Origin of the sequence: Sulfurospirillum multivorans DSM 12446, assembly GCF_000568815.1 — a bacterium.
In the GTDB taxonomy this organism is placed as follows: domain Bacteria; phylum Campylobacterota; class Campylobacteria; order Campylobacterales; family Sulfurospirillaceae; genus Sulfurospirillum; species Sulfurospirillum multivorans.
In genome coordinates, this window is the sequence record NZ_CP007201.1 from 2,520,468 (window position 1) to 2,578,138 (window position 57,671).

Annotated in this window: 58 protein-coding genes (2 of these 58 cut by a window edge); 17 read left to right on the forward strand and 41 right to left on the reverse strand. The window is 42.9% G+C overall.

What is annotated here, in order from left to right:
* The 4 genes in view from dut to SMUL_RS13020 are tightly spaced (at most 22 nt apart) and all read right to left on the reverse strand, a layout consistent with a single transcriptional unit that may run on beyond the window.
* Positions 1-573: the 5' portion of a dUTPase gene (dut, locus tag SMUL_RS13005; protein ID WP_025345694.1), read on the reverse strand. 126 nt of this gene lie to the left of the window's left edge; 573 of the gene's 699 nt are visible here — the first part of the coding sequence; its start codon is at positions 571-573; its stop codon lies off the left edge, out of view.
* Positions 574-595: 22 nt separating this feature from the next.
* Entirely contained in the window at positions 596-1,369 is a 774-nt protein-coding gene (locus SMUL_RS13010; protein WP_025345695.1) for a patatin-like phospholipase family protein, read from the reverse strand.
* Positions 1,354-2,127 carry a UDP-2,3-diacylglucosamine diphosphatase gene (locus SMUL_RS13015; RefSeq protein ID WP_084613134.1) on the reverse strand — a complete coding sequence of 258 codons (774 nt, stop codon included), beginning with the start codon at positions 2,125-2,127 and terminating at the stop codon, positions 1,354-1,356. The genes SMUL_RS13010 and SMUL_RS13015 overlap by 16 nt, the downstream gene beginning before the upstream one ends.
* The gene (locus tag SMUL_RS13020) at positions 2,124-3,521 is read right to left on the reverse strand and encodes a PhoH family protein (RefSeq protein ID WP_025345697.1); all 1,398 of its coding nucleotides are present in this window, start codon (positions 3,519-3,521) and stop codon (positions 2,124-2,126) included. The genes SMUL_RS13015 and SMUL_RS13020 overlap by 4 nt, the downstream gene beginning before the upstream one ends.
* A gap of 142 nt (positions 3,522-3,663) precedes the next feature.
* Between SMUL_RS13020 and SMUL_RS13025 the strand changes: the two genes are divergently transcribed.
* The 3 genes from SMUL_RS13025 (at position 3,664) to SMUL_RS13035 (ending at position 7,419) form a co-directional block, all read left to right on the forward strand.
* Positions 3,664-4,548 (forward strand): helix-turn-helix domain-containing protein, encoded by an 885-nt coding sequence (locus SMUL_RS13025; protein ID WP_025345698.1) that lies wholly within the window; start codon positions 3,664-3,666, stop codon positions 4,546-4,548.
* 88 nt (positions 4,549-4,636) lie between these two features.
* Positions 4,637-5,809, forward strand: coding sequence for an MFS transporter (locus SMUL_RS13030; RefSeq protein ID WP_025345699.1), 1,173 nt, complete (start codon positions 4,637-4,639; stop codon positions 5,807-5,809).
* Positions 5,810-5,925: 116 nt separating this feature from the next.
* A complete protein-coding gene (locus SMUL_RS13035; protein WP_025345700.1) occupies positions 5,926-7,419 on the forward strand; it encodes an MFS transporter in 1,494 nt (497 codons plus the stop codon).
* A gap of 34 nt (positions 7,420-7,453) precedes the next feature.
* Here SMUL_RS13035 and SMUL_RS13040 read toward each other — a convergent pair whose 3' ends face one another.
* Genes SMUL_RS13040 through SMUL_RS13050 form a run of 3 tightly spaced genes read right to left on the reverse strand, consistent with a single transcriptional unit; the run spans position 7,454 to position 13,144 of the window.
* A complete protein-coding gene (locus SMUL_RS13040) occupies positions 7,454-8,851 on the reverse strand; it encodes an efflux transporter outer membrane subunit (RefSeq protein WP_025345701.1) in 1,398 nt (465 codons plus the stop codon).
* Between the two features lies 1 nt (position 8,852).
* The gene (locus SMUL_RS13045; protein WP_025345702.1) at positions 8,853-11,978 is read right to left on the reverse strand and encodes an efflux RND transporter permease subunit; all 3,126 of its coding nucleotides are present in this window, start codon (positions 11,976-11,978) and stop codon (positions 8,853-8,855) included.
* Positions 11,975-13,144 carry an efflux RND transporter periplasmic adaptor subunit gene (locus SMUL_RS13050; protein WP_280938040.1) on the reverse strand — a complete coding sequence of 390 codons (1,170 nt, stop codon included), beginning with the start codon at positions 13,142-13,144 and terminating at the stop codon, positions 11,975-11,977. Before SMUL_RS13050 ends, SMUL_RS13045 begins: the two co-directional genes overlap by 4 nt.
* An 84-nt stretch (positions 13,145-13,228) precedes the next feature.
* Between SMUL_RS13050 and SMUL_RS13055 the strand changes: the two genes are divergently transcribed.
* The gene (locus tag SMUL_RS13055; RefSeq protein ID WP_025345704.1) at positions 13,229-13,657 is read left to right on the forward strand and encodes a bacteriohemerythrin; all 429 of its coding nucleotides are present in this window, start codon (positions 13,229-13,231) and stop codon (positions 13,655-13,657) included.
* A gap of 16 nt (positions 13,658-13,673) precedes the next feature.
* Here SMUL_RS13055 and SMUL_RS13060 read toward each other — a convergent pair whose 3' ends face one another.
* Complete coding sequence (locus tag SMUL_RS13060; protein ID WP_025345705.1) at positions 13,674-14,369, reverse strand: rhodanese-like domain-containing protein; 696 nt, start codon at positions 14,367-14,369, stop codon at positions 13,674-13,676.
* Between the two features lie 94 nt (positions 14,370-14,463).
* On the opposite strand from SMUL_RS13060, the gene SMUL_RS13065 reads away from it, so the two are divergent.
* Positions 14,464-14,877 carry a pyridoxamine 5'-phosphate oxidase family protein gene (locus tag SMUL_RS13065; protein ID WP_025345706.1) on the forward strand — a complete coding sequence of 138 codons (414 nt, stop codon included), beginning with the start codon at positions 14,464-14,466 and terminating at the stop codon, positions 14,875-14,877.
* A 26-nt stretch (positions 14,878-14,903) separates the two neighbouring features.
* Here SMUL_RS13065 and sstT read toward each other — a convergent pair whose 3' ends face one another.
* Positions 14,904-16,112, reverse strand: a complete 1,209-nt coding sequence (sstT, locus tag SMUL_RS13070) for a serine/threonine transporter SstT (protein WP_025345707.1) — start codon at positions 16,110-16,112, stop codon at positions 14,904-14,906.
* 236 nt (positions 16,113-16,348) lie between these two features.
* Positions 16,349-16,852 carry an S-ribosylhomocysteine lyase gene (gene luxS, locus SMUL_RS13075; RefSeq protein WP_025345708.1) on the reverse strand — a complete coding sequence of 168 codons (504 nt, stop codon included), beginning with the start codon at positions 16,850-16,852 and terminating at the stop codon, positions 16,349-16,351.
* Positions 16,853-16,936: 84 nt separating this feature from the next.
* Here luxS and SMUL_RS13080 point away from each other — a divergent pair, with 84 nt between their 5' ends.
* From SMUL_RS13080 to SMUL_RS13095, 4 genes are all read left to right on the forward strand, one after another.
* Positions 16,937-18,760, forward strand: a complete 1,824-nt coding sequence (locus SMUL_RS13080; protein WP_025345709.1) for a Na/Pi cotransporter family protein — start codon at positions 16,937-16,939, stop codon at positions 18,758-18,760.
* Complete coding sequence (locus tag SMUL_RS13085) at positions 18,757-18,996, forward strand: hypothetical protein (RefSeq protein ID WP_025345710.1); 240 nt, start codon at positions 18,757-18,759, stop codon at positions 18,994-18,996. Before SMUL_RS13080 ends, SMUL_RS13085 begins: the two co-directional genes overlap by 4 nt.
* On the forward strand, positions 18,989-19,750 hold the full coding sequence (locus tag SMUL_RS13090) for a hypothetical protein (protein WP_025345711.1): 762 nt from the start codon (positions 18,989-18,991) through the stop codon (positions 19,748-19,750). The genes SMUL_RS13085 and SMUL_RS13090 overlap by 8 nt, the downstream gene beginning before the upstream one ends.
* Before the next feature lie 104 nt (positions 19,751-19,854).
* Positions 19,855-20,049 (forward strand): hypothetical protein, encoded by a 195-nt coding sequence (locus SMUL_RS13095; protein WP_025345712.1) that lies wholly within the window; start codon positions 19,855-19,857, stop codon positions 20,047-20,049.
* Positions 20,050-20,115: 66 nt separating this feature from the next.
* Here SMUL_RS13095 and nifJ read toward each other — a convergent pair whose 3' ends face one another.
* Both nifJ and SMUL_RS13105 read right to left on the reverse strand, forming a co-directional pair.
* Complete coding sequence (gene nifJ / locus SMUL_RS13100) at positions 20,116-23,679, reverse strand: pyruvate:ferredoxin (flavodoxin) oxidoreductase (protein ID WP_025345713.1); 3,564 nt, start codon at positions 23,677-23,679, stop codon at positions 20,116-20,118.
* A 180-nt stretch (positions 23,680-23,859) separates the two neighbouring features.
* Positions 23,860-24,498 (reverse strand): HAD family hydrolase, encoded by a 639-nt coding sequence (locus SMUL_RS13105; protein WP_025345714.1) that lies wholly within the window; start codon positions 24,496-24,498, stop codon positions 23,860-23,862.
* Between the two features lie 69 nt (positions 24,499-24,567).
* On the opposite strand from SMUL_RS13105, the gene SMUL_RS13110 reads away from it, so the two are divergent.
* Positions 24,568-25,371, forward strand: coding sequence for a DUF4197 domain-containing protein (locus tag SMUL_RS13110; protein WP_025345715.1), 804 nt, complete (start codon positions 24,568-24,570; stop codon positions 25,369-25,371).
* 112 nt (positions 25,372-25,483) lie between these two features.
* On the opposite strand, the gene SMUL_RS13115 is transcribed toward SMUL_RS13110, so the two are convergent.
* Together SMUL_RS13115 and SMUL_RS13120 are read right to left on the reverse strand one after the other, a co-directional pair.
* Positions 25,484-26,494: an OmpA family protein gene (locus SMUL_RS13115; protein WP_025345716.1), complete on the reverse strand. Its 1,011-nt coding sequence runs from the start codon at positions 26,492-26,494 to the stop codon at positions 25,484-25,486.
* An 85-nt stretch (positions 26,495-26,579) separates the two neighbouring features.
* Positions 26,580-28,073: a peptide-binding protein gene (locus SMUL_RS13120; RefSeq protein WP_025345717.1), complete on the reverse strand. Its 1,494-nt coding sequence runs from the start codon at positions 28,071-28,073 to the stop codon at positions 26,580-26,582.
* Positions 28,074-28,361: 288 nt separating this feature from the next.
* On the opposite strand from SMUL_RS13120, the gene SMUL_RS13125 reads away from it, so the two are divergent.
* The 4 genes from SMUL_RS13125 (at position 28,362) to SMUL_RS13140 (ending at position 31,156) form a co-directional block, all read left to right on the forward strand.
* Entirely contained in the window at positions 28,362-28,919 is a 558-nt protein-coding gene (locus SMUL_RS13125) for a GNAT family N-acetyltransferase (RefSeq protein WP_025345718.1), read from the forward strand.
* Between the two features lie 101 nt (positions 28,920-29,020).
* Complete coding sequence (locus SMUL_RS13130; RefSeq protein WP_025345719.1) at positions 29,021-29,584, forward strand: DNA-3-methyladenine glycosylase I; 564 nt, start codon at positions 29,021-29,023, stop codon at positions 29,582-29,584.
* Entirely contained in the window at positions 29,553-29,942 is a 390-nt protein-coding gene (locus tag SMUL_RS13135) for an MmcQ/YjbR family DNA-binding protein (protein WP_223809709.1), read from the forward strand. Before SMUL_RS13130 ends, SMUL_RS13135 begins: the two co-directional genes overlap by 32 nt.
* Before the next feature lie 68 nt (positions 29,943-30,010).
* On the forward strand, positions 30,011-31,156 hold the full coding sequence (locus SMUL_RS13140) for an iron-containing alcohol dehydrogenase (protein WP_025345721.1): 1,146 nt from the start codon (positions 30,011-30,013) through the stop codon (positions 31,154-31,156).
* Between the two features lie 13 nt (positions 31,157-31,169).
* On the opposite strand, the gene SMUL_RS13145 is transcribed toward SMUL_RS13140, so the two are convergent.
* The 3 genes from SMUL_RS13145 to purT all read right to left on the reverse strand — a co-directional run bounded on the left by SMUL_RS13145 (position 31,170) and on the right by purT (position 34,291).
* Entirely contained in the window at positions 31,170-31,643 is a 474-nt protein-coding gene (locus SMUL_RS13145; protein WP_025345722.1) for a DUF523 domain-containing protein, read from the reverse strand.
* Positions 31,640-33,037: a chloride channel protein gene (locus SMUL_RS13150; protein WP_025345723.1), complete on the reverse strand. Its 1,398-nt coding sequence runs from the start codon at positions 33,035-33,037 to the stop codon at positions 31,640-31,642. The genes SMUL_RS13145 and SMUL_RS13150 overlap by 4 nt, the downstream gene beginning before the upstream one ends.
* Before the next feature lie 93 nt (positions 33,038-33,130).
* Positions 33,131-34,291, reverse strand: a complete 1,161-nt coding sequence (purT, locus tag SMUL_RS13155; RefSeq protein WP_025345724.1) for a formate-dependent phosphoribosylglycinamide formyltransferase — start codon at positions 34,289-34,291, stop codon at positions 33,131-33,133.
* Between the two features lie 130 nt (positions 34,292-34,421).
* Here purT and SMUL_RS13160 point away from each other — a divergent pair, with 130 nt between their 5' ends.
* Entirely contained in the window at positions 34,422-34,706 is a 285-nt protein-coding gene (locus SMUL_RS13160) for a hypothetical protein (RefSeq protein WP_025345725.1), read from the forward strand.
* Here SMUL_RS13160 and SMUL_RS13165 read toward each other — a convergent pair.
* From SMUL_RS13165 to SMUL_RS13275, 23 genes are all read right to left on the reverse strand, one after another.
* Positions 34,703-35,071 (reverse strand): helix-turn-helix domain-containing protein, encoded by a 369-nt coding sequence (locus SMUL_RS13165; RefSeq protein ID WP_025345726.1) that lies wholly within the window; start codon positions 35,069-35,071, stop codon positions 34,703-34,705. The two genes, SMUL_RS13160 and SMUL_RS13165, sit on opposite strands and share 4 nt — an antisense overlap.
* A gap of 1 nt (position 35,072) precedes the next feature.
* A complete protein-coding gene (locus tag SMUL_RS13170; RefSeq protein ID WP_025345727.1) occupies positions 35,073-35,366 on the reverse strand; it encodes a type II toxin-antitoxin system HigB family toxin in 294 nt (97 codons plus the stop codon).
* 173 nt (positions 35,367-35,539) lie between these two features.
* On the reverse strand, positions 35,540-35,932 hold the full coding sequence (gene rpsI, locus SMUL_RS13175; RefSeq protein WP_025345728.1) for a 30S ribosomal protein S9: 393 nt from the start codon (positions 35,930-35,932) through the stop codon (positions 35,540-35,542).
* Between the two features lies 1 nt (position 35,933).
* On the reverse strand, positions 35,934-36,362 hold the full coding sequence (rplM, locus tag SMUL_RS13180) for a 50S ribosomal protein L13 (RefSeq protein ID WP_025345729.1): 429 nt from the start codon (positions 36,360-36,362) through the stop codon (positions 35,934-35,936).
* 81 nt (positions 36,363-36,443) lie between these two features.
* Positions 36,444-39,167, reverse strand: coding sequence for a RecB-like helicase (locus SMUL_RS13185; RefSeq protein WP_025345730.1), 2,724 nt, complete (start codon positions 39,165-39,167; stop codon positions 36,444-36,446).
* Positions 39,164-41,512 carry a PD-(D/E)XK nuclease family protein gene (locus SMUL_RS13190; RefSeq protein WP_025345731.1) on the reverse strand — a complete coding sequence of 783 codons (2,349 nt, stop codon included), beginning with the start codon at positions 41,510-41,512 and terminating at the stop codon, positions 39,164-39,166. The genes SMUL_RS13185 and SMUL_RS13190 overlap by 4 nt, the downstream gene beginning before the upstream one ends.
* Positions 41,513-41,644: 132 nt before the next feature.
* The gene (locus tag SMUL_RS13195) at positions 41,645-42,139 is read right to left on the reverse strand and encodes a FixH family protein (protein WP_025345732.1); all 495 of its coding nucleotides are present in this window, start codon (positions 42,137-42,139) and stop codon (positions 41,645-41,647) included.
* Positions 42,132-42,779: a TPM domain-containing protein gene (locus SMUL_RS13200; protein WP_223809710.1), complete on the reverse strand. Its 648-nt coding sequence runs from the start codon at positions 42,777-42,779 to the stop codon at positions 42,132-42,134. The genes SMUL_RS13195 and SMUL_RS13200 overlap by 8 nt, the downstream gene beginning before the upstream one ends.
* A 72-nt stretch (positions 42,780-42,851) precedes the next feature.
* Positions 42,852-43,064 (reverse strand): DUF4006 family protein, encoded by a 213-nt coding sequence (locus tag SMUL_RS13205; RefSeq protein WP_025345734.1) that lies wholly within the window; start codon positions 43,062-43,064, stop codon positions 42,852-42,854.
* 10 nt (positions 43,065-43,074) lie between these two features.
* Entirely contained in the window at positions 43,075-43,923 is an 849-nt protein-coding gene (locus SMUL_RS13210) for a c-type cytochrome (protein WP_025345735.1), read from the reverse strand.
* Positions 43,924-43,936: 13 nt separating this feature from the next.
* The gene (locus SMUL_RS13215; protein ID WP_407701805.1) at positions 43,937-44,146 is read right to left on the reverse strand and encodes a cytochrome c oxidase, cbb3-type, CcoQ subunit; all 210 of its coding nucleotides are present in this window, start codon (positions 44,144-44,146) and stop codon (positions 43,937-43,939) included.
* A 16-nt stretch (positions 44,147-44,162) separates the two neighbouring features.
* Positions 44,163-44,828, reverse strand: a complete 666-nt coding sequence (gene ccoO, locus SMUL_RS13220) for a cytochrome-c oxidase, cbb3-type subunit II (RefSeq protein WP_025345737.1) — start codon at positions 44,826-44,828, stop codon at positions 44,163-44,165.
* Positions 44,829-44,843: 15 nt separating this feature from the next.
* Positions 44,844-46,310: a cytochrome-c oxidase, cbb3-type subunit I gene (gene ccoN / locus SMUL_RS13225; RefSeq protein WP_025345738.1), complete on the reverse strand. Its 1,467-nt coding sequence runs from the start codon at positions 46,308-46,310 to the stop codon at positions 44,844-44,846.
* Between the two features lie 166 nt (positions 46,311-46,476).
* The gene (locus SMUL_RS13230; protein WP_025345739.1) at positions 46,477-47,148 is read right to left on the reverse strand and encodes a response regulator transcription factor; all 672 of its coding nucleotides are present in this window, start codon (positions 47,146-47,148) and stop codon (positions 46,477-46,479) included.
* Positions 47,149-47,160: 12 nt separating this feature from the next.
* Positions 47,161-48,384, reverse strand: coding sequence for a PAS domain-containing sensor histidine kinase (locus tag SMUL_RS13235; RefSeq protein ID WP_025345740.1), 1,224 nt, complete (start codon positions 48,382-48,384; stop codon positions 47,161-47,163).
* On the reverse strand, positions 48,381-49,010 hold the full coding sequence (locus tag SMUL_RS13240; RefSeq protein WP_322785701.1) for a sulfite exporter TauE/SafE family protein: 630 nt from the start codon (positions 49,008-49,010) through the stop codon (positions 48,381-48,383). The genes SMUL_RS13235 and SMUL_RS13240 overlap by 4 nt, the downstream gene beginning before the upstream one ends.
* Positions 49,011-49,138: 128 nt before the next feature.
* Complete coding sequence (carA, locus tag SMUL_RS13245; RefSeq protein WP_025345742.1) at positions 49,139-50,269, reverse strand: glutamine-hydrolyzing carbamoyl-phosphate synthase small subunit; 1,131 nt, start codon at positions 50,267-50,269, stop codon at positions 49,139-49,141.
* Complete coding sequence (locus SMUL_RS13250) at positions 50,266-50,820, reverse strand: DUF507 family protein (RefSeq protein WP_025345743.1); 555 nt, start codon at positions 50,818-50,820, stop codon at positions 50,266-50,268. The genes carA and SMUL_RS13250 overlap by 4 nt, the downstream gene beginning before the upstream one ends.
* Before the next feature lie 84 nt (positions 50,821-50,904).
* Positions 50,905-51,432 (reverse strand): MotE family protein, encoded by a 528-nt coding sequence (locus tag SMUL_RS13255; RefSeq protein WP_025345744.1) that lies wholly within the window; start codon positions 51,430-51,432, stop codon positions 50,905-50,907.
* Complete coding sequence (locus tag SMUL_RS13260) at positions 51,429-51,863, reverse strand: flagellar export protein FliJ (protein ID WP_025345745.1); 435 nt, start codon at positions 51,861-51,863, stop codon at positions 51,429-51,431. Before SMUL_RS13260 ends, SMUL_RS13255 begins: the two co-directional genes overlap by 4 nt.
* A 50-nt stretch (positions 51,864-51,913) precedes the next feature.
* Positions 51,914-53,161: an adenylosuccinate synthase gene (locus tag SMUL_RS13265; protein WP_025345746.1), complete on the reverse strand. Its 1,248-nt coding sequence runs from the start codon at positions 53,159-53,161 to the stop codon at positions 51,914-51,916.
* 1 nt (position 53,162) lies between these two features.
* Positions 53,163-54,017: an ATP phosphoribosyltransferase regulatory subunit gene (locus SMUL_RS13270; RefSeq protein WP_025345747.1), complete on the reverse strand. Its 855-nt coding sequence runs from the start codon at positions 54,015-54,017 to the stop codon at positions 53,163-53,165.
* Positions 54,018-54,019: 2 nt separating this feature from the next.
* On the reverse strand, positions 54,020-55,129 hold the full coding sequence (locus tag SMUL_RS13275; RefSeq protein WP_025345748.1) for a pyridoxal-phosphate-dependent aminotransferase family protein: 1,110 nt from the start codon (positions 55,127-55,129) through the stop codon (positions 54,020-54,022).
* A gap of 229 nt (positions 55,130-55,358) precedes the next feature.
* Between SMUL_RS13275 and SMUL_RS17510 the strand changes: the two genes are divergently transcribed.
* Both SMUL_RS17510 and SMUL_RS13280 read left to right on the forward strand, forming a co-directional pair.
* Entirely contained in the window at positions 55,359-55,886 is a 528-nt protein-coding gene (locus tag SMUL_RS17510) for a PDC sensor domain-containing protein (RefSeq protein WP_223809711.1), read from the forward strand.
* A complete protein-coding gene (locus SMUL_RS13280; protein WP_223809712.1) occupies positions 55,822-57,222 on the forward strand; it encodes a methyl-accepting chemotaxis protein in 1,401 nt (466 codons plus the stop codon). The genes SMUL_RS17510 and SMUL_RS13280 overlap by 65 nt, the downstream gene beginning before the upstream one ends.
* A 3-nt stretch (positions 57,223-57,225) precedes the next feature.
* Here SMUL_RS13280 and SMUL_RS13285 read toward each other — a convergent pair whose 3' ends face one another.
* On the reverse strand, positions 57,226-57,671 hold the 3' portion of the coding sequence (locus SMUL_RS13285) for an HAD family hydrolase (protein ID WP_025345749.1). The gene runs 211 nt beyond the window's last position; 446 of the gene's 657 nt are visible here — the last part of the coding sequence; its start codon lies beyond the right edge, outside the window; it ends in the stop codon at positions 57,226-57,228.

Below are 57,671 nucleotides of genomic sequence, written 5' to 3' on the forward strand. Positions count from 1 at the left end.
ACCCTCTTTGTAGCCATGATCTTGTCTGAACTGGTTCAGAACATTTTTTGCCACGTAGAATTTGTACAGTACTTTGAGGTTGATGCCACACTTGCGAGACAAGGTAAAATACTCACGAAGCAGACCATCAAACAGATCAATCTCAAAGCCTGTGGTATCGTGAATGATACTCTCAATGTCGTTAATGAGCTCCATCATATCCGCAGAACCAATAGAGAGTGGCTCTTTGGTAAAGGCTTCAAAACCTTGAACATCCAGCACGTCCAAGACAAGTTTGTCCAGATCGCCTCTGCTGTTGGTTTTGTAATCTTCCAAAAGTAAACTCATAATAAAATGCCAAATATCAACGATCTCAACCGTGACATTGTCCCAGTCGGTCGGTTTATTAATATTTTTCCAATGTTTCCAACTAAAGCTATCGATGAGCTCCGCGCACTCCATATAAATGCAACGTTTCCAGTTAATCATACGGTTGTTTTTGGTGTACCCATTTTCCCAGCCGATGCCGTTGGTTTCATCGTTCAGCTTTTGCTGAAGGGAGAACATTTGGGTTAAATAATCTTTGCTTGTCATACTATTTCCTTCTCTTAAAACGCTAGATTATACTTTGTTGCTCCATAAATGTCAAAATGGATTCGCTCCCTCTACGGTATCCAAGCTCAAAACAGCGCATTATTTCACCAAAAGTAAACAATCCAAAAGAGGAGAGATCGGGATCGGTAATGTAAAGATCGCTTTTAGCGATTTGTGACTGTGAAGAGGCGATAAACAAAAGATAAAGCGCACGTTTGATGACGGAGGTTAAGTCATGTTTTTGCTTTACATGTAACGGGTGAAGATTCACACTCACCACAGGGTAGGGAAACTCCAACAGAGGTGATACCGGAAGATTGTCCATAAATCCTCCATCAATGAGGAGGTAATTTTCATACACAATGGGGCGAAAAACAGGAATGAGCGCTGAGCTTGCAATGGCAAGTTTGACCGTATCGCCCTCACTAAAACGCACAATCTCGCCGCTGAGCAGATCGACGCAGGTGATAAACGTGGGGATTTTCATCGCCTCCAAGCGCGCGATGGGGGCAATATCTCGCAAAACGGCCGCTTTTTCATTGATCCGCAACAGCCCTTTTTTGAAGTAATTAAACCCAAAGGCTTTTTGGAACGCTTTACTTTGAAAGATACGCACCATATCGAATGCACTGACACCCGAGCCCACACCTGTGGCGATTACAGCACCAATGCTGGTTCCTGAAATCGCACCAATTTCAACCCCATTTTTCTCCATCGCCGCAATGACACCCAGATGAAACGCCCCTCTGGCGGCACCACCTGAAAGCGCCAGCGAAATTTTCAATGTCCTAGCCATCGTATAATCCTAAATTCACCCTCGTAGGTTTCAACAATCGCCGTACACGACTCGACCCAATCCCCGCAGTTCAGGTACTTGATGCCATCAATTTCCCGTATCTCTGCTTTGTGAATATGCCCGCAAATGACCCCATCAAAGTGGTGACGCTTGGCATGTTCGCTCAAAATCGACTCAAAATCGGTAATAAACGAAACCGAGCTTTTCACGTGATCTTTGACGTATTTAGAGAGTGACCAGTGGCTTTGGTAGCGCAGTGTTTTACGCCACCAGTTGAGGATTTGGTTGACATTCAGCAAAAGGTCATACCCCATGTCGCCCAAAACAGCGAGCCACCGTTTGGTCATTGTGACTGAGTCAAAAAAATCACCGTGCGTGATGTAGAAACGCTCATGGTTCAAACTCACATACTCACACTCATCAACTACGATGAGCGAATCGCCCAAACCCAGTGGCAAAAATGAGCGTAAAAAGTCATCATGGTTTCCTGTGATGTAAAAGACATTGGTGCCTTTTCGGGCTTTCCTGAGCACTTTTTGGATCACGTCGGAGTGCGACTGCGCCCATTTGAGTTTGCGTTTCATCGCCCAGCCATCGATGACATCACCGACCAAATAGAGATTTTCACACTGCGTTCTTCGTAAAAACTCCAAAAGCTCATGCGCTTGTGAAAAACGTGTGCCCAAGTGAAGATCGGAGATAAAAATCGAACGAAAAGCCATCACATCGTCTTCATGGGCAAACGAATATTTCGTCATTTGTGTGTGTCGCCATCCCCAAAAATTTCATCGGCAAAGTGTGAAAACTTACCGCGTACCGACTTGTCAAGCTCAATCGCAAAGAGTGAGATGTGCGTCTGCTCTTTTTTGGTTTGCTTAAGAAGCGAAGTCAAACCGTTGTTAAAGCGGTTGAGGTACATGTTATCAATTTGGCGGTTTGAGCCGATCACAATCGCTTTACAGTTATTATCCAAACGCGATAAAATCAGCTGTGTCGTGTTATTCGAGCTGTTTTGCCACTCATCTAAGATGACGATGGCATTACTGAGCGTTCGTCCCCTCGCCTCACCTGGCCAGAGTTTTTCGATGTTGTACTTGGTGATGAGCTCTTGCACTTTTTTCTCGATTGCCACTTGCGGTTCTTGCGTGTTATCACGTTTTTTGATGCGCTTTTTGGCGATAAATTCAAGCGTGTCATACAGCGCCATATTGTAAATTCTAAATTTTTCATCATTGCCTGAGAGATAACCGACATCCGCCCCTTTATCAACACTTTCGATGGAGTTTCGCACGTAGACAATCTTCTCGTAACTGCCTTTGGTCACCAAACGCATCGCCGCAACAAACGCCATCAAGGTTTTTCCACTTCCTGCGCGTGCGTCGATGACGTGAATGTCGTACATATTGGAAAGAAGCGCTTTCATAAAGAATTTTTGTTTGAGATTGATGGGTTTAATCTCCAAGCCTCTAAAATCAAGCTCTTCGCTGAGCATGTGAATGATGCCACCCGGAGAGATAATCGCATGATCCGAATTGCCATCCGAACTGATAAATTCATAGCAGTAGTTTCCACTTTTGTACTCAGGGTCGTACTCGCTAATCAGCTTTTTATCGAGGGTATTAAACAGTGCTGAGTCAACAGGAAGCTGTTTGACAAACTGAAACTCAGGTACGTCGCTTCGATCTTCACGCAAGGACTCGACCGTGACATTGTAGAAAAGTCCAAACATACGCGCATACACATCTAAAGAGAGAAAAATAACTTTGTAATCAGGGTAGTATTCTTGTGCACCTGAAGCGACTTCAAGGATGCGTTTGTCATTAGATTCGTTGATAAATTGCGAGTCTATGTCTGAGGTGTAGTGCGTCTTAGAGAAAAGATGGATCGCCGTGTTCTCTTCATAGCGCATCTTGACAACGCGATATGGCTCCCCACTGTCGACTTCGACTACGGTACATGACGCCAGCATTCTGGCAAAACTTCTGGCTTGATAACCTAGTTCCGTGAAGTTCTTTTTAAAATCTTCCAGCTCAATGAGCACCGTTTCAGGAATAACAATGATGTTGTTTCCACCATCACACAACTCTTTGATAAAATTGGTATTGTGCAAGATGATGTTGGTATCGAGCACATAAACTTTGTTGACTGACATCCCACTTCCTTTCATCCCATGATTGTAATAAAACATTATATCAACTTGGTAACAAAAAGATTGATCTTTTCTTGCACATATCTTTACATGTAACGCGTTTCATACTCTGTTAGAAGCGTTGTTTTTTGAGTATACTTTTGCCATGGAAACACTTGAAGCATTTTACAAACGAATCTGTCATCCCTTGCCCGCAAATGTCGAAAAGGAACTAGGTCATTTTAATGTCTTCACAAGACAAGCGTGCATTGACATTCCCTACAGTCGCAAGAACTACTTTAAAATCACCCTGCTAAAGGGCAAACATAAAGTGCATTACGCCGATAAAACGGTGCAGAGTGAGCATTTTGCGCTGATGTTCTCAGACCCACTTGTGCCGTACAGTTGGGAATCACTCGATGGCAAGAAAGAGGGCTATTTTTGCATTTTCACCGAAGCGTTTTTCTACAATTATGGCACGATTCGAAGCTACCCTATCTACAAACCAGAGCATCCTAAACTCTTTTTACTGAGTGAGGAAACAGCACAAAAGGTTGAAGCGCTGTATGAGAAGATGCTCGCAGAAATAAGCTCAGACTACGCTTACAAAGACGATCTTTTGCGTAACTGGACGTTGGAGCTGATTCATATCGCCCTGAAAATGGAACCTGCCATCATCACAGTGGATGCACAAAGCGATAAAAAGCGTAAAATCGATTCGCTTTTCAATGAACTCTTGGAGCGCCAATTCCCGATCACTTCGCCGTATGAACGACTCGTCCTTAAAAACCCAAGTGATTTTGCCAGACTTTTGAACATTCACCCCAATCATCTCAACCGAACGCTCAAAGAAGTCAGCGAGAAAACAACCACAGAGCGCATTGCGGGACGGGTTTTGGAAGAGGCGAAGATTTTACTCAAACACTCTTCGTGGAGCATCAGTGACATCGCCTTCGCCTTAGGCTACGAAGAGTCGGCGCATTTCATCCATTTTTTCAAAAAAAAGCTCAATCAAACACCGCAAATCTATCGACAAACCCAAAATGTTTGATTTGCGCAACCCTTTATTTGAATGAGGTATGAAAGAAATTTTCCTTATCCTGTATGATTTCACTAGATTTCAACACGAAGGAAAAATCATGATCTCCGCTAAACAGATCTACGTGATGTCAGCCGTTGCTGGCATTAATGTCGCCAATATTTACTACAATCAACCCATTTTAAATATCATCGCCCAAGATTTACATGTAAGCGCTCTTGCAGTGGGAAATCTGCCTACATTTGCGCAAATCGGCTACGGCTTAGGGCTCTTTTTCGTAAGCCCTCTTGGCGATAAAATGGATCGAAAAAAGCTTCTGTTGCTCTCTCATTTCTTATTGGGGCTTTCACTCATCGGGCTCTCCTTTGTCGAAAACATTTATCTGCTCTACGCCCTTAGCCTTCTTGTTGGTCTTTTTGCCGTCTCTGCGCAAATCGTCATTCCGATGGCAGCGGCGATGAGTGGCAAAGACAAAGGCAGGGTCGTTGGTTCCATCTTTAGCGGTTTGCTCACAGGCATCTTGCTTGCGCGAACACTCAGCGGCTACATCACCGACTGGTTTGGGAACTGGCATGTGGTTTTTGCCTTCTCTGCTGTGCTGGTGTTTGGCTGTATGGTGATGGTGGCTAAAACGCTTCCAAGCATTGAGCCTAACTTCTCCAAAAGCTACGCATCACTCTTGTACTCTTCGTTGTATCAGCTCAAACGTTTTTCACTTTTACGAAGCAATGCGCTGTTGATTACCGTTTTATTTGGTGTCTTTTGCTCTTTTTGGACAACGCTTACGTTTAAACTCTCTCTTGCACCGTTCAATTTTGACAGCGATATCATCGGTCTTTTTGGTGTGCTTGCCGTTGCAGGTGCTTTGCTAGCACCCTACATTGGTAAAATCGCCGACAAAATAAACCCGACATTTACCAAAATGCTCTCAGTGGGCATGATCGTTCTTAGCATTCTTCTGATGAAATGGTTTGATACCAGCCTTGCGGCGTTTATCGTCGCAACCTTGCTGCTTGACATCGGCTTTCAAGCCGTGCAGATCAATAACTTGGCGCAGATTTACACCTTAGATGAGAGTGCCCACAGCCGTATCAATACCGCGTACATGAGCTCCATGTTTCTTGGAGGTGCGCTTGGAACGTTTATCGGGGTTTATTGTTGGGAGCATGGCGGTTGGGAGCTTGTGACCTTGCAACTCTTGATCTTAAGCGTTGCTTCTTTAGCCATCATTATCTATACGGCTTTGTCTAAAAAGGTTACGAAAGAAGTGTAATTTCTTTTACATGTAAAGACTCCCACACGTCTGCCACAGATCAGTGCCTAAGCTGTTCTGTGGTATCATCCTCTTTTGTAACACTCATTACACTTTGAGACTTTAGGAATACTTTGATGTCATATACCTACGAAAAAAGATGGGCAGGTCTTGGCGCACTTTGCGTTGCTATGTCCATCATCACGCTGGACAATACCGTCCTTGATGTCGCCCTCCCCTCCATTTCCAATGATTTAAAAGCGAGCATGAGTGAACTTCAATGGATTGTCGATATTTACATCCTCTTTTTTGCCTCAATTTTAATTACGATTGGAGCACTTGGCGATCAATTTGGACGAAAGCGGTTTCTCAAAATTGGCATTGTGCTCTTTAGTCTTGCCTCGTTGGGCGCGGGACTCTCCACTTCAACCATAGAGCTTATCCTCTTTCGTAGCCTGAGCGGTTTTGGCGCGGCGTTTATTATGCCTTCCACGCTCTCCATCATCACGCATATGTTTACAGACCCCGATGAACGCATGAAAGCCATTGGGCTTTGGTCGATGATCTTTGGACTGAGTCAGGGCTTGGGACCGTTAATTGGCGGTTTTATCATCGAATACACCTCGTGGCACTGGGTCTTTTTTATTAACCTGCCCATTGGTGTGATCGCTTTTGTCTATGCGTCGTGGGTACTCCCCGAATCGCACAACAAAAGCGCTAAAGCAGATCTTGTCGGCATGGTGCTCTGCGTGATCTTTTTATTTGCGCTGACATACGGCATTATCGAAGCAGGAGTCAAAAGCTGGAGCGATCCAGCGGTTCACATAAGCCTGAGTATTGGGCTGATCGTTTGTGCTCTTTTTATCCTCTTGGAGAGGCGCTGTTCTTACGCGATGATTCCTTTTGAGCTTTTTGAAAAACGCACGTTTACGATTCCCTCTTTTGCGATTGCGCTTATTGTCTTTGGGATGGTAGGCTCCATGTTTTTCTTCTCGCAACTCTTTCAAACCGTGGAAGGATACAATGCTTTTGAAGCGGGATTATTGCTGATGCCTATGACACTGGGCGTTGCAATTGGCGCTAAATTTTCATCCAATGGTGTCAAAAGGTATGGCGCACCTTTAATCATTGGTGGAGGCATTATTATCTCTGCCCTTGGGATGGCGATTTTTGTCGTTACGATGGATGTACACATGCCACTTTGGTCGATTCTTGTGGGATTTTTAGTTCAGGGGTTGGGTATGGGATTTGCCATGCCGCCTTCGACGGATTCAATTATGGGCTCTATTCCCAAAGCCAAAGCAGGTGTGGGAAGTGCCTTGAACGATACCACCATTGAGCTTTCCGCCGCGATGAGCATTGCGATCTTAGGCAGTTATGTCAACCGCATTTATCTTTTACATGTAAAAGAGATCGAGGCAGATCCCACACTTTTAAAAGCGCTTCAAACCTCTATCCAAGCCGCCCATCAGGCGATCACGGCACTTCCCGATGTTTCGCTGCATGAAAATTTGTTGAACCTTGTGGATCACGCCTTTATTGATGGTATGTATCACACGATGATTTTAGGATGTATTCTCTCGGTGTTGAGTGGGATTTTAACTCTGTGGCTCTTACCCAAAAACGCGTAAGAGCCAGCACGGTTTGCTTTACATGTAAAAAGGATTATTCGCTTTTTTGCGCTAACCCGCCACCTAAAACTTGGTATAACGTGACACGATTGAGCAGTGCTTCTAAGCGCACGCTGATCAAATTTTGTTCGCCTGCATACATGGAACGTTGCGCTATGAGGGCATTTAAGAAGGTATCGACCCCATTTTGGTAGCGCGCATCGTAGATTTCATAACTTTTTGTGCTCACGTCCACCAAGGCATTTTGTGCTTGGAGTTGGTCATTCATCGTTGCGCGTCTGGCAAGGGCTGAACTCGCCTCTTTAAATGCGGTTTGAATGGCAAGCTCATAACTTGCAACATACACATCGCGGTTGGCTTTGGCATAATCCAGCGTTGCGTCACGCTCGCCTGCATCAAAAAGCGGTAAACTTATATTCGGAGCAAACGACCAGATGGTCGATGTTCCGCCATCAAACAACCCTCGAAGCGCGTTGGAGCCAACGCCTGCAGCTCCCGTTAACGTGATCGAAGGAAAATAGGCCGCGCGCGCTACGCCGATGTTGGCATTGGCGGATTTGAGATTGTGTTCGGCTTCAAGCACATCGGGGCGGTTGAGTAAGATGTCCGAGAAGAGTCCCGAAGAGACATCGCTCAACCAGACTTCCGCACCGCTTTCAAGTGTTTGAGGAAGAAGTGCATCCTCCAAAGAAGCTCCAACTAAAAGCTCTAATGCCGCACGATCTTGCGCAACTTTTGACGTGTAATTAGCACTATCGGCTCTGGCTTGGTGTAGCACACTCTGCGCTTCATAAAGGGCTACCCTAGAGTCAATCCCCCTTTGAAAACGCGCCTCGACAATAGCGAGCGAATGCTTAGCACTCTCTTCGGTTTTTTGCGCTAAGGCGAGCAAACTTTGGTCGGAGGCAAGGCTAAGCCACGCAGTAGAGACTTCGGCTATAAGGCTGATTTGAACCGCACGCGCCGCCTCTTCTACGCTTTGAAAACTCTCCCACTGCATAGCGGTTTGCGATTTGATTTTGCCAAAGAAATCAAGCTCATAGCTATTGATTCCCACCGTTGCCGAAGAGCTTTGCGTGATAGACGTTTGATTGGTCGATGAGTTCACTGCTCGTGCTTTACTGCCTGACGCACTGGCTTCAATGGTGGGAAGCTCACTGCTTTTGGCAATGCGATATGTCGCACGCGCCGCTTCAATGTTGGCGACAGCTTTGCGCAGATCGCGGCTCTGTTCAAGGCTGAGGGCTACAACGTTTTGCAAACGGGTATCGTGAATAAAATCACGCCAAGGAAGGTTTGTTGCGCTCTGATTTTGTCCAACTTCCTGACTTAATGTGGCGGGAATAGGCGCATTAGGACGCACATAATCAGGCGCAAGGGAAACGCATCCACTGAGTAAAAATGGTACTAAAACCAAAGAAATGGAACGCATCTTAAACCTCCCCTACCATGGTTGCATGGCGCTTTCGTTTGGGGAAAATCCCACGCACCAAGACAAAAAAGAGCGGTACCAAAAAGATCGCCAAGAAGGTCGCACTCAGTGTTCCTCCAACGATTCCTGTACCAATGGAGATACGACTGTTCGCCCCTGCACCACTGGAAAGTGCTAGTGGCAGAACGCCTGCAATGAACGCCAGTGAGGTCATTAAGATCGGGCGAAGTCTCAGTTTTGCCCCCTCAATGGCGGCATCGACAAGCGTGCTTCCACGATTATACGCCGCTTCGACAAACTCAACGATCAAAATCGCATTTTTAGACGAAAGCCCAATGGTCGTTAAAAGAGCGACTTGGAAGTAGACATCGTTTTCCAATCCTCGAAGCGAGGCTGCAACCACCGAGCCAAAAATACCCAAAGGAATGACCAAAAGAACGGAAAAAGGAACCGCCCAGCTCTCATAGAGTGCCGCTAAACATAAAAAGACGACCAAAATAGAGATGGCATACAGTTTCAACGTTTGCCCACTTGATAAACGCTCTTGATACGAGAGTCCACTCCATGCAAAGCTTGTACCCGAAGGCAAAGCTTCTTGCAGGGCTTCTATCTTATCCATCGCCACGCCTGAACTAATCCCAGAAGCGGCCGATCCTTGGATCTCATACGACGCTAAGCCGTTATAGCGGGTTAAACTCTGCGCACCATAACTCCAACTCGTTGTCGCAAACGACGCAAACGGCGTCATCACATCACTGTTACTTTTAACATACCACTGATCCAAATCTTCAGGTTTTGAGCGAAAAGGAGCATCGCCTTGGACATACACCTTTTTAATCCGCCCACGATCGACAAAATCGTTGACGTAGACACCTGCCCACGCGTAATTGAGCGTATCATCCACATCCGATAACGAAAGCCCAAGCGCAACGGCTTTGGCTTCATCGATGTTTACATGTAATTGCGGCGTATCTTCCATACTGCCCAAACGAACCGCCATAAACGTACTGTCACTTCGTACACTGCTAAGCAAACTGTCCCGAAGCGTTTTGAGTTGCTCACGATCGGTATCGGCAAGGGCTTGAAGCTGAAAGTTAAAACCATTGCTATGCCCAAGTCCTTGAATCGCAGGAGGGTTGAGCGAAAAGATCTGAGCATCGCGCACACGAGAAAGATTCATCGTAGCACGATTTGAAATGATGTCCGATCGATTTTCAACGCCCTTACGCTCATCCCAATCTTTGAGAGCCACAAACGCCATACCTGCATTTTGTCCGCTTCCGCTAAAACTAAAGCCTGAAATGGTAAAAATGGCTTCGGTATTGTTAGACTCTTCGTTCAGAAAATAGTGCTCAATCTCGCGAGAAACAGCATTGCTACGTTTAAAAGAAGCCCCTGCTGGCAACGTAAACTGAACCATGCTATCCCCTTGATCTTCACTGGGTAAAAAGCCTGTCGGCAGACGAAGCATTAAAAAAGCCATGATGGAAGCAATGATCGCATAAACCAGCATCCATCGAAACGGCGTTGCAATGACCAAGCCTACACGGCCTTTGTACCGTGCGATTAAGGAGTCAAACGTTTTGTTGAACCAACCAAAAAAGCCATGGCTCTTTATCTCTTCATGCGGTTTGAGCAATGAAGCGCAGAGTGCTGGTGTTAAGGTCAAAGCCACAATAACGGAAAGAATCATCGACGAAACAATCGTAATGGAAAACTGACGGTAAATAACACCGGTCGAGCCTGCAAAAAATGCCATCGGCAAGAAAACGGCAGAGAGAACCGTCGCAATCCCCACAAGCGCGCTCGTGATCTCTTTCATCGACTTCTCGGTTGCTTCCACAGGAGGGAGTTTCTCTTCACGCATAATACGCTCAACGTTCTCAACCACGACAATCGCATCATCCACCAAAAGACCTATGGAGAGCACCATACCAAACATGGTAAGGGTATTGATGGAGTAGCCAAACACCTCTAAAACGCCAAAGGTTCCCAAAAGAACAACGGGAACGGCGATGGCAGGAATCAGGGTGGCTCGCCAATTTTGCAAAAAGACAAACATAACAACAAGAACCAATAAAATGGCTTCAAACAGTGTTTTAACCACCTCTTCAATCGAAATACGAATAAATTTCGTACTGTCTCTTGGATAAGCAACTTTATACCCGCTCGGAAAGGTGGGTTCCATCTTGGCAATCGCTGCTTTGATGCGACTGGCAGTAGAGAGTGCATTCGCACCTGGGGCGAGCATCACCGCAAGTCCCGAAGCGGGATGGCCATTGAGCCTTGTTACATTGCTGTAACTCTCACTCCCAAGCTCCACACGTGCCACATCGCTTAAGCGCACAATCGCGCCACTGCTGTCACTTTTGACGATGATTTTTTCAAACTCTAAAGGTGTTTGTAGTTGGGATTTTGCCGTGACAGTTGCATTGAGTTGCTGATCACTGGATGCGGGAAGTGCACCGATGCTACCAGCAGAGACTTGCACATTTTGAGCGCTAATGGCGCTGCTAATGTCGGAAGGCATCAAGTTGTACGAAACCAATTTGGAAGGGTCCAACCAGATGCGCATCGCATACTGACCACCAAAAACTTGCACCGTACCCACACCCTCTAAACGCGCAATGGGGTCTTGTAAATTGCTAAGCAGGTAATCCGCGACATCCACAGACATTTTGGTATCGGTCACATCATACAAGGAGACAATCATCAAAAAGTAATTTTGCGCTTTAGTCACGCGCACACCTTCATCTTGAACCGATTTTGGAAGACGCGTGGTGATTTGGGCTACTTTGTTCTGTACTTGAACTTGCGCCGTATCAGCATCGGTTCCTTTTTGAAAGGTCACATCAATGCTCGCAGACCCTGAAGAACTACTGGTGGAGGAAAAATACAAAAGTCCATCCAACCCCGTAAGCTGTTGCTCAATGATTTGAATGACACTGTTCTCTACCGTTTGAGCAGACGCACCCGTGTAGGTGGCATTGATACGAATCGTAGGCGGTGCAATGTCAGGGTATTGCGCAACAGGAAGTGAAAAAATGGAGCCAATACCTGCTAGCATAATGACAATGGAGATAACCCATGCAAAAATGGGTCGATGGATAAAAAAGTGTGCGATCATTGCGCTTTACCTAATGTTTCAGTGACATCCACGGCTTTGACGCTACTGCCTGCACGAACTTTACTTGATCCTTCGACAATCACCTTATCGCCAACACTGAGTCCACTGCTGACCAACCACATATCCCCCAATGCACGCTCTGTTTTGACAATGCGTGTTTCAACTTTATTCTCACTCGTAACGATGAATGCGGTTGCGTTGCCTTTGGGATCGCGTTGAATGCCTTGCTGAGGAACTAAGAGTGCTTTTTCATTGACCGCTTCATCCATAAGCGCTCGAACATACATCCCAGGAAGCAAGATGCCATCAGGATTAGGGAACGTGGCACGAAGCGTTACTGAACCGGTACTCTCATCAACGGCAATTTCTTGAAACTGAAGCGTTCCCTCATGTGGGTAACGTGAGCCATCTTCAAGATTTAATGCTAGCTGTGTGCTCCCTTTTTTAATCCCTTGTTGTGCTAGAAGTGCTCTTAGTTTTAAAAGTTGCGTGCTGGATTGGGTCAGATCCACATAGATGGGATCGAGGGTGCGAATCGTAGCAAGCGCTGTGGTTTGGCTTGCACTCACAAGGGCTCCCACACTCACACTTGATGTCCCGATGCGCCCGCTAATCGGTGCTTTGATTTTGGTGTATTCAAGATTGATCTGCGCACTTTGCAAGGCAGCCTTTTTTTCATCCACACTCGCCACTTCTTGCAAATACGCCGCTTTGACATCTTCTGCATCTTGTTTGGAGACACCTTCTAATTTGACAAGATCCGCGTAACGTTCACTTTTAAGACGAGAAGACTCTAGCGTTGCTTCGGCGTTTTTGAGTGCGGCTTTAGCTTCATCAAAAGCGGCTTGGTATAACGCTGGATCGATCTGGTAAAGCACGGCATCTTTTTTCACGATGCTACCCTCTTCAAAAAAACGCGCTTGAATAATACCACCTACTTGCGGACGAATCTCAGAGATGACCGTCGCTTTGGTACGTCCGGGAAGCTCACGCGAAAGCGTAATGCTTTGGGAATTTAGGGTATACACACCGACTTCTACTTGCGGTAAAGGAGCTGTTTTTGCCTTATTGTCAGAGCACCCCAACCAAAGCAGGGGAATTAAAATTACCAGTGATTTTAACGTATGAAGTATCATCCAATTTTCCTTAAAAATAATAAACACCATTTTACTCCTTATATGTTAACCAATTCTTGCGCAAAAGAGTTCAAAGCGTGCTAAAATAGCGTAGAAAAATTATGAGGAACGTCAGTGTTTATAGAATGGAATGAAAAATTTAGCCTGCATCATGCACTTTTAGACAAACAGCATCAAGAACTTTTCGATTTGGCAAATGCGGTTCAAGCGCTCGATCCTGATAAAACGGACAAAGCAGAGCTTGGAAAACTGTTTAAAGAGTTTTTTGACTACATGGCAAAACATTTTAAAGAAGAAGAGGCGTATATGCAAAGCCTTGAGTACCCGCTGCTTGAAAAACATAAGAAATTTCACGAGAGTATCATCGAGGGGATGACCAAAATCCTCAAAGAGAAAAAGGGCATTGAAGATCTTCAAAAAAGTATGAAGATGATCGCTAAAAAATGGCTGGTAGAGCATATTTTAGAAAATGATCTTAAAATCGAGAAGTGGCGCAAAAGCATCACCGTAAGCGATGAAGACCTTCACGCACCTCTTGCTTAAGCTTACATGTAAACCCTCAACGCTTGGGCGAAATAGCACTAAAGCCCAGCAAAAGCCAATCTTGCAAGCCACCTCGGTACCACAAGAGCTTCTCTTTGGGATACCCCATTTTGATCAGTTTTTCAATCGCTAAGCGTGACTGCACACACCAGATGCCATTGCAAAAAATCAGTGCCGTTTTGGCATGGCTAAAATCATACGTTGGACCGACGGTTCGAAAGCCCAAAAGTTTTTGCACTCGCTCAAAATCTTCAGGAATCGCCTCATCAAACTCGATCTCATCAAAGGGAATGTTCACACTGCTAGGAATGGTAAGTTGCTCATACCAATCACTTTTGCGCGCGTCAATTAAGATGTATTCTGAGGGCTTCACATTGGCTTTGTTTTTAATAAAATCCAGCACTTCAACTTCACCGACAGTCGTAACCCCTTGCGCAAAACTCATGGGTTGCGCTTTACCAACGGTCGTGACGAAGCTTTTTTTGCACGCTGGAGGAACATTTTTACCCGCATAATCCCCGCTAAAAATCGCTTCAGGATTAATGCCCACCACATTACATGTAACATCACTGTGACGCTCAATCAAAACCTCTTTGAGGCTTCCATCGCTCATCACATGGGTGGTTTTCACGCCTGTAAATTGCAAGCTCATAGGATTTTCAGCCGCAAAAAGCGAGCCCAACATAAGGGCAAAACAGAGGATTAATCGCATCGAAAACTCCTTAAGATTAGTAAATCAATCTTAATCCTTTTAAAATTTAAAAGAGCGAAAGAAAATATGTTATACTTTTTTTCAAAGGATGCCCATGTTAGAGCCTGTTATCACTGCATTTTTAAAGAAACATCACCTGCTTACACTCGCTACATGTAAAGCAAATCTGCCCTACTGTGCCTCGTGTTTTTACGCGTTTATCCAAGAGAGTGCGACATTGGTCATCGCCACCGATGCCAAGACCAGACACGGACACGAAGCCCTTGAAAACGAACATGTCGCAGGAGTGGTTGCATTAGAAACGAAGATGGTGGGGAAAATTCAAGGGGTTCAATTTACGGGCGTTTTTAAAGCAGCCAACGAAGCAGAGAAGAAAGCCTATTTGAAGCGCTTTCCTTACGCGATAGCCCTGAATCCTTCTTTGTGGAGCATCCAAATTGAGTATCTTAAATTTACGGACAATACCCTAGGATTTGGCAAGAAATTGGAGTTTTACCGCTCCAATTAACTGCCAAACTGGTTTACATGTAACGCTTATAACCGTATCGGCTCATCCGAGCATGCGGCGGTAAAAACAACGTCCGTTGAGCTGTTCAGTGCCGTCTCTGCCGAGTCTTGAACCACGCCGATTAAAAATCCAATCGCAACCACTTGCATCGCAATCTCATCGCTAATACCAAAAAGACCGCACGCCAGAGGAATCAAAAGAAGTGAACCTCCTGCAACACCTGAAACACCTGCAGCGGCGACCGTTGCAACCAAACTTAAGAGCAATGCGGTAGGAAGATCCACGGCGATGCCAAGCGTATTGACCGTTGCAAGCGTTAAGACCGTAATCGTAACTGCCGCACCTGCCATATTCGCCGTTGCACCCAAAGGAATGGAGATGGAATAGGTGTCTTCATGAAGCCCTAGTTTTTTGCACAGCGCCATATTGACAGGAATATTTGCCGCAGAACTACGGGTAAAAAACGCCGTGACACCGCTCTCTTTTAAGCATGTGAACACAAGGGGATACGGATTGCGTCTGGTTTTAATGTAGACGATCAGTGGGTTGATCACAAGGGCTGCAAACAGCATCGTTCCTACCAAAATAATGAGCAATTTTCCATACCCAAGCAGTGCGGTAAAACCCGTTTCGGCAAAGGTCTCTGCGACCAAACCCAAAATACCAAAGGGCGCTAAGCGAATGACCGCTTGAACGATTTTGGTCATCGCGTCACTTGCGTCTTTCATCACCACTTTTGTCTGCGCACTGCTATGATGAAGCGCTATACCAATGGCGACTGCCCATGTGAGCACACCGATGTAATTACCTTTTGCGAGCGCATTGATAGGATTGTCAACCATGCTCACCAAAAAGCCTTTAACAACAGCGATAATGCTTTGAGGAGGTGTTAAACCAGCATCTGCCCCACTAGCGAGTATCAACGTCACAGGAAACGCAAAACTGACGATGACCGCTGCGAGTGCGGATAAAAAGGTACCAATAATGTAGAGGGTGATGATAGGCTTGATGTTTGTCTGTGCCCCAACCTCTTTGGTCGCAATCGCCGTTGAAACAAGCACCAAAACAAGAATGGGAGCCACCGCTTTAAGCGCTCCAACAAAGAGCTTTCCTAAAATGGAAACTGCCATGGCAGCCGTTGGCGAAATGAGTGCGATCACAACGCCCAAAACCATACCTAAAAGAATAAGAACAATCAGATTGCTCTCTTTATACCGTGCGACTAAACGCTCCATAAAAACCTTCCTTACTCATAAGATTGTGTGTACCCTAAGTTTTTGTTTAAAACAAAAAGTTAATCATATAGAAAAGGTTCTTATCGAGACGTTAAAATGAGTAGACTTTTTGCAAAACGAATGTTGCAAAAAGTCAAAGCACCAAAGGTGCGTGGGCTTTGCGCCGAGCAAAACCTAGTGTTAACGTAGCTTTTAGAGCTTTGCTTTAAAAGTGTGTTAGGAGTTCGAAAAGAACTTTATGAAATTTTTGATGTATCAAGTTTTAAAGCTTCGTTATCCATCACACCAATTTCGGTGCTTAAAATAGTCGAAGCAATGTCGTGCGCTTCATCCAACGAGTGCATTTTATAGGTTCCGCACTGATAGATATTGAGCTCAGGAATATCGTTTTCACTCTTTACATGTAAGATGTCATTCATCGAAGCTTTCCACGCACTCACCACGCGTTTAGGCTCAGGTGTGCCGATCAAACTCATGTAAAAACCGGTACGACAGCCCATCGGCGAAATGTCGATAATCTCAACACCCTCACCATTGAGATGGTTGCGCATAAAGCCTGCGAAGAGATGCTCTAGCGTATGAATACCACGTTCGGGTAAAATCGTTTCGTTGGGTTTACAAAAACGAAGATCAAACACGGTGATCTCATCGCCGTGAGGTGTTTTCATCGTTTTAGCAACTCTTACCGCAGGAGCGGGCATTTTGACGTGATCTACACAGAAACTATCTAATAATGGCATTTTGAGTCCTTTTTTTCGGCAATTATATCAAAAAAAGTGTACAATAATTTGCCCTTCAACTACTTTACATGTAAAGGAAACCCTGTGAAACGTCTGTTTCTTTTTATCGTTATCATAGCGCTTTCGTTTACTTTTTTTTACAATCAAAATCTACTCTCGATTGCCGCAGGTGTCGCCATTTTTCTCTTTGGAATGAAAAGCCTTGAAGAGGGATTTCGTTTTTTCGTGGGCGGACTGCTCGATAAATTTCTCAAAAAAATCACCGACAATCTCTACAAAAGCATCCTATTTGGGACGGTCATCACCACACTGATGCAATCCAGTGGTCTAGCCGCCGTCATCGCGATCTCCTTTATCAGCGCAGGACTGATCAGCGTCGCGCAAGGTGTAGGCATTATTTTAGGCGGAAACATCGGTACAACCACGGGAGCGTGGCTGATTGCAGGGCTTGGGCTGAAAATTAGCATCGCGACCTACGCTTTGCCGATGCTTGTCTTTGGCATGCTTTTCATTTTTCAAGAGAGCAAGCGTCTTAAAGGCATCGGTTACGCGCTTGCAGGACTTGGCTTCTCCTTTTTGGGCATCGCCTACATGAAAGAGGGTTTTGACGCCTTTAAAGCCACCATTGATCTCACCCAATACTCTGCCGATGGCTTTACGGGCATCATCCTTTTTGCAATCATAGGTGCGGTCATGACCATCGTCATGCAGTCTTCGCACGCCTCATTGGTGTTGATTTTAACCGCCCTTTCGGCGTCGCAAATCACCTATGAAAACGCGATTGCGCTGACTATCGGGGCGAACATTGGCACAACAATTACCGCCGTTTTAGGAGCTCTTGGCGCTGGAATGGAAGGTAAAAAACTCGCAGCAGCACACTTTTTGATTAACACCTTAACGGGCTTGTTGCTCATTGGTTTTGTTCCGCAATTTATCCATTTCATTGACCATACTGCACCATTTTTTGGAATTGCAGAGCAAGATTACACGTTAAAACTTGCCCTTTATCACACCTATTTTAACCTCTTTTGTGTGCTTCTTTTCGCTCCACTTGTGCATCATTTAGTCAGACTGCTCAATTACTTTTTTCAACCCAAAATCACGGCTGAGAACGCCATCGATGATGTTTTGTTCATTAACGATGCAGCGCTTGATTTTCCAGATACCGCTCAGGCGACCCTTTTAAAAGAGACAAAACATCTTTACAACAATGTTTACGACATCATCGCGCAAGGATTAAGTGTCACTAAAGAGGATATCTCCTCAGGCATGGAGATCGAAGATATTTTAAAAAGGCGCGATCAAGCCTTACATGTAAACATGGATGACTACTACGAGAGGCGCATCAAAGAGATTTACGGCAAGATCATCACCTTTGCGATTGTAGCGCAAGGGAAGTTTTCGGATGTCACAACTCAGCAATTTATCCCCATCAAAAACGCAACGATTGACATTGTTGAAGCGTTTAAAGCGGCAAAACACATGCAAAAAAACATGCTTCGCTACCTCGAATCGGACAACGAATACATCAAAAACGAGTACAACCACATTCGTAAAACCCTTATCAAACATCTGCGCACGATGCAGATGATCTTTAACACTTCCGAAGAAGATGTCGCCGTTTTACTCTTAAGCAAACTCCAACTCGATGCCCAAAATTACGACATCGCCGCCAATAAATCACTTGATAATCTCATTCGTACCAATAAAATCACCTACACCATGGCAACCTCACTCATGAACGACACGAGCTATGCCTACACCATCGCTTCTGAGCTTAGCAAAGTTGCGCACACGCTGTTCGTTCATGCCACGTCCGAATCCACCGAAGGTCGTGAAGCTTTGATCTTAAATGAAGCCGAAATAAGCGACCTAACACACGCCTCAAGCCCAAGGAGTACCTCATGAGCGGCTTAAAATTTATCCAAAAGATGCAAGAATTATTTGGGCTGAGCCCAGAAAGTGCCGAGTCTACGAAAAAAAAAGCGGTCAAAGAGCTTGTCAAAAAACTCAAACTCAGACACATTCTCTTAAAGAAAGAGCTCAAAAATGAGACCGATTTGATCAAACGCGAAGCCCTTCACGATAGCATTAAAATTATCAAAAAACAGATGAAAAAAGGAAAGGAAATCGTGGATGATTAGACACGGCTTTTTGGCTTTGTTTCTCTTATGCGGTTGTGCGGCACCCAATCAAGAGAAGATCGGTGAAGTACTGCAATCACATGGAGCGACCTCCTTGCAGTATGATTTTAAAAAAAGCGTTGATAACCTCATCCTCTATAAAGAGAAGCTCGATCTTCGCAATCCCAATGGCTTTAGCAAAGAGAGCCAAAAGTACATTTTCAATGAAATGAAAAATGCGAAAAATACGATTCGCATGCAGTACAATGGCACTTACCTCAAAACGTACGACGACTACCTTAGGCTCGCTTTTGATAAAAACAGTACGATTCCCGAGCGTAACGATTTTCTCATTTTAGGCATTTATAAACTTTTGTGGGAGAGCTATAAAATCGGCGAAGGGCACCAAATCACAACCCTTTCGTATGATGAAGAGCGTTTTAAAAAGCTCTACTACTACCTTGAAGTGATCAAATGGAAGATCAAAACGGGCAAAGACGACAAAGGTCGCTACCTCTTTCTCACATGGCAAAACAACTGGCAAGTCGAGTTTCAAAACAAACTTCTCATGGGTCAAACACCTTCTTGGGAGATGCTTGAAAATCTCGCGTCTATCAAAAGCCGCAAAGAGAGCATACAAGACCCTTCCAACTTCAATTTTGAGATTCTGCTCAGCCAAGTCATCTTCCACGTCAAAAACAGCGCAAGACTCATCGGCAAAGAACCCGTAGACATCGGCATCGACGCAATGATCAGCGTGGTGCTCTTTTTGTAGGCTTTCCCTATGCGTCACTATTCCTATCTATAATGCTTGATCTCGCTCAATCTTTTCGACCTTTTTTTTAACTATAATACGTCAAATTTAACAAGGAGTTTTCGATGCAAATCAATGCAATGCACGTCTGTAATGTCTGTTTACGAACCAGTGAAGAGAGTAGTGGAGCGGTTTTTATTCAAGCGGTTAAAAATGGCGAGGAGATTCATGTCTGTACGAGTTGTATTCCTCATATCATTCATGGAAGTGGTGATATTGTGAAGTCAAACGCGCAAGTCGAAGCTGAACTTCAAAACTAAAACTGTTTACATGTAAGGTATGAAAACCTTACATGTAAATACTTTTGCTCTTCAAAGAAGAGGTTTTTACGCCTCTTCAACCTCATTTGAGAAGTCAGCAATGGCTAAACGGTTGAGCTGTCTCCATCTACGTTGTGCATCTTTTTTGTTGTGTTCAAAGAGTGCTTGTGCATGCTCTGGATTTGACTTTTTAAGTGACGCATAACGGACTTCGTTCATCAAGAAATCATCATACAATGACCAATCAGGCTCTTTTCCTGTAATTTTAACCGGGTTTTTACCCTCTGCTTCAAGGCGTGGATCGTAGGTATAAATCGGCCAGTAACCACACTTCGTTGCAAGTTCACCTTGGTTACCTGATTTTCCAAGACCACCTTTAATACCATGTGCGATACATGGAGAATAAGCGATAATGAGTGATACACCAGGATACCCTTCGGCTGCTTCAAAGGCTTTAATCGTTTGAGCCGCAGAGGCGTTTGAGTTGATTTGTGCCACAAAAACGTTACCATACGTCATCGCGATGTAGCCAAGATCTTTTTTCTGACTAGGTTTTCCAGCCGCTGTAAATTGAGCGATAGAACCTGCACGAGAAGATTTTGAGCTTTGACCACCGGTATTGGAGTAAACCTCGGTATCAAGTACCAAGATGTTGACATCTTCACCACTTGCAATAACATGATCCAATCCGCCGTAACCGATGTCATACGCCCAACCATCTCCACCAAAAATCCATTGTGATTTTTTAGAAATGTACTGTTTGAGGCTTAAAATAACATCTGCACCCGCAGCTGTTGGGTTTGCTTGTAAAAGTGGTACTAAAAGATCACGAATTTCAGTAGATTTAACTCTATCGTCTCTAAATTCGATCCAGTCTTTATAAAGTGCTGCGATCGCATTTGGCGCTTTCTCAACAGATGCTTCCATAACAGAGTGAACTCTATGGCGCATTGTTTCGGTAGCAACGTGCATACCAAGACCAAACTCAGCATTGTCCTCAAAGAGTGAGTTACCCCATGCAGGACCATGACCTTTGTCATTTTTGCGGTAAGGTGTCGAAGGTGCAGAACCACCATAGATAGATGAACATCCTGTTGCATTAGCGATCATCATGCTATCACCAAAAAGTCTGGTTGCAAGCGTGATATAAGGTGTCTCACCACAACCTGGACACGCCGCGTGGAACTCAAAGAGCGGTTGTGCAAATTGAGCACCCTTCACAGTATTTTTAGAGAGAATATCATCTTTATACGTTACTTTTTTGAAGAGGTAATCTGCATTTTCTTGCTCACCCGCTTCAAGACTTTCACCCAATGGAACCATGACAAGCGACTTCTCTTTGGTCGGACATGCTTCAACACACAGATCACATCCTGTACAGTCAAGGGAAGAGACTTGGATTTTGTATTTTAAACCTTTAAGCTCTTTGCCTTTGGCTTCAAGGGCATGCGTTTTAACACCTTCTGGTGCGAGTGCAAACTCTGCATCATTGATAAGGAATGGACGAATAACAGCATGTGGGCAGACAAAAGCACACTGGTTACATTGAATACAGTTCTCTTCGATCCATTTTGGAACCGTGACACCAACACCGCGTTTTTCATACTCAGTGGTTCCATGCTCAAACGTACCATCTTCGTAACCATTGAACACAGAAACAGGTAAGCTATCTCCTCGAGCTGCATTGACGGGTTTTGCGATTGCTTCAACAAATGGCGTACCTTTGTACATAACCACATCTTGTGTTTTGACTTCATCTTTAAGGCTTGCCCATGAAGGATCAACCTCAACTTTAATCAAACCATTCGCCCCTACATCAATCGCTTTGTAGTTAAGCTCAACAATTTGATCACCTTTTTTGTGATACGTTTTGTAGGCTTGTTTTTTCATGAAAGCTTGTGCTTCTTCAAAATCAATAATCTCTGCAAGTTTGAAGAAAGCGGATTGCATAATGGTGTTACTTCTGTTACCTAAACCAATGTCACGTGCAAGTTTGGTTGCATTAATAATGTAAAAATTAACGTTTTTGGTTGCTAAAATGCGTTTAACTTTATTTGGAATTCTCTTAATCGTCTCATCGGCATCCCAAATGGAGTTCAAAAGGAATGTTCCATGTTCTCTAATACCATCGATGACATCATACAACTCAAGGTATGCAGCCACAGAACAGGCGACAAAGTGAGGATTAGAAACGAGGTAGGTTGAACGAATGGGGTGTTTTCCAAAACGTAAGTGAGAACGGGTAAAACCACCTGATTTTTTGGAGTCATACGCAAAATAAGCTTGTGCATACATGTCGGTTTCATCACCGATGATTTTAATAGAACTTTTATTGGCACCTACCGTACCATCCGCTCCAAGTCCGTAGAACAGACACTCTTTCGTTTCAGGCTCACCCAAACTGATCTTCTCTTTAACATCAAGTGATTTAAAGGTAACATCATCAAAGATACCAATGGTAAAGTCATTTTTTGGCTCACCAAGTTTGAGGTTTTCAAAAACAGCCAACATTTGTGCTGGATCAACGTCTTTTGAAGAGAGTCCATAACGTCCGCCAACGATGACTGGCGCATTTTTATGTCCATAAAATGCAGCTCGCATATCCAAGAACAATGGTTCACCGATAGATCCTGACTCTTTGGTGCGATCAAGCACTGCAATTTTTTTAACGGATTCAGGCATAACGTCCATCAAATATTTGATACTAAATGGGCGGTAAAGATGCGGCGTAATTAAACCAACTTTTTCACCTTTGCTCATTAAATAATCAATTGTCTCTTTCAAACACTCTGTGACAGAACCCATAGCAACAATGATACGATCCGCATCTTTCGCACCATAATAGGTGAAAGGTTTATAATCTCTTCCTGTTACTTTTGAGATTTCAGCCATATAATGGGCTACAATGTCAGGTAACGCATCGTAAAATTTGTTTTGTGCTTCTCTGCCTTGGAAATAGATATCATCATTTTGTGCGGTACCACGCGTTTTAGGATGCTCTGGATTAAGGGCATCATCACGGAAACGTTGAACAGCTTCTTTGTCTAAAAGCTTATCGAAAACGGCATAGTCCATCACTTCAATTTTTTGAATCTCGTGAGATGTTCTAAAACCATCGAAAAAGTGCATAAAAGGAATACGCCCTTTAATGGCACATAAATGTGCAACACCTGCTAAGTCCATGACTTCTTGAACCGAACCAGAAGAGAGCATTGCATAGCCTGTTTGGCGAGCAGCATACACATCTTGATGATCACCAAAAATTGAAAGTGCATGGGTTGCAAGGGTACGGGCAGCAACATGGATAACACTTGGAAGTAATCCACCTGCCATTTTATACATATTTGGGATTTTAAGTAACAGACCTTGTGAAGCCGTATAGGTCGTTGTAAGGGCACCTGCTTGAAGCGAACCATGTACGGTTCCAGCTGCGCCACCTTCACTTTGCATTTCAACAACTTTAACAGGCATACCAAATAAGTTTTTTTTACCTTGACTTGCCCAAATGTCGGTGAAATCCGCCATTGGAGAAGAAGGTGTAATTGGGTAAATGCCTGCGACTTCGGTAAAGGCGTAAGATGCGTATGCGGCAGCTTCGTTACCATCCATAGTTTTCATGACTTTTGCCATTAAGTTCCCCTTAGATTATAATTGTTATTCGTACATTCATTTCTGATGATTTTCCCATTCTACTTAGCATTCTCTTAATAACTCATAAATGAAACGTGACCACCTATGGTTTAATAATCGTTTAACCAAGCCTTACGCAAAATCATAGTCTAACAATATGATAAAGATATAATAAAAATACTAAGTGTGTTGTCCAATCATTTTAACAGCGTCTAAGGCATCACGACCAATGAAAGAAGTGTATTTTTGTAACTCATACTGCGTACTGTACCCGCAGAGCACGCCTATACTCTTTACTCCCGCTTCATTTGCGCAGATAATATCCATAGGCGTATCGCCGATCATCCATGTCTGTTCAGGATCAGCATTCAGCGCTACCAATGCTTTTTGAATGGGTTCAGGGTGAGGTTTGGGATGCGTCACTGACTCTCTTCCAATCAACACTTTAAAGTGGTGCATCACGCCTAAATGCTCTAAAAGCTCTTCGGAATACTGTGCCGTCTTTGTCGTCACAATACCCAAAATGGCCATTTTTGAAGCTCGCGTGATGGCTTCGTGTGCCAGAGGCAACAGTGTCGTTTTTTTGCGTGAAATCAGTCTGTAGTGCTCTTTATACGCATGAACATACTCATCGGCTTCTAACGCATCAATTCCCAGCATGGTAAACATCAAATCAAGAGGATGTCCAATGAGTTTTTTGATCATGTCGTCCTCAGGAACTAAGCGTCCAAAGGTCTCATACGCAACACTAAAACTTTCCAATATTGCATCGGTTGAATCGATCAATGTACCGTCTAAATCGAATAAAATTGTCTTCATCTCTACCCTTAATACTTCTTTTACATGTAAAGTACTATTATAACTTCAAGACCATTAAAAAGGAGCTACATGTTACCCAAAAGCCTTATACTTATAGCGCCCCTTATGCTGTGCGCAGCCACCTTTCAAGATGCGCTTAATTCTGCCATCAACACCACATCCTCCACTCAAAAGAGTACACCAACCAATAGCTTAACCTCTCAAAGCAGTGCCACATCAGGAGTCAAAGAGGCACTCAGCCTTGGCGCACAGCAAGCCATTTCCCTCTTGGGAAAAGAGGGTGGATTTTTAAACAACAGCGCGGTGAAGATCCCACTGCCCGCATCGTTAAAACCTGTCGCAACGGCGGCTGAAAAATTAGGCGGTAAACGCTATGTGGATGATTTTAGTAAGTCAATGAACACAGCGGCAACCAAAGCCATTCCCAAAACAGCTTCGATCCTCAGCGATACGATTTCAAGCATGAGTGTTGAAGATGCGAATGCCATTGTCAAAGGAAGCAACACCGCAGCAACGGATTATTTTAAAACAAAATCGGGTACTAAACTGCTCAGTGCCATTATGCCGATCATCAAAGAGAGCATCAGTGAAAACCAAGTCATGAGCTCCTACCAAAGCCTTAAAGGGTTTGCAGGGGAAAGTAGTGTGATATCAGGCGTTTCAAACAATGCGCTAGTTGGACAAGCCTCATCGATTGCAAAAGGGTTTGGGCTGGGCGATGCTGTTCCAAGTGGTGATGAGAGTATTGAAGATTATATTGGTCGAAAAACGCTCGATGGTCTTTTTTATATGATTGCAGAGAAAGAAAAAGCACTTCGTAGCAATCCACTCTCTAGTGGAAACGCTATCATTCAGCAAGTCTTTGGAAAATAAGTTAGAGTAGAGATTTTTTAACGAAAAAAGCGGGATTGCGGTCTCATCAATATTCGATGTAAGCGACCACGATCCCGCTAAAATCCATAAGCACGCTTAGGATTTTCTAAAACTATTTTTTGAAAATTGCGTCAACTCTTCTGTTTTCAGAACGACCTGCTTCAGTGTCATTGGTTGCAACTGGTTTGCTCTCACCATACGCTTCTGTAGTTACTTTAGCTGCTGCAACGCCAAGGTTTCCAAGGGCTTTTGCAACTGCTTTTGCACGTTGATCAGAAAGTTTTTGGTTGTAAGCGTCGCTACCTTTAGAGTCAGTATGACCCTCAAGAACAACACTGTAACCTGGGTTTACTTTCATAAAGTCTGCTACTTTTTGAATCTCAGGCATAAACTCTTGTTTTACAGTTGATTTATCAAAATCAAATGTTACATGTAAACGAATGATTTTAGTACAACCATCGGCATCAACAACGGTACCTTTTGGAGTATTAGAACATTTGTCTTTATCATCATAGACACCATCGTTATCGCTGTCTTTAGGTGCTGCTACAACCGGAGCTGGTTTTGGCTCAGGTTTTGCCGCTGCTGCAACAGGCGCTGATTTTGCATCGAAAGGAATGGTAAAGCCAAGGCTGTAGAACAAGTTATTGTCCCCACCGTGGAATTTAATCGCATGACGAACTTCTGCTTTAAGAGCAAAACTATCTGTTAGCCAATATTTTACACCACCGCCGTATTGTGCAAACATACTGTCTCTGTTTTGAAGTTGCTCATTGCTGAGATCTTCGTAACCAATACCTACTAATGCATACAATGCAGTATCTGGAGTCATTTTGTACTCTTTAACTAAGTTACCATAGTAACGGTTAAAGTCGGTACTGTCATTTCTGCCCGCTTTATAATCAATATTGTCAGATCTGTCATAACCAAGCTCGAATTGATCAAAGATAGTGTTATCAAGATTGATACCAAATCTCAAACCATAGGTTAATTGTTCTTTAAGATCAAGATTACCTTCTGGATAAACACCACCGATGGTTGGTGTTACCTCGTAATTGTATGCAGTTGGTGCTGCAAATGCCAAAGATGCTAATGCCGCCAATGAAAACAATGTTTTTTTCATTTCATATCCTTTAAACTAATATTTTTAACATTCTGTGTGTGAAGGGACAAAGTATAGCACAAATTTAGGCAAAGAAAAATTAAGGTTACGGTTTAATCCAATCAATAAGGTTGTGTGAGACCCCAATTATAGAGGTTGTGACAGGAGTTATCTCTTTATTGACGGCTGTAATTTCATTGGGGATTACTAAAAAAAGGTAAGGATTATCCGCAACAATTTTTGCAAAAATTTCTTGATAGAGTGCATCAAATTTTTCTTGATCCACAATTTTCTCCGCCTCTTTGATCAACCGATCTACCTCAGCATTTTCATACCCAATAAAATTAAACCCACCTTTGCGTATGGATTCACTGTGCCAAATCGTATACGCATCGGGTTTAATGGCTAAATTCCATGCGATCAAAACGGCGTCAAATTTGCGGGGGAAAATAACGGTATTTAAAAAAGCTTGCCACTCTACGGCGCGAAGTTTCATCACGATGCCCGCTTTTTGCAACTGGTACTGCAACACTTGTGCCGCAGTCGTGCGGTTCGCACTGGTGGTGAGTTCAAACTCAAAGGGATTGTTTTCATCATAGCCTGCCTCTTTCAAAAGCGCTTTGGCTTTTGAAAGATCCGGTTTTGGCGCTTTAACATCCGCGTTAAAGGCACCCGTTCCCGGCAAAAAAGGACCCGTGCAAACTTTGCCATGACCAAAATACAAAATATCAACCAACTCTTGGCGATCAATGGCTAACGAGAGCGCTTCTCGAACCCTCGGGTCTTTAAATTTTTCAGATTTAAGGTTAAAACCCATATACGAAAAAGTGTGCGAAATCTCTTCATACAGAGTGTAATGTTTGCGAAAATTCTCATCAATTTGGCGCTCTAACTGCAAAGGACTCAGTGTTCCCACATCAAGCTGATGCGATTTGAGCATCAAAAACTCTGAAGATGGATCAGGAAGGTAGTGAAAAATCATCGTATCGATATTTGGCTTATGAATAAAATAGCTTGGATTTGCCGCTAAAACGATGTCTTTGGAGATGTTAAATTGGCTCAGCGTATAAGGTCCCGTGCCCCTTGGATTTTGGTTGAATTTGCTTGTCATCAAATCGGCTTCATTTTTAAGCAGATGCTCTGGCAATATCTCCATCATCCACACATCGAGCGCTTTAAAGTACGGGTATTTGTACTTCACTTCTACGGTAAATTCATCCAGCATCTTTACATGTAAAATGTGCATGAAGCTTGAAGCGTACGGCGTAAAGATCTTAGGAGAGGTGATCGTCTCGTAGGTAAAGAGCACATCTTTCGCACTAAAAGGTGCACCATCGCTCCATTTCACGTCTTCTCTCAGCTTAAAAATCAGTGTCGTATCATCCACAAATGTGTAACTCTGCGCCAGTTCAGGCACAATATTCGCATCTTTGTCATACGTTACTAAGGCGTTAAAAATCCATTTTGCGACCGTTGAGCTAGACGAATCGGTTGAAAGAATAGGATTGAGCCTGCTTGGATTGGCGGAGATAGACAGATGCAGCGTGCTGGCTAGAGCATTACATGTAAAGAAAAAAAGGAGGATTAAAAGTGTTTTCATGGGGAAATTATACCACACAGAATCATTCTGCCAACATCATTGAAAAGCTTTGCTTTGAAGACGTGTCAAAAATAAAAAAAGCTTCCAGACCGGGCAATCTGGAAGCTGTCGTGAAAATGGTTAAGTGATACACAAAAAGGAGGTAATTGTCTTGGTAATGAAAGTATAGGGGAGTTGTTTAAACGCTCTATTAATCTTTCATAAACAAAAAGTTAATAGGAGTTTTTTTCTCTCTTTTATCCTATTTTAGTGTCAGATGCAGTACAATTTGCCTAAAAAAGGAAGCGTATGCAGCTAAGCATTGCAACACAAAATGACATCGATGACGTGTTAGAACTTCATAGCAATTACCAAATAGACACGATCAGCCCTGAAGATAAAAAAGATGGCTTTGTGACCACGTCATTTACCAAAGAGCAACTCACCCAACTTATCAACGAAGAGCACGCCTTATTTATCGCGCGTAAAAATGGCACGGTCGTTGCATATGTTATGTGCGGTTCGTGGAAATTTTGCTCTATTTGGCCTATTTTCACCCAGATGATTCACGACCTTCCCAATCTCAGCTATCTTGGACAAACGATCACGACCGAAAACTCGTACCAATACGGTCCTGTTTGCATCGATAAAAGTGTGCGTGGCAGTGGTGCGCTTGAAACGATTTTTGATTTTGCACGAGAAGAGATGAGCAAACGCTACCCTATTTTGGTGACCTTCATCAACAAAGTTAACCAACGCTCGTTTAAAGCACATTCAAGGCTCGGACTTGAAGTTATCGCAGAGTTTTCGTTCAATAACAATCACTACTACGAATTGGTCTACGATACTTCCAAAACATTACGGTGAGTGGTTTACCGCTTTACATGTAAAGATTTTACGCTTCGTTTCTGTTCGTTAACTCTCTTGCGCTAAAATCTTGTAACGATATTTCTGCTTGAGGAATCCAAATGGCTCCAAATCTTTCACGCTGTGGCTGGGTCAAACTGAGCGATCCAACGTACGTGGCGTACCACGATGAAGAGTGGGGAAAACCGCTGCATGATGAGCGCGCCCTTTTTGAACTTTTTTGTTTAGAGACCCAATCTGCTGGGCTTAGTTGGCTCACCGTTCTTAAAAAACGTGACGGCTACCGCAATGCCTTTGCCAGTTTTGTCCTTGAAAAAGTGGCGCATTTTGGTGAAATGGATATAGAACGCATTTTAAATGAAGGTGAAGTGATCAAAAGTCGCCCAAAGATCGAAGCGATCATCACCAATGCCAAACTGTTTCAAGCCATCATTCAAGAATTTGGCTCGATTAACACCTATTTGTGGAATTACGTGGATGGCAAAACGATTGTCAACGATGTGCCTGATTACAAAACGGCGGCGTGTACCTCACCCATCTCCGACGCCCTGACCAAAGATCTGAAAAAACGAGGTTTCAAGTTTGTAGGCTCAACCACGATTTACGCCTTTATGCAAGCGTGTGGCATGGTCAATGACCACGAAAATAGCTGTGGATGCAAATGAAATGACCTTTGAAATCCTCAGCAACTACTGCCTTAGCCACATGGGTTCGATTAAAGAGTACCCGTTTGATGAAACGACCGCCGTGTATAAAGTCGGCAATAAAATCTTCGCCCTCATCGATGAAGCAAGCCGTCCTCCTCGCATCAATGTCAAATGCGATCCCTTTTATGCTCGAGAATTGCGCGAAATGTACACCAGTGTCATCGCAGGCTATCACATGAACAAAAAACATTGGAATACGATCATCTGCGAAGGTGAAGTGGACGATGCATCGATCTTTGAGTGGATCGATGACTCCTACGACCTTGTGTTTGGCTCGCTCTCTAAAAAAGCCCAAAACCAGATTTACAGTTCATAGCCGCTTACATGTAAAGATTTTGCGCATTTTGACTCTACACTAAACCTAATACAAAACAAGGAGAACTTATGGTTGATTTTACCTATCACAACCCGACAAAAATCGAATTTGGAAAAGACAAAGAGAACCTCATCGGCACAGCTATTGCCAACGATGGCATTACCAAAGTGTTGCTCTGCTACGGCAGTGAGCGCATCAAAAGCGATGGACTTTATAAGAAAGTGACCGACAGTTTCAGCGAAAAAGGCATTGAATGGGTCGAACTCTCAGGCATCGTGAGCAATCCTGTGCTTTCAAAAGTGCATGAAGGCATCGCCATCGCCAAAGAAGAAAAGGTACAAGCCGTACTTTCCATCGGTGGCGGCTCTGTTTTAGACAGTGCCAAAAGTATCGCGGCGGGTGCGTTATACCATAGCGACGTTTGGGACTTTTTCATCGGCAAATCTGTCATTGAAAAAGCGCTCCCCGTGTATGCCATCATGACCCTTGCCGCAACGGGAAGTGAGATGAACGGCTTTGCTGTCGTCACAAACGATACGATACAACAAAAGTACAACATCGCCTCCATTCACGTCTACCCAAGACTCTCCATTCTCAACCCCAAACTGACCAAAAGTGTGCCTAAAAATTACCTCGCGTATTCGGCGGTTGACATCATCGCGCATGTGATTGAGGGCTATTTAACGGCGAGCGTTCAACCCCATTTTCAATCGCGCATGGTTGAGGGGATCATTCAAACGGTGATGGAGACGACGGAGATTTTGCTTCAAAATCCTGACGATTACAACGCAAGAGCTGAGTTTACCTGGGCGGCAACCCAAGCACTCAATGGTGTGACGACAGCGGGCACCAACCCAACGCTCTTTCCAAACCATATGATCGAACATTCGCTCTCAGCACTCTTCAACATCGCGCATGGAGCAGGTTTAGCGATTGTTATTCCTGCATGGATGACATGGTTTCACACGCAAAATCCTGCACAGTTCAAACGTTTTGCGCAAAAGATTTTTGGGGAAAATAGTGCCGAAGAAGGCATCATCGCACTTAAAAGCTGGTTTGCTAAAATTGGTGCACCCGTGAGTTTAAAAGAGGCAGGCATTAGTGCCGATGCCATTCCAGCCATTGCCACCAACGTCTTTTTAGCGGCGCAGAGACAAGGCGCAAGTGAGGTTTACACCCAAGAAATCATCGAAACGATTTTACATAACGCGTAAAAATAAAAAGGGGTCACTCCCCTTTTTGCCTCCAAAACGCTTCTGCTAAGAAGAGCTCCTCTTCGCTAAACACCGTAATGCCACTCTCTTGCAAAAGCTTACATGTAATGCCCGAATCCTTCACACGCGTACTTGTAAACGTACCATCATAGATGATCTCTTTGCCACATGAGGGGCTTCTGGCTTTTAAAATCGCCATGCACACACCCTCTTCTTGGGCAATGCGCAGGCTCTCTTTGGCGCCTTTGGCAAATTCTTCGCTCACATCTTCACCGCTCTTGCACAAGACCGTGGTCGTTCCTTCCAACACTTCACACGCAGGACGTGGCACATTGAGTCCTCCGAGCACTTCAGGGCAGAGTGAGACCAAAACACCCTCTTCTCTCCACTGCTCCAAAACCTTTACATGTAAAGCATTATTGCCGCCATCGTATTTGACATTTTCACCGATCAAACAGGCACTGATGAGGATTTTTCGCTTACTCATTCAAAATCATCCTTTGCATTTTTTACTTGCCATCGAAGCCGCTTATACCGCAAACGATTGCGAAGGCGTTTGACTTTATCAATATCTTTCATATCGATGCTGATGGAAGTATCATCAAGGTCATTTCCTTTACCAATCGTGATATTGTCCGCCTTGTTCAATGCCAATTTTTGAGACTGAAAGACACTGCGATGCCCCGTAATTAAAAAGGCAATCACCACGCTGAGTGCCGCATAGTTTGCCATATGTACACCAAAAAGCTCCACCGCCATGATGATGGAAGCGATGGGAGAGTTGGTTGTACCCGCCAGAACACTCACAAACCCCAGTGCTGCAAAAAGTGCGATGTGATCGCCCGTTAGATGCCCAAAAACAACGCCACTCGTCGCCCCAACGTAAAAAACAGGCGTGATAATACCGCCACTGCCGCCCGACCCCAGTGTTATCGCGGTAAAAATAGTTTTCAGAATGAAGTCGTACCAGTGGACGTTGTCGGAAATGAGCGTACTTGGGCTAAGGGCATCGCGAATCGTGCCAAGCCCAAGACCTAGATAACTTTCGGAGAGAAAATAGGAGATAATGACCATCACCAAACCCGCAACAAAGGCTTTTAAATAGCGGTTATACGGAATCGTTCGGATCCCCGTTTCTATTTTATTGACCGCGGTAATAAACAGGTCAGAGACAATACCAAAGAAAACTCCCGCCATAACAACTTGCCCAATCAATCCAAAATCCAAGTTAAACGCGCGGTACATGTTGATGTCATAATAGTGATACGTCACGCCCAAAAACTGCGCGGTCGTAAATGCGGCAAATCCTGCAATGAACGAAGGAAGCAAAACATCATACATAATCACGCCAATAATAAGCACTTCAATTCCAAAAATAGCCCCTGCAATGGGCGTACCAAACACTGAAGCAAACCCTGCGCTGATACCGCAAATGACCAGTTTTTTACGATCCGACTTGGAAAATTTCAGCAGGGTTGCCACAAATGAAGCCGCCCCCGCACCGATTTGCGCACCAGGGCCCTCTTTTCCCACCGAACCGCCTGAAAAGATCGTCAGTACCGTTGCGACCAGTTTGACAGGAATTACTTTGGCATTGATGTAACCATCACGCTTATGCACCGCTTCGATGACTTTTTCCGTGCCATGTCCCGTCGCGTTTTGATCAAACGTTCGCACGATCCATGTTGTGAGCATCAACGCAAAAGGGAGGGTAAAATAGAAGGGAAAAGGGAGCAAACTCCGCGTCTGCTCGGCTGTAGAGAGGATGTTAAGAAAGACGGACATCAGCCCGCCTATCATAATACCAACGGCTGAGGAGAGAAACAACCATTTGGAAACGCTAAAGAAGATCACCGTCTGTTCAACAACATGTTTATTCATAAAAACTCTTTAATTTTTGGGCTTATTTCATTATAGCCCTCTTTTGTAAATTTTTTATAAATATTTAATTGTAAAAGTAATTTAATACTAAAATTAACCGACCATTGATGCGACGATCTCTTTCGCTCGTTTTTTCGCCGCTTCCACTTCATCTAAAACAAGCGCCACAGCCATTCTACGCCCCACATGACTCACAGGTTTTCCAAAAATACGCACATACGAATTCTTAGAAAAAGCACTCTCAGGTATGGTCAGTGTTGGCACATGCTCTTCATTCATGCTTTTAAATGCCCCACTTGCCCCTGAACCGTAAAAGGTAAAATCAAGCGGTAAACCCAAAACTGCTCTTACATGTAAAGCAAATTCGCTCTGGCTTTGCGTGATCATCGTGACCATTCCCGTGTCGTGTGGACGAGGACTGAGCTCACTAAAGTACACTTCATCGTCTTTGACAAAAAATTCGACACCAAAAAGTCCACGACCGCCCAAACCATCGGTCACTGCTTTTGCCATCACTTGCGCTTTGGCTAACACTTCAGGCTTCATAGGAACAGGTTGCCAACTGAGAACATAGTCACCATTTTCTTGAATATGCCCAATCGGCTCACAAAAAACCGTCTCTTTGCCATTGCGCACCGTCAAAAGCGTGATCTCATAGTCAAACGGCACAAACGCCTCAACGATCAGCTCGCTCGCATCGCCTCTGGCTTCTTTGGCGATCTCCCATGATTTTTGGATGTCTTCAGCACTGCGTATCACACTCTGCCCATGCCCAGATGAACTCATAACAGGCTTAACCACGCAAGGAATGCCAAGCTTTTTGGTCGCATTTTTCAGCTCTTCAAGCGTTTTAACAAAGACATATCCACTGGTTTTAAGTCCTAGTTGCTCGGCAGCAAACTCACGAATGTTTTTACGATTCATCGTCTTTTTCACGGCGTCCGCATTGGGAATCACACAAAAGCCCTCTTTCTCCGCCTCAATAAGCGCTTCAATGCTGAGTGCTTCAACCTCAGGCAAGATGAACGTCGGCTTTTCGAGACGAATGACCTCCAAAAGTTCCTCTTTATTTTTCATATTGATCACATAACTTCGATTTGCCACAAGGTGTGCGGGTGCCTGTGGATACGAATCCACCGCTACGGTTTCAATGCCAAGACGCGTTGCTTCGATGACGACCTCTTTACCCAGTTCGCCACTGCCAATGAGCATGATTTTGGTGCTGTTGCTTTTAAGGGGAGTTGTAAAGTGCATGATTTCCTCTTTGTGTTAGTTTAAGAAATTTTACACAAAAGTGGTTTAAGAAATGAAGAAGTCTAAATTTTATCGCTCGTAGTTGGGTATACTGTTTATCAAAATCCGATTTTACATGTAAAGGTAATTCATGGAATTTCTTCCCCACATTCTCCTGCTAAGCTCCATTTTTGTCTTTGGCTATTTCTGGCTCAAACCGCGCACCAAGCCAAAACCAAGTCCGCAAAAACAAGAAGAGATTCGTGAAATGTACCGACAAAGACTCAACACAGAGCTTTCACGCATCGAAAACCCCGATGAACGCCAAACAAAAAAAATTGCGTTACTCAAAGAATTTTCTAAAGAGTTAGAGTTTAACCTCTTTTTTGATAAAAACGATGTTCAAGTGTTGATGAAAGAGTTGGCAGGGTATTAGACTAAAACCTTAGGTACTAAGACTTCTAGCGGAATATGAAGTCGTGCTGAGAGTTGCGCTATCATTGATAAAGAGAGTCCAATTTTTCGGTTCAACACTTCAGAGACTTTGCTTTTACTCCCAATCATCGGAACCAAATCTTTTTGTTTAAGTCCCAACTCTTCCATGCGGTATTTGATGGCTTCGATGGGGTCTGGTGTGGCGATTGCCCAGTATTTTTCTTCGTATTTTTCGATTAAGAGGGCTAAGATTTCAAGCTCATCACTCTGTGGTGTTCCTATTTCGGGATTCATTTCCATCAAAACATCAACACGCTCAAGTGCTTTTTCATAATCCATTTCGGTTTTTATAGGTTGAATGTTCATTTTAAATTTCCTCTGCATTAATTTTACTGTATTCACTGTGCGTTCCAACAAATTTAACCCGTACGATTTTTCGTTTATAGTCGATATGCACGATCAAGCGGAAGTCATTGCCTTTGATGTTAAACACAACACGATTATCACGCAAAAAAGAGGCACTCGCATAATCACGTTTGATCTGCTCGCTATTTTCCCATTGAGCCTTACGCACATCTGCATGCCAAACTTCCAGAGGAATTTTTGCTTGTGCGTGTTTTTCATAAAACTGAACCAATGTCTTTTTGCTGATGATATTCATGGAGTGAGTATAATGCTTGTTCCTTTAAAAGGAACTTAATGAGGGATTTAAAATCTAAGAGGAGAAATGCAAGGGAAAATCCCTTGCATAAAGCACAAAAGTCTCGAAAGACTCTTGTAAAAAAACAATTAACGTTTTCAAGGAAGCTTTTAATAGCTCCTCTTGAGGAACTATTAACGCTTTGAGAATTGTGGGCTACGACGTGCTTTTTTGCGACCGTATTTTTTGCGCTCTACGATTCTTGAGTCACGTGTCAATAAACCATAAGGTTTAAGGATGGTTCTAAAATCAGCGTCCATTGCTGCAAGTGCTTTGGAGATACCATGACGAACGGCATCCGCTTGAGCTGAATAACCGCCACCTTGAGTAGAAGCTACGATGTCAAAGCTTGCTTCTTGTTTTGTAAGAGCAAGAGGTTGACGAACACGTTTTTTAATGGTCTCATGACCACCAAGCCATGCTTCAAAATCAACGCCATTAACTGTAATCGTACCTTTACCAGGTGCGCTTACCCATACTTTAGCGATAGCTGTTTTTCTTTTACCAGTTGCGTATACTTTTGCCATATTACTTTACCTCTACTTTAACTTGCGCTGTATGTGGATGCTCATTACCAGCATAAACTTTTAGCTTTTTGATCATCTCTTTAGCAAGATTTGTTTTAGGTAACATGCCTCTTACCGCAAGTCTGTACAATTTCGCTGGGTTGTTGTTCAAAAGATCACCCAATTTTTCAGTTTTAACGCCACCGAAATATCCTGTGTGTCTGTGATACAATTTTGTGTCTAATTTTGTTCCACTAAACTCTACTTTTTCCGCATTGATGATGATAACGAAATCGCCACAATCAACATTTGGAGTAAAATAAGGTTTATGTTTGCCTCTGAGCAGTGTTGCTACTTCTGTAAGGAGTTTTCCAAATCTCTTACCAGCAGCATCCACTACGATCCAGTCGCGTTTAACTTCGCTTGGCTTAATCGCTTGTGTAGCTTTCATCTGTCATAACCTTTGACGTATTTATTTAACGAAGTGCAAGTTTAATCAAAATATACTTATATACAGCTTAAATTAAGTGTGTTATAAGCTTTTAAGAAGTTCGATTCCATCGTTTTGCAAATAGCAAATATACGCTTCCACAGGTAAGTTATAAATCGTAGAAAGGGCGTCTTGGTAGAGCTTGACTTGTGCTTGATGTTTAGCACTTTGCTTTTTAGAACTTTTATAATCGACCACAACGATACGATCTGGAAATTCGAGTAAAAGGTCGATCTGTTTGCGCTCTTTTTGGTAAATCAGGGGTTGTTCTTTATAGACTTTCGCCCCCTGAATTAAATCCAAAAAGGCTTTACAAGAAATGAGTTTTTCACCTCTTTGATAGATGGCTTGTAAGGTGTGCTCATCCAAAAGCGGTGCAAAACGGTTTTGCAGTGCGATGTACGCGCGCTTCAATGAAGGCGCATCAAAACTGTCCAACATCTCCAGCAAATAGTGCTGTGCAATTCCAAAGGTGATAGAAGCAATCTCAGCGCTTTCACCCTCTTCCTCAGGCGCACTTGCCACCTCTTGCGCACCGTAGCGTTTAGGCTGATAGACACTCATGGTGCTTTGAATAGCAAGAGTCTCTTTGGTTGAAACGCCAATAACACCTCGCTCTGTTGTGCTCAGATCCAACATCTCAAACGCACTGTTTTGCGCTTTGGCACAGACAAATAGTGACCGCTTGGCTCGTGTGAAAGCCACATACAACGCATTGAGCCTATCTTCAAACATCAAAACGCTCTCTTGCTCTTTGGCTTTGGCATAGACCGCATCAACGGCTTCTCTGCCACCCATAGTCAAGTAAAGTCCTTTGATGTCCACCTCATCGTAGCTAAATAAAATCGTATCGCTTCGGTTGTTGTCCCGACTCAAACGGTCACACACGATGACATGCTCAAACTCTAAGCCTTTGGATTTGTGAACGGTGAGGACGCGCAGTCCATCGACATCTTCGCTTTTAGCCTCATCGCTCAGTTCATCCATCGCAAATAAAAAGCTCTCGATCTCTTCGTAACGACTCGCAACCTCTAAGAAACTGAGCAGATCCACACTACCATCGAACAGTCCATAGGTTTTGATGATTTTCTCCACCAAAACAAGCGGTGTTGCATCCAAATCCCAACCTTGTTTAGAAAGCGGTGTATCCCACGTCCTGCCACACAGCACAAGAAACGATGCTTTGTAGAGTTCATCGCCAAAGTAGAGGTATTTTAGCAGTGCAATAATGGCTTTGATGGAGCGAACTTCAATGAGTTTCAAGGTCGCTTCAAGCCTTACATGTAAAGCGGGAAACTGCTCTTGCACCAACGCTTTAAAGACTTTGGCATCTTTGTTCGTATGCACCAAAAGGGCAATGTCTTTGGGCTTGACACCCTCTTTAAGAAGCAAAGAAATCGCCTCTAAAACAGAAGGTTCAATCGCTTCTTCAATGCGCACATTGATGTACCCCTCACCCGTGGCTTTGGCAACCTTTTGTGGCTCATAACCTTTGATTTTACATGTAAAGATTTCATTGACAAAACTCACGATCTGCTCGGTACTTCGATAGTTGGTATCTAAAGCATTGACGTCTAAATGCAAACTCTTTTTGGCGTACCCAAACAGCTCTTTAGCACCACCCCTAAAACGGTAGATCGACTGCTTGACATCGCCTACAAAAAAGAGCGTTTTAAAATCTTTTACGCCCTGCCCTGCGCGTATCTCTTCAATGAGTGGTAGAAGAATTTGGTACTGCACAATGCTCGTGTCTTGAAACTCATCGATCAGCAGATGTTCTATCACCCCATCAAGGCGAAAATAGAGAAAATCTTTGCTGATCTCTTGGCGCAAAAGGGTATAAAGCAGATTGGTCACGTCATCAAAACGAAGCTCGCCATACTCGCCCATCAAAGCTCTGAGACTCTCATCATAGACCGCAAAGAGTTTGCCCAGTTGCCCTAAAAAGTATGACTCTTTAGCATTGACATGCTCATTTAAAGCTTGTTTGAGTTCTCGCAAAAGCGCATCGGTTGTCTCATTGGCATACTTTTTATAATCCCAATAGCCAAAGTCTTCGCGCTCCAAATACTTCTTGGAAAGCAGATCAACCAGTGTCTGCGCTTTGAGTGTCGCCAGCCCACGCGCAGAGAGTCCACTTTGCTCAAAATAGTCTCGAATGTGCTCTAAAATGTCCAAACATGGTTTTAAGGATGGGTAATGTCCCTCATCTAAGGTGCTGATGTCTAGTTCTGATTTTTTCTGATAGAGCATATTCAGCAGACTAAAAAGATCGTTTAGTTTTTTATCTTCGTTGATGCTAAAGGCGATTAAAGCATTGTAGAGATTTTTGCTTTTGCACCCTTTGATGAAACGCTCCACCAGCTCTTCGTCAAGCCCATTTTGCCCTACTTTGAAGTCAGGTTGCAAACCTACATGTAATGCAAAATGACGCAAAATAAGGGAGAAAAAAGAGTCCAGTGTCGAGATTTTGATGTCGGCTTGTAACAAGGTTTGCATAACACGCTCTTTCTCAAAGAGTAATGTCTCTTTTGACTTGCCCGTTTGCACACAAATCGCCTCTAATTCATCTTTGTCTTCCAGATGTTTCAGCGTCTCAAAAATGCGCGTTTTCATCTCTGCCGCAGATTTGTTGGTAAAGGTGAGTGCGACGATCTTTTGCGGATTTGCACCCATAAACAGAAGTGAGAGGTAACGAACACTCAGCGCAAACGTTTTACCGCTGCCTGCACTGGCTTCGAGTGCCAAATAAGGACTGAGATTCATATCTGCTCCTCACGTCCGCACAACTGCACGTAAGGACAAAGCCTGCAATGCTTGATCTCATCGCACAACTCGTAGCCATTGATCGGTTTGGAGAGTTCTGAGAGCTTACCATGTAAAAGCGCTTTCTTCTCTTCAAGGAAGTTTTCGCTCACTAAAACACCCTCTTTTAGATCGTAGTAATAAACGCCTCCAACCCTGCCTAATGAGCTTGCGATGCACGCGTAAAAAACCAGTTGAAAATCAACCGTTCCCTCAAGCGAACGCTCCGTCGTCGTAGGTACTTTCCCACTTTTGTAGTCGATGACAAACAGCTCATCCCCTTTTTGATCGATACGATCGATTTGCCCTTCTAGTATAAAATCGCCGTAGGGCACATTATGCGAAAACTCTTTTTTGAAAACGCGAAAGCCATCATCAAAGCGACTGATTTCATTTTGCATAAAAGGTCGAAGTTTTTGAAGCCATACATCGACAAAATAGCCCCAGACTTCATGGTGATTGTTCTCTTTTAAAAGCGTTTCAAGTTTGGCATAAAGGCTCTTTTCTTCCATTAGTGCTTCATCGCAAATCGCATCTTCAAGGACTTTATGAAGCGCCAAGCCAATAACTTGCTCATCGATTTTAGTGCTTGGCATCTTCGCCTCTTTGAGCCTTGCGATGTAGCGAAAGTAAAACTGACGTTTACATGTAAGAAGCGTTTTAAGCTTTGTTGCGGAGAGGGGGAACGCTTTAAGATCGTATGGCGCGTCGATATATGGCTGATCGTAAAGCGTTTTAGAGGCATTTACTTCAAACAAAAGCGGTTGCAGGGCTTTTTCATCTGCCATGATGGTTGTATTAAAACCAAGCTCATCCAAAAAGCGTGAAGGCATACTTGTCTCATTTTTCACATAAGCGATGGCGATCTTTTGTGCACGAGAAAAAAGCTGATGGTAGTAGTAACGCTGTAAATTCTCACGATCTCTCTTGGTGGGAAGCCCCGCATGTGCACGAACGGCTGAGGAGAGAAAGAGGTCTTTTTGACTGCGTTTAGGGACAAACTCATCGTTAAAATCTAAGACGATGACGCCTTTGTAGCTCACACCTCTGGTTTCCAGCACACCTAGCACAGTCACCTTACCACCACGAACATCATCTTGGTTCAGTACGGTAAGACGGTTTAAAAGAAGTTTAGTGACTTGTTCAAAACGAAGAGAGGGAGCGTGTTTCAAAAAGTGGGTAAACGCAAAAAAGGCTTCTTGAAAAAGAGGGTTTTGCTGCTCTTTCGCATCGAAAGCGAGGAGCTTTTCAAAGAAACTCATCGCCGTTTCACTGGAGACTTTTTGATGCCAAATCTCCTTACATGTAACCATGATTCCAGGTTCTATTTTTAAGCGAGCAACACGGAGATGATCTTCGATCTCATCATTACGCATCGCTTTTTCAATGGCGCTCAGTTTTTGATAAAACTGGCTCTGCTTCAGGCTTATGCCCATTGCAAAGTTGAGATTGTGCCAAGTATCAAACGGTCGTAACACTTCGGCGAAACGCTCATCGGGTAAAATCACTACGATCTCTTCGGGACTTAACCCCTCTTCCACAAACTGAGCAATAGTACTTTGCACATAACCCATTTGCGCGAGACGTGAGGAAAAGCCATACACTTGAATATCTTGCTTTAACACACTCTGAGGCTTTACATGTAAAATCTCTTTCGTGGAAAGATTGATCTCATAGGTGTTATTTTGCTCCAAGGCAATACCAAGCTCTGCAAACAGTAACGCCATTTTTTGATTGTAAGCACTAATCGTAACGTTTACATGTAAAGGAATCAGCGCTGCTATTTGGCTGAGAAGCTCCACTTCAAAACGGCTCAAAAAGCCCTCTAAATGAATGCGAACAGCACCTAGTGAGCGAATATACGCAACATTGAGTTCATAACATTCTGGAAGCGTGATGCGATCATAGAGTGCCTGCTTGGAGAGAAGTGCTTTGTAGTGCTTAAGAAGCGTTTGAAGCACTTCCAAGTGCTCTGCGTAGTGCTCATACGTATCAGCACTCAACAACGCATCCAGTGCCACTTTTTCATGGCTAAGCTCTTCAAAAAATCGAAACAGATAGGTGGAGTTTTTCAAAAACGTAAAAAATTCACGCTCAATATAGAGAAGTTCAAACTTGGTAAAACGTGAAGCCTCTTGCATCAGAAGCACGCGCATATCTTCATCGACTAAAGCGTGATGTGGCACAAGAACGGCTTTTTGCTCTAACTCAGCAATCGTGATGGCTTTGGGAAGAAGGGTATTTGCGTCTAAAAAAGTATCGTAAAAAGAGCGTACGGCACGACTCGTTGCAAAAACTTCTAACATGTTCCCTCACTTCATCTGATAATTCACATTATAACAAAGCAAAGATTTAAGATGGATTTTTATGTCAGAATGAAATTGCGGTAAGATCACACAACTTATCTTACCGCAGATTATTAAGGTAGAAAGGGGGAGCTACTGTGCTGCGTAGGCTTCGTTTTTATGATAGCCTTTAAATTCGCCTACGTCAATTTTACTCAGAATTTGCCAGCGACCTGGCTTGGTGATCTCAAAAGGTCCAAAAGTGTAATTGCCGTTTTCTACATGAGAGGGTTTCATCTCTTTGTTCTCTTTATTGCTATCGGGACGAGAGAGCATCATCATGACATTGGCGTCATTGACAGGTTGACCGCTTTTATCACTCAATCGTATTGTAATGCTGTTTTGACCTATGACAAATTTTTCTGTTGAATAGGCAAGATCAAATTTTGCATTGAATTTTTCTTGAAGCTCTAAAATCGTGTTAATGGAATGATCTACTTGTTGGTATTTTTCCATATAAAAGGTATCCATCTCAACAGGATTATCCATTGCAATTTTAATCGTAAAACCACACGAAATCACACAGCCAATAATCATTCCTATCACCACATGAGGGTAATACGTGTGTTCACTTTTAGCTTTATCCACGGCTTTTTATCCTTTTATAAATGATGAGTACAACCACAATGATCATAAACCCATAAATCAGAAGTCTGACAAGATTGATCGTTGTTTTATTTGCATTGCCAATTGCACTCTCTAACTCAATTTTGCGATACTGTGCGATCTCTTCAACAAGTTCTGCATAACCATTGAGCAATGCAGGACCAACACTGACATCATTTTTTTTAGACGTTAGTAAGGGAATGATCGTACCGCTCCATGGAAAAGGTGAAAGCAGTGCTTCTCTATCAAACTCTTTTTCTAATCCTTCAGAAGCATAAATATCAACTTTTTTTTCAGCTTGGAAAAGAGTCAAAAGCACATAAGGCGTGGTTAGATTTTTGACAAAGTTTTGCTCATACGCAAGAATGTTTTCACCTTCACCGCTTTTTTTAGCAATCAAGATGACTTTAACACCACTTTTTGCAAAGAGTTCGCTACCCATTTCTTCAATCTTTTGGGCTGTTCTCTCTTCTAAGATATCATCATAGACGACGAAATCCTTGGCAAAAATCAACGCTGGGAAAAAAGCAATGAAGCAAAGAAGCCAAAGCTTCTTTGCCTTTACATGTAACAAGGTCTTCATTAACCGATAAACAAATGGTTTGGGGTTAATACTGCCCACGCTGAGATTACAGCCATGAGAACCAATCCAAATGTAATGATTTTATCCATATTTTCAGCCATGTTATACCCCTTATTTTGCTATAACTTTTTGATTCGCATTAGCAACATCGTTCATCTTAAGTGCTTGCAGATCAGTAATCTTATAAGGTTTGTCAGCAACAGCTTGTTGTGCTTTTAACCCAAAGAATGTTAACGCCCCAAGAATGGAAAGCAACAATACGGTTGCGATCAACATTCCTGTAACACCATGAATTCCAAATACGCTTCTATTAGTATTTTCCATTGACAAGTCCTTATTTCACTAAAGAGCTGACATACGTGCCAACCGCTGCTTTTTGAACATTGGTTAAGCGTCCATCGTTAAACTGTGGCATACTACCAATAGCGCCTTTTTTGCCAGTGCCTAGGACATTGACAACAAATTTAGCATTGCCATACACACTAAGATCGGGAGCACTTCCAGCCATACCTTTACCATCGTCACCATGACATGCTGCACATGTAGCCCACAATGCTTTGCCACTCTCAACTAATGCAGGGTTTTTGGTTTTCTTAACAGATGAAACTTCTTGCATAACATAGGCTGCAACAGCTTTTGCGCTTTCAGCATCCAAAAGCCCTGCTGGCATTTCGCCAAGAGGATAATTTGAACCTTTTGCACCATTAAGGATTGAAGCAACCATCGCCTCTTCATTTCCCCATTTGCCAAGATTTGCAGCTTTACCATTCATTCCATCACCTGTCACACCATGACAAGGAGCACATTGTACCAAGAAAACACCCTCGCCCATATTCATAAGGGTTGCTTGATCTGGATTCGCAAATTTTGTTTCAAATTTCGTTGCATGGCTTTGCACTTCTTCATTGTACTCACCAATTTGTGAATAAGCATTAAGAGGATACCCAGCAAGGAAATACCATGCTGACCATACCATAACACCTATAAAGGAGAGTGCCCAACCAATAGGGAGTGGATTTTTATATTCGCCGATGCCATCCCAATTCTCTTTTGCTAATTCTCCAGTACTTTTGTCGGTTTTCATCTGTTTTACATATTTACCAACAACAAAACCAGTGAGAATTATAATTGCTGCTGCACCAAGCAATGATAACGCATTTACATTGTCATTCAGCCAATTCATTTATTGCTCCTCTTTATTCTTTCTCTTTGTTTGATGGAGTACGGTCTTCAAGTGGAGCATCATCAATACGATCATGCAATGCAAGATCGCCATACTTCTCGTAGTTTCGCGTACCCTTTTTTTCAGCCCTGTAAAGATGGTACAGATAACTGTACATAACAATGACCAAAAAAACTGTTGCTACTACATACGCATATGCTTGAATCTCTCTAATGGTTTCCATACTCACCGTTAACACCTTATTTTAAGCTATTGAGATAGGCAATAAGTGCCACAATCTCTTTGATCTCACCACGTTTAAATGCCTCTTTTACCTCTTGGCTTTTCATATCCGCAACAATGAGTGCTGCTTCTTCCATGACAGCTTTTTTAGCTTCTTCATGCGTACCAAGTTTAGGCATATCCGGTTGATCATAAGGTGCATTGAAAACTTTTTTAACCGTTAATGCTTCTGCATAGGCTGTATCAACATCTGCAGCGTTTTTAAACATATGTTTATACGCTGGCATGATGGAACCTGGCACTACACTGATTGGATCGAGCATATGATATTCATGCCAATCACTGGTACGGTAGTTTCCAACCCTCATCAAATCTGGTCCCGTTCTTTTAGAACCCCAAAGAAATGGTCTATCATACGCATATTCGCCACTTAAAGAGTACATACCATAACGGTCTGTCTCAGATTTGAAAGGACGAATCAGCTGTGAATGACACGCATTACAGCTATCTTTAATATAAACTTGACGACCCGCAAGCTCCAATACAGTATACGGTTTTGTTCCTGTTACAGGACGCGCACTCTCCATAAAGTCTGGAAGAATGGTGACAACACCTGCATACGCAATCACTAAAAATACACCTACCGCAAAAAAGAATGGGTTTCTCTCTAACCAATGAAACATAATCCTGCCCTCCTTTTACGCTGCCATAGGTGAAGCATTTTGAGGTTCAGCCTCAATAGCTTTACTTGCAGTCATTGTTTTATAGATATTGTACGTGAACATAAAGAAACCGATAAGGTACAATAAGCCGCCCGTTGCACGAATTGCATAGTAAGGCATAAGTACGGTTACGGTATCGATAAATGAATAAGCAAGGTTACCAAATTGGTCGGTTGCTCTCCACATCATACCTTGCGTAATACCTGCAATCCACATACTTGAGAAGTAGAGTACTATACCAGTTGTTTGAATCCAAAATTGTGCCTCGATCAATTTTTTACTGTAAATTTCACGTTGAAACATACGAGGTGCCATATGGTAAAGTGCAGCCATAATCATAAAACCAACCCAACCTAATGTACCATCATGAACGTGTCCAGGGATCCAGTCTGTAAAGTGCGCAAGGGCATTCACAGATTTGATTGCCAAGATTGGACCTTCGAGTGTACTAAACATATAGAATGTTGAAGCAAAAATCATTAATTTAACCAATGGATTCTCTTTAAGTTGACCCCATTGTCCTTTCATTGTAAGGAGAATGTTAATCGCACTACCCCAAGAAGGAAGAATCAGAATAATTGAGAAGATTGAACCCATGGTTTGAACCCAGTCAGGCACCGTTGAGTAGATAAGGTGGTGTCCACCTGCCCAAAGGTAAACAAACATCAAACCCCAGAAAGAAAGGAGTGATAATTTATAAGAGTAAACCGGTTGACCAGACTCTTTTGGTAAAAAGTAGTAGATCATCGCAATAATAGGCACGGTGAAAACAAATGCTACCGCATTATGACCATACCACCATTGAACCATTGCATCATTGGTACCCGCATACATTGAAACAGAGTGATACCATTTTCCTGTACCGGCAACAAAGTAGGTTGGAACTTCCATGTTATTGAAAAGAAACAACATTGCAACACCTAAGAAGGTTGCAATAAAGTACCACATAGAGATGTAAAGTGTTTTTTCACGTCTGATTCCCACCAAACCGAAAATACTAACACCCCACAATACCCATACGACAACAACAAGAATATCTAATGGCCACTCTAATTCTGCATACTCTTTAGAGGTACCAATACCCATAAAAAGAGAAACAACCGCAATGGTCATTAAGATCATATAAAGCCAAAAATGAATCTTTGCAATGATCATAAGAAAAGGTGATTCTGCCATCGAAACCTTGAGTACTCTTTGCCCAATATAGTACCATGTTGCAAAGATTCCGCTTAGTAAGAATCCAAAAATTACTCCTGAAGTATGAAGCGGTCTCAAACGACTGAAAGTACCGTATTCATCTGCTAAGTAATTCAACTCAGGGAAAGCCATCTGATAGGCGATAACCACACCTATTAACATACCAACGATTCCAAAAAGGATCGCTGCGTAGGTAAAACATTTGGCTACTGAATAGTCATAGTTCAATGCATCTCTAGCCTGCATTAATTCCTCCTACTTGTGTTTTTATGTCACAAAAATATCACATAATGTAAGAATTATAGTGCAGCAAATCTACAACGAAGCTTAAGAAGATTAAATTTGTGTTAAATAAAAAAAGTTAAGGAAAAATTAAAAATTGAAGTGAGTAAGAACGATGCAATGATCGTTCTTACGTATTGATTTTGTAGCCAAGCCCTGGAATATTCTTGATAAACTCTTTATCGGTTTTCTCGCGCACACGCTTAATAAAGGTGCGGATCGCTGAGTCTGTTACTTTTTTGTTTGTCCAAACATACTTTTTGATCTCTTCATGCAGCACAAAGACGCCTAAATTTTTAACCAAGATTGAGATAAAAAGTAACTCTTTTTTCGTCAAGAAAATGGTTTGCCCCTCTTTAACAAGCACTCTTCGGCTCTTATCAAACTGATACCCAAAGCCCAGTTCGACAATATCACTCTGATCAAGCATCTCTTTAGAGACCAGCTCTAATGTTTTTAAGAGCTCATCAGGATCAATAGGCTTAATAAGGTATTTATCAATACCTACATCAATGGCTTCCAGAAGCCTCTCTTTTTCACTAAACGCACTTAAAATAACAATAGGCGTATGTTTAGAGATATGTTTGATCTCTTTTGACATCATCAAGCCATCCATAACAGGCATCATAATGTCGGTTATAACAATATCGGGCTTATATTTTTTAAATTTCTTCAATCCATCATCACCATCTCTTGCGACAATAAACTTCGTAAATTCATCTCCAATGGCACTCTCTAAAGCGTCTCTTAGATCTTCTTCATCCTCGACAAACAAAACCGTCAATTTTGACAATCCACTCATTGCTCTTCCTTTTTACTCTTTAACTAAAGGGATCGTGATGGTAAAACAGACTCCATCATTGCAATTGGCTGCAACGATAAACCCTTTCATGCTATTGTTAATAATCATTTTGCTCATATAAAGACCCAAGCCTGTTCCAGCACTGGCATGCTTTGTTGTAAAATACGGCTCAAAAATCTTATCTAAAATAGCTTCTTCAATTCCACCAGCATTATCGCAGACTTTAATTATAGCATCTCCAAGCGCAGATGTGTCAATTTCAATATAAATTAATCTATTTTTTATGTTGTTGTGGCAAAAGGCATCAATTGTATTATTGATTAAATTAATCAATACTTGCGAAAACTCATTGAAATAGCCCCTAATATGCGCGTCACTTTTGACATTAAGGCGTATCTCTATCTCATTTTTTTCTAAAGTTCCCCGCATAATGTCCATCGCCTCTTGTGCCACAAGACTGAGTGCAAAATCTTCACTTTGACGATCAGGACTAAAAAAATTACGAAAATCTTCGATGGTTTCAGACATTTTAGAGACAATTTTTTTAGCATGCGTGTAACTGTCCTCAAACTCCACCCCTTTACCTTCATTTTGAAGGCGGTAGAGTTTATTCATCTTATACAGCGTGATATTAAGCTCCGAAAGTGGTTGTCTCCACTGATGTGCAATGTTAGCAATCATTTCACCCATGGATGCAAGGCGTGACTGCTGAAATAAAAAGCGATCTTTTTCACGATTCTTTTCAACCTCTTCTTTAATGCGCTCCTCTAACGTCTGATTGAGTTCCGTTAAGGCTTTGGTTTGCTCTTGAACTCTTTGTTCAAGCGTGGCATTGAGCTCTTCAAGCTCTTCATCTTTGGTGATCAGTGCTTCGCTTAAGCGAACGCTTTCTGTCACATCATAACGAATCGCAATAAACTCTTCAATATCGCCATTTTCATCTAAAATAGGAAAAACGGTTGTATTGACATAAAAAGTACTGCCATCTTTTGCTAAGTTTTTCACCGTTGATTTATAGGTTTGTTTTTGAAGGATGGTTTGCCAGAGTTGTTTAAACGACGAAGCAGGAACATCAGGGTGTCTTACAATGTTATGATTTTTCCCAACTAACTCTTCTTTGCTGTAGCCCGAAATTTTACAAAATTCATCATTGACAAAGGTGATGATGCCAAAAATATCGGTTTTTGAGATGATATTACTGCTCTCAATAGCACTTTGGTATTGTTCTAACTTCATGCGATGGCTGCTGTATATCCAAGATACGCCATGTAAATACCATATCCCATAATAATCAAAGAGGCGATCTTAATCATCACTTCGCGAAAACCACTGCCTTTGAGAAACCCTACCACAAAACCAAGCCCTAGCATCGCTGGCATCGTGGCGAGTCCAAACAGTGCCATGATCAGTCCACCGCCAAGGAGTGAGCCTGAAGTAGCGGCTGCGGCTAAGAAGAAATAGACCAATCCACACGGTAAAAAACCATTTAGCACACCTAGTCCATAAAAACTTGCCATGGTTTTAGAGTGAATGAGTTTGGAAAAGAGTGTTTTAATAAAGGGATTAAAGGCAATCGTTGCTTCAAGTGAGGTTAAAAATTTGATTTTTCCCATCATGGAAAGTCCCATCAACACCATCAAGATGCCAATAGCAAAGTAAAAATAACCATTGAGATGCGAGGAGAAGGTAAAAACACTGCCAATTACACCAAAAATCATCCCTAAGAACGTGTACGAACTGATTCTGCCTAGATTGTAACTGAGGTGTGCGAAAAATTGGCGTAATGAAGAGGCAGAGGTATCAATCTTAGCGCTGCTGTACGCCATGACAAACCCGCCACACATACCAATGCAATGCCCCAAACTTCCTAAAAATGCAACGCTAATAATGGCGGTAATATCGATGGCGTTAATGGCATGGCTCCTTAACTGATCTCGCGTACTTTTGTATGCTTACATGTAACGATCAAAAGTACGCGCTGTGAGTTGGTTTAGAGTCTGTTGGCAAACTCTTGGAAAATGTATTTACTCTCGTGTGGCCCTGAGCTCGCTTCGGGGTGATGCTGCACAGAAAAGATCGGAGAATCATGGTATTCAAGACCTTCAATCGTATTGTCAAAAAGATTGACATGCGTAATGCGAGCAACCTTACAGATGGTATCAGGTACATTGTAATTGTGGTTTTGCGTGGTAATTTCAACCACATTGTTTTTCATATTTTTAACCGGATGGTTGCCACCGTGTTGCCCAAATTTGAGTTTATACGTAGGATAACCATGCGCAATGGAGAGCAATTGATGTCCCAAACAAATGGCAAAAATAGGCACTTTCGCCTCAATCAATTTGCTAATCTCTGCTGCTTCATTTTTCAAAATCAGTGGATCGCCAGGACCATTGGATAAAAAGAGTCCGTGAATGTCACCTTTTTTATAGCGAGCGATCACATCGTCTGCACTAAAATCATGCGGTACAACCTCAACATCGAGTCCGACTTCACAAAGTTCATTTAAAATATTGCGCTTAATACCCAGATCAACGGCTAAGATTTTCTTACCAATGCGCTTTGGCGTGGCATTATACGTTTGTGCTTCTGGGTTCCAAACACCGTTTACATGTAAATAGGATTTTGGCGTACTTACTTTTTCAATGTAGTTTACATCTTCGATACGAGGACTTGCAGAGAGCATCGCTTTTAGCGTTGCAGGATCGCTCACTTCAGTCGATGCGATCATCATTTTTGGACCTGCGTCTCGAATCATTTTGGTCAAATAGCGTGTATCAATGTCGCAAATTCCCATGCTCTTATATTCTTTCAAAAACTCGGGTAAGCTCTCGTGTGAACGAAAGTTTGAAGGTGTCTCATTGAGGCTTCGCACCAACATACCACTCGCATAAATCGTCGAACTTTCCATATCATTTTCATTACAGCCAACAATGCCAATCTCAGGCATCGTAAACACAACGAATTGTCCCGCATAACTTGGATCACTCATAATCTCTTGATAACCGCTCATAGAGGTATTAAAAACGATCTCGCCTGTTTTTGAACCTTCAAAGCCAAAACTTTTTGCTTCTAAGAAAACGCCATTTTCAAGATAAATCCATACAGGTTTTAACATCATACTAACATCCCTCTTCTTCTGAGTTCTTCTTCATAGAGCTTTTCAAAAATCAGATCATACTCTTCAGATCCTGGTACTAATTTTCGTTTATAATTGGAAATTTTCTCCGCCACATCATCTTCAATGCCTTGAAAATTGGCAACATAAGTCTCAATTGCGGTATACACCACGTTTTTAACGCGGTTTTCTGTCACGTTGTACTCAATCAATCCTGTTTTCCAACTGATCTCTAAAATTTTATGGGCAATTTCGTTGTACCGATCTTCGTACGACAAAATAACACCAAACTCATGGGCTAGTTTTTTCTTGATCAACCAAAACATACTTCTGCGGTCAACCCTTTGAAACTCCATCTCATCTTCATTTTGGTCTAAAATCTCTGTTACACGCTCTTCAAGCGCAGTCTCTTGTTTAATATCGGCAACAATCAAATCCTCTGCGACTTTTACAATAGGCTCTAAGCCCTTAAGCATGGTAACAAAACCACAATTTAAAATATCGATCGCTATTTTATTGGCAATATAAGGGGCATGAGGCAATCTGATTTTCATCCATAAACCTTACTTCTGAATTTTGACATATTGTATCAAACGTAAGGTAAATATCTGTTTAGAGAAAGATCAAGGCAGGTTTTGTCACTCTTTTGTTTGGTTATTCTCTACAAAAGGAGGCCCTTTTTTAAGCTGTTGTGTAATTTCTGAGGCAATTTGAGGATTCATCTTTGCCAGAATTTGTGAGACTTTTTTCGCCGGCAGTCCAAACATAATAAAAGCCCCCTCATGCACAGGAAGCTTCTCGACAATCGCCGCAGCCGCAGCGTCTTTCATCTTGATGTAGGTTTCATCCAACTTATCATTTTTCTTTGCTTGCACTTGGTCTAAAAGCTTTTTATTCTCTTCCAGCATCAAAGCGATCTGTTTCTCTTTGGCGTCGATCTGCTCTTTGGTTTTTGCGAGTGCACTCTCTTTTTCTTTAAGCGCACTTTTTTGTTTTTCAAACAGTGCATTCGTGGCAGCTTGCAAGGCTTCAAACGATTGGCGCGCCTCATCAATCTTCTCTACTTCGTGCAGTAATTCCACTTTTCGATTCTCAAAAATTTGTGTGCAATCAATCGTCTCTGCCCCTAACATCGTTGTTACCAACACGATCCACACATGCTTCATTCGTGACCTTTTTTAGTGAGTTGACCTGCAAACAACATCGTTGATATTTCATCCAAATAGAGCTGTTCTTCACGTTTGATTTTATCCATTAACGCTTGCAACTCTTGCTCTTCGAGGTATTTAATTTTTTCATATTCAACGTGCGCTTTTTGGTATTCGATTTGAAGTTTTTTCGTTGCGCGCTGAACGGTGTAAAGCTCTTGCTCACACCGTTTTTTTTCACGACTTAAGATATTTTTTTGCTCATTGACCATCAAAAGCATCGTGACCAGACCCTCTTTTGGCATCTGCACAGCAGCAATATCTTCATACAGCGTCGTGATTTTATGGGAAAGCATACGCTCTTTATTTTGGCTTTTCATCAGCTCTTTCTCAATCGTATCGCGCTTTTGTTTACGAATTTTAGCGATCTTTGAGAACTGACTTTTCATCCATTATCACCTTTACATGTAAATCAGTGAAGAAGAGCTTCGCGCTCTTCTTAAAGTATAATTGTATCGTTTCTATCGGGACTTGTGGAGATAAGTCCTATTTTGGTTCCCGTTAAAACTTCAAGGCGTTTGAGATAGGTTTTAGCCGTTTCAGGCAGATCTTCAAACTTACGGCATCCCACAACACTCTCCCAACCTGGAAGCTCTTCATAAATCGGTTTAAGATTTTCCAAATCCTCAGGCAAAGTTTCAACTCTTTTTCCATTGACTTCATACGCAACGCACACCTTGATACTCTCAAATCCATCTAAAACATCGAGTTTCATAATGGCAAGATCATCACAACCATTGATACGACTAGCATAACGACACGCTACTGCATCAAACCAACCGCAACGGCGCGCACGTCCTGTTGACGTACCGTATTCATGCCCTTTTTCGCGCAATTGATCACCCTCAGCGCCAAAATCTTCCGTTGGGAAAGGACCATTTCCCACACGTGTACAGTACGCTTTGACAATACCCGTTACTTTGCCAATGTCTTTAGGGTTCAGGCCCAAACCAACACACGCACCTGCACTGATCGTATTTGAACTCGTTACAAACGGATAGGTTCCATGGTCAATATCGAGCATCGTACCTTGAGCACCCTCTAGCAACACTTTTTTATTCTCATCCAGACATTTCCAGACCATATGCGTTGTATCGGTTAAAAACGGTAAAAGCACTTTCGCATAACCATCTAACTCTTTTTTCAACGTCTCATAATTGGGCGTTACAATGCCAAGAGCACTGAAAAGTGCGCGGTTTTCATCGTAAAATTCAACCAAAGCAAGGGTAAGTTTTTCGGTATCGCGAAGCTCTCCCAAACGGTGTCCACTACGCTCAATTTTACTGCCATAACTTGGTCCAATGCCCCGACCCGTTGTACCAATCGCTTTAGCGCCACGAAGTTTTTCTTTCGCTTGGTCAATTAAAATGTGGTGATTTAAAATCATATGCGCTTTATCGCTGACAAACAAACGACCTTCCAGTTTATCAAATTGCGCCATCTCTTTAATCAGCGCTTCAGGGGAAACAACGACACCATTACCAATGACATTGAGTGCTTTGGGATTTAAAATACCAGAAGGAATTAAGTGAAGCGCGTAACGTACGCCATCGACCCAGATCGTGTGACCGGCATTGTGTCCGCCTTGGTAACGGCACACGACATCGTAATGTTGTGCCATAAGATCAACAATCTTCCCTTTTCCCTCATCGCCCCACTGAATCCCTACAATCATATCCGCTTTCATTTTAGTGTCCATCTCTTTTAATTAATATTTCGATCAAATCATCGGTGTAAAGTCCAAAACCGCTTGAGCCAATGCCCTCACAATCGTAACTTCCACCCGAGCCTAGTGTGTAGTTTTTATAGATAAATCTAAAAAACAGCGCATTATAATAGCGCATTTTTACATAGTAAAGCGGTGCAAAAACAACATTATCGTATGCAATATGAACTGAGAGCGCTTTGAGCTTTTCAAGTTCGCCTTTTAAAACATCAGGAACCTCTTGTATCACAGCTTCAAGCTCTGCTAAGGTTTGCAAGCACGTCAGCTTCGTCAGCCACGGAATATCCAACGCCAAAAGCTTTTGAAGTTCCCCTTTTTCAAAGATTTTAAGATCTAAATGAAGCATCTCTGAGAGAATCTTTGGAATATTAATATTACTTACATGTAAAAGTGGTTTAAGCTCAAATTGTTCAAAAATAGACAAACTCGTAGCAATACTCAACGCCAAATCTTCCTCACCAATCAGCTCTGCACCAATTTGATGCACTTCATGGCTTGGGTAGCGAAACACCGGTTGAATGTAAAACCATTTAGAGTGATTCGTCGTTCTATCCACACGCTTCGTACTCAAACGCACCACATCCATCGTACTATCGGCCCTTAGGGAGATAATATGATTTTGCTCATCTGAAAAACGTAGCAACTCCTTAGCATCAATGCTTTGGTGCTGATGATAGGAAAAATAAGGCGTCACGATCTCTTCAAATCCCGCTTCGTAAAAGAGTTCACTGGCCACGGTTTCAAGCTGACGCTTTAGCTTGGCACTTTTTCCAAAATAAAGCTTACTTCCTGTGGGTATCTCATGCTCATAAATCATCATTAACCTTGGTAAAATTCTTGGGAAAAGACCCGATTGGCCGTGCCATCATACGCACGCTTTCCTAGTTCTGAAAGCGCAAGCTCCACCGCATTGAGCGTCCAAGCCGTTTCGTAAACGTTGATCAGTCCCATATGGTTGATTCTAAAAAGGGTATCTTTGATGTGGTCTTGTCCGCCTGCCATATTAACACCGTACTTGGTTTTCAAAAGCTTACGGATTTGGCTCGCATCATCATGCAACACCGCACTCATCGCCTTCGCTGGCACTTTTGGATAGATGTGGAGTCCCAACGCTTGCAATGCTTTATTGGTCGCATCGGCTCTTTTTGCTGTATCGGCATAAAGTTTCTCCAAGCCACCCTCAGCATCGATGAGCTCACACATTGCGACAAGACCGATAACAAGCGTAGTTGCAGCCGTCCATGCCGTGGTGTTTTTGCGTTGATTTTTAAGCTCTGTTTTGAGGTTGAAGTAATACCCAACCCCTCCGTTTTCGATGATCTCTAACGCTTTGGCATTCAAACCGATAAATGCAAGTCCTGGAGGAAGCATCAACGCTTTTTGACTGCCAGAAATCAAGGCATCAACATTCGTCGTATCGACCTTTTCAACACCTACTGCCGTAATGCCATCGGCAATCACCATGATATTAGGACGAATCGCTTTGACTGCTTTGGCAACGTCTTCAACCGGATGGCGAAGTCCACCTGCACTCTCGCAAACTTGCATACACACCGCGTCAATACTGGCATCGTTTTTAACCAGCTCTACAATCGCATCGACACTGACAGGTGTGTCCCACTCATTTTTAATTTCGACAAACGGTTTGTTGTAGGCGGCACAAATTTTGCCAAAACGCTCGCCAAATTTACCCGAATTGACAACAATTGCTTTGCTTTGACACAAATGAAGCACGCAGGCTTCCATCGCTCCTGTTCCGCTTGATGCAAGCATTAAAACTTCTTCCATATTAAAAAGCGCGCTTAAATAGCCTCTCGCTTTTCCAAAAATAGCCTCAAACTCAGGTGTTCTGTGGTGAATGGTGGGTGTGCTCATCGCCATACGAACTGCTTCAGGAACGGGAGTCGGTCCTGGTGTCAAAAGTAACATACGAGATCCTCATTGTGTATAGTTTTAGTGACCATTGTAACCAAATCTTGCTTGTTGTTTCTTTAGCACTCTCCCCTCTTTCCCTGCATCGCCTTTACATGTAAAAAGTCTTTTGAAAATCGTTTTAGTGCCTTAAACTTATACAACGATCTGTTTTTTCTTCTGATGAAACATTGTTATAATGCTTTCGATTCTATAACATACTATCTGACACTTCAAGGAGTTTTCTGTGTCGTTTAAAGCCAAAATTATTCTCATCATTTCACTGTGTATGCTTTTTAGCTTAAGTATCTTTAGCCTTGTGAGTTATATTGATACCAAGAAAAACAGCACCATACAGGTAGAAACCAGCCTACAAATGGCATCCAAATCATTGACTGACTATATTGACTTATGGTTGTCTACGAAAAAAAGTGCCGCTGAGAGCATGGCGCGTTCGCTCAAAGATGTTGATCTTTTAACCCCCGCCGACCTGACGGATAAACTCTCAGAAACCACTAAAATGCTAGGAGCCTTTGACTCGTATGTGGGATTGGAAGATGGTGCTATGACATGGGGAAGCGATAAAAAACAACCCAAAGAGTATGATCCAAGACAGAGACCTTGGTACAAACAAGCCAAAGAAAGTGGAAAGCTTGGGATCACCGATGTCTACATTGGCTCCACATCCAAAGTACAGATGATTACCATCAATGGCACCCATTTATCGCGAAAAGAGTTTTATCGGCGTTTTTGGAATCGACATTACGCTCGATAGCTTGGTCAAAACCATTAATGATGTTAATTTCAATGGTGGGTATGGCATGTTGTTGGACAGTAAAAACAGCTACATTGTCCACCCCGATAAAGCAAAGCTGGGAAAAGAGTCCACCTTTGCTTCTAAATTGGGAAAAGCAGAAGATCTTGTGGAGTATGAACTGGGTGGTATTCATAAGATTTTTGCTTACCACGTTTCGAAAGAGGCCGGATGGACGCCTGGCATCACCTTTGATAAAGAGGTCGCCTACAGCTTCTTAACGAAACAGATGCGTGAGTTGTTTATCGCAGGCGTAGTGATGTTAGCCCTTTCGATTGCACTGATGATCTTTTTCATCAAAACCCTTTTAAAACCACTGGATAACTTAAACGCAGTGGTTAAAGAGCTCTCCAGTAGCGAAGGGGATTTAAGACAGAGACTGGAAGCCTCTTCCAAAGATGAGTTTGCGCAAGTTTCAGGCAATATCAATATATTTATCGAAAAACTGCATGAAATCGTAAAAAAATCCAAAAGCATCAGTAATGAAAATGCTTCGATCTCTGAAGAGCTCTCACGGACTGCCGCAGAGGTTGTGAAAAATGTTGGTTCCGAATCCAAGATTGTGGAAACGACCAAAGAAGAGGGAATTGCTCTGGTGAAGAGCCTTGAAACCTCGGTGGTCAAAGCCAAAGGCTCTCAAGAAGCCCTGAGTCAAACGCAACATGACATCGTCGAAGTCAAAAGCAAAGTTGAACAACTCGAATCCACGATGCAAGCCACCGCGATTAAAGAGCAGAGTTTAGCCCAAAGACTTGATAACGTCAGTCATAATGCTAATGAAGTCAAAGACGTACTCGGCGTTATTCGTGATATTGCCGATCAAACCAATCTTTTAGCATTGAATGCGGCGATTGAAGCGGCACGTGCGGGTGAACATGGACGTGGCTTTGCTGTCGTTGCCGATGAAGTACGAAAACTCGCTGAACGCACCCAAAAAAGTTTGGTGGAGATTGATGCAACGATCAACGTCGTGGTGCAATCCATCATGGACGCCAACACTGACATCGCCCATAATGCAACCGAAGTCAACGCCCTTGCTGCCATCTCGATGGAGCTTCAAAATGGTATGAATACGATTGATCTAACGGTTCAAAAAACGATTGAAGATGCCCATGCAACGGTGGATAATTTTGTACATACCGCAACACAAATCAAAGGTATGGTCGAAGAGATTGAGAAGATCAATGTGATCTCAAAAGAGAATGTCACGAGCATCGACAATGTCTCTCAAGCCTCCGAGCATCTTCACACGATGACAGAAAATCTCAATAACGAACTCGGGAAATTTAAGTCCTAATTATTAAACCTCAGCGAGAAGTTTAATCACATCGCTGGGGTTTTTCACAAGGTATTTTGCCCCATGCTCTTTTAGCTCCGCCTCTTCCCTAAATCCCCACAAAGCACCCAAAGCGATCATTCCTGCGTTATTAGCGGTTTGCATATCGATCATCGTATCACCCACATAATAACACGCATCTGGCTTTACATGTAAAAGAGAACAGATCTCTAAAGCGCCCTCAGGATTGGGTTTTCGTGGAATGCCTTCGCGTGCACCAAAAACAACGTCAAACTTCCATTCGCGCAAATATTTCATCGCACACATTTTGGTGAAAGAGTCAGGTTTATTGGAGAGTATTGCCATCTTAAAGCCACGTTTTTGTAAGAAGGTGAGCATTTTACTGATGCCATCATAAAGTTTGGTATTTTGGTTAAACTGCTTCGCATAATGGCTTTGAAACAACGTAA

What these genes read in the sequence shown, in the direction of transcription:
- SMUL_RS13010 (WP_025345695.1), bottom strand. Translation starts at nt 1,369, where the DNA reads ATGGCTAGGACATTGAAAATTTCGCTGGCGCTTTCAGGTGGTGCCGCC.
- SMUL_RS13015 (WP_084613134.1), bottom strand. Translation starts at nt 2,127, where the DNA reads ATGACGAAATATTCGTTTGCCCATGAAGACGATGTGATGGCTTTTCGT.
- SMUL_RS13020 (WP_025345697.1), bottom strand. Translation starts at nt 3,521, where the DNA reads ATGTCAGTCAACAAAGTTTATGTGCTCGATACCAACATCATCTTGCAC.
- SMUL_RS13025 (WP_025345698.1), top strand. Translation starts at nt 3,664, where the DNA reads ATGGAAACACTTGAAGCATTTTACAAACGAATCTGTCATCCCTTGCCC.
- SMUL_RS13030 (WP_025345699.1), top strand. Translation starts at nt 4,637, where the DNA reads ATGATCTCCGCTAAACAGATCTACGTGATGTCAGCCGTTGCTGGCATT.
- SMUL_RS13035 (WP_025345700.1), top strand. Translation starts at nt 5,926, where the DNA reads ATGTCATATACCTACGAAAAAAGATGGGCAGGTCTTGGCGCACTTTGC.
- SMUL_RS13040 (WP_025345701.1), bottom strand. Translation starts at nt 8,851, where the DNA reads ATGCGTTCCATTTCTTTGGTTTTAGTACCATTTTTACTCAGTGGATGC.
- SMUL_RS13045 (WP_025345702.1), bottom strand. Translation starts at nt 11,978, where the DNA reads ATGATCGCACACTTTTTTATCCATCGACCCATTTTTGCATGGGTTATC.
- SMUL_RS13050 (WP_280938040.1), bottom strand. Translation starts at nt 13,144, where the DNA reads ATGGTGTTTATTATTTTTAAGGAAAATTGGATGATACTTCATACGTTA.
- SMUL_RS13060 (WP_025345705.1), bottom strand. Translation starts at nt 14,369, where the DNA reads ATGCGATTAATCCTCTGTTTTGCCCTTATGTTGGGCTCGCTTTTTGCG.
- SMUL_RS13065 (WP_025345706.1), top strand. Translation starts at nt 14,464, where the DNA reads ATGTTAGAGCCTGTTATCACTGCATTTTTAAAGAAACATCACCTGCTT.
- sstT (WP_025345707.1), bottom strand. Translation starts at nt 16,112, where the DNA reads ATGGAGCGTTTAGTCGCACGGTATAAAGAGAGCAATCTGATTGTTCTT.
- luxS (WP_025345708.1), bottom strand. Translation starts at nt 16,852, where the DNA reads ATGCCATTATTAGATAGTTTCTGTGTAGATCACGTCAAAATGCCCGCT.
- SMUL_RS13085 (WP_025345710.1), top strand. Translation starts at nt 18,757, where the DNA reads ATGAGCGGCTTAAAATTTATCCAAAAGATGCAAGAATTATTTGGGCTG.
- SMUL_RS13090 (WP_025345711.1), top strand. Translation starts at nt 18,989, where the DNA reads ATGATTAGACACGGCTTTTTGGCTTTGTTTCTCTTATGCGGTTGTGCG.
- SMUL_RS13095 (WP_025345712.1), top strand. Translation starts at nt 19,855, where the DNA reads ATGCAAATCAATGCAATGCACGTCTGTAATGTCTGTTTACGAACCAGT.
- nifJ (WP_025345713.1), bottom strand. Translation starts at nt 23,679, where the DNA reads ATGGCAAAAGTCATGAAAACTATGGATGGTAACGAAGCTGCCGCATAC.
- SMUL_RS13105 (WP_025345714.1), bottom strand. Translation starts at nt 24,498, where the DNA reads ATGAAGACAATTTTATTCGATTTAGACGGTACATTGATCGATTCAACC.
- SMUL_RS13110 (WP_025345715.1), top strand. Translation starts at nt 24,568, where the DNA reads ATGTTACCCAAAAGCCTTATACTTATAGCGCCCCTTATGCTGTGCGCA.
- SMUL_RS13115 (WP_025345716.1), bottom strand. Translation starts at nt 26,494, where the DNA reads ATGAAAAAAACATTGTTTTCATTGGCGGCATTAGCATCTTTGGCATTT.
- SMUL_RS13120 (WP_025345717.1), bottom strand. Translation starts at nt 28,073, where the DNA reads ATGAAAACACTTTTAATCCTCCTTTTTTTCTTTACATGTAATGCTCTA.
- SMUL_RS13125 (WP_025345718.1), top strand. Translation starts at nt 28,362, where the DNA reads ATGCAGCTAAGCATTGCAACACAAAATGACATCGATGACGTGTTAGAA.
- SMUL_RS13130 (WP_025345719.1), top strand. Translation starts at nt 29,021, where the DNA reads ATGGCTCCAAATCTTTCACGCTGTGGCTGGGTCAAACTGAGCGATCCA.
- SMUL_RS13135 (WP_223809709.1), top strand. Translation starts at nt 29,553, where the DNA reads ATGACCACGAAAATAGCTGTGGATGCAAATGAAATGACCTTTGAAATC.
- SMUL_RS13140 (WP_025345721.1), top strand. Translation starts at nt 30,011, where the DNA reads ATGGTTGATTTTACCTATCACAACCCGACAAAAATCGAATTTGGAAAA.
- SMUL_RS13145 (WP_025345722.1), bottom strand. Translation starts at nt 31,643, where the DNA reads ATGAGTAAGCGAAAAATCCTCATCAGTGCCTGTTTGATCGGTGAAAAT.
- SMUL_RS13150 (WP_025345723.1), bottom strand. Translation starts at nt 33,037, where the DNA reads ATGAATAAACATGTTGTTGAACAGACGGTGATCTTCTTTAGCGTTTCC.
- purT (WP_025345724.1), bottom strand. Translation starts at nt 34,291, where the DNA reads ATGCACTTTACAACTCCCCTTAAAAGCAACAGCACCAAAATCATGCTC.
- SMUL_RS13160 (WP_025345725.1), top strand. Translation starts at nt 34,422, where the DNA reads ATGGAATTTCTTCCCCACATTCTCCTGCTAAGCTCCATTTTTGTCTTT.
- SMUL_RS13165 (WP_025345726.1), bottom strand. Translation starts at nt 35,071, where the DNA reads ATGAACATTCAACCTATAAAAACCGAAATGGATTATGAAAAAGCACTT.
- SMUL_RS13170 (WP_025345727.1), bottom strand. Translation starts at nt 35,366, where the DNA reads ATGAATATCATCAGCAAAAAGACATTGGTTCAGTTTTATGAAAAACAC.
- rpsI (WP_025345728.1), bottom strand. Translation starts at nt 35,932, where the DNA reads ATGGCAAAAGTATACGCAACTGGTAAAAGAAAAACAGCTATCGCTAAA.
- rplM (WP_025345729.1), bottom strand. Translation starts at nt 36,362, where the DNA reads ATGAAAGCTACACAAGCGATTAAGCCAAGCGAAGTTAAACGCGACTGG.
- SMUL_RS13185 (WP_025345730.1), bottom strand. Translation starts at nt 39,167, where the DNA reads ATGAATCTCAGTCCTTATTTGGCACTCGAAGCCAGTGCAGGCAGCGGT.
- SMUL_RS13190 (WP_025345731.1), bottom strand. Translation starts at nt 41,512, where the DNA reads ATGTTAGAAGTTTTTGCAACGAGTCGTGCCGTACGCTCTTTTTACGAT.
- SMUL_RS13205 (WP_025345734.1), bottom strand. Translation starts at nt 43,064, where the DNA reads ATGGAAAATACTAATAGAAGCGTATTTGGAATTCATGGTGTTACAGGA.
- SMUL_RS13210 (WP_025345735.1), bottom strand. Translation starts at nt 43,923, where the DNA reads ATGAATTGGCTGAATGACAATGTAAATGCGTTATCATTGCTTGGTGCA.
- SMUL_RS13215 (WP_407701805.1), bottom strand. Translation starts at nt 44,146, where the DNA reads ATGGAAACCATTAGAGAGATTCAAGCATATGCGTATGTAGTAGCAACA.
- ccoO (WP_025345737.1), bottom strand. Translation starts at nt 44,828, where the DNA reads ATGTTTCATTGGTTAGAGAGAAACCCATTCTTTTTTGCGGTAGGTGTA.
- ccoN (WP_025345738.1), bottom strand. Translation starts at nt 46,310, where the DNA reads ATGCAGGCTAGAGATGCATTGAACTATGACTATTCAGTAGCCAAATGT.
- SMUL_RS13230 (WP_025345739.1), bottom strand. Translation starts at nt 47,148, where the DNA reads ATGAGTGGATTGTCAAAATTGACGGTTTTGTTTGTCGAGGATGAAGAA.
- SMUL_RS13235 (WP_025345740.1), bottom strand. Translation starts at nt 48,384, where the DNA reads ATGAAGTTAGAACAATACCAAAGTGCTATTGAGAGCAGTAATATCATC.
- carA (WP_025345742.1), bottom strand. Translation starts at nt 50,269, where the DNA reads ATGATGTTAAAACCTGTATGGATTTATCTTGAAAATGGCGTTTTCTTA.
- SMUL_RS13250 (WP_025345743.1), bottom strand. Translation starts at nt 50,820, where the DNA reads ATGAAAATCAGATTGCCTCATGCCCCTTATATTGCCAATAAAATAGCG.
- SMUL_RS13255 (WP_025345744.1), bottom strand. Translation starts at nt 51,432, where the DNA reads ATGAAGCATGTGTGGATCGTGTTGGTAACAACGATGTTAGGGGCAGAG.
- SMUL_RS13260 (WP_025345745.1), bottom strand. Translation starts at nt 51,863, where the DNA reads ATGAAAAGTCAGTTCTCAAAGATCGCTAAAATTCGTAAACAAAAGCGC.
- SMUL_RS13265 (WP_025345746.1), bottom strand. Translation starts at nt 53,161, where the DNA reads ATGAAAGCGGATATGATTGTAGGGATTCAGTGGGGCGATGAGGGAAAA.
- SMUL_RS13270 (WP_025345747.1), bottom strand. Translation starts at nt 54,017, where the DNA reads ATGATTTATGAGCATGAGATACCCACAGGAAGTAAGCTTTATTTTGGA.
- SMUL_RS13275 (WP_025345748.1), bottom strand. Translation starts at nt 55,129, where the DNA reads ATGTTACTTTTGACACCAGGACCGACTCCCGTTCCTGAAGCAGTTCGT.
- SMUL_RS13280 (WP_223809712.1), top strand. Translation starts at nt 55,822, where the DNA reads ATGGCACCCATTTATCGCGAAAAGAGTTTTATCGGCGTTTTTGGAATC.